This is a genomic window from Psychroflexus maritimus (genome assembly GCF_011089875.1).
GTDB classification, from domain to species: domain Bacteria; phylum Bacteroidota; class Bacteroidia; order Flavobacteriales; family Flavobacteriaceae; genus Psychroflexus; species Psychroflexus maritimus.
Map to the genome: position 1 here is coordinate 57672 of NZ_JAANAS010000094.1, position 54323 is coordinate 111994.

Annotated in this window: 45 protein-coding genes, 1 other RNA gene and 2 pseudogenes (1 of these 48 only partly in view); 23 read left to right on the forward strand and 25 right to left on the reverse strand. The window is 33.6% G+C overall.

The features are described from left to right. From G7034_RS10620 to G7034_RS10635, 4 genes are all read left to right on the forward strand, one after another. On the forward strand, positions 1–1109 hold the 3' portion of the coding sequence (locus G7034_RS10620) for a RecQ family ATP-dependent DNA helicase (RefSeq protein WP_166400936.1). It extends 787 nt beyond the left edge of the window; only the last 1109 of its 1896 coding nucleotides appear in the window; its start codon lies off the left edge, out of view; its stop codon occupies positions 1107–1109. Beyond that, positions 1106–2059 (forward strand): methionyl-tRNA formyltransferase, encoded by a 954-nt coding sequence (fmt, locus tag G7034_RS10625; RefSeq protein ID WP_166400937.1) that lies wholly within the window; start codon positions 1106–1108, stop codon positions 2057–2059. The genes G7034_RS10620 and fmt overlap by 4 nt, the downstream gene beginning before the upstream one ends. Before the next feature lie 165 nt (positions 2060–2224). Continuing rightward, the gene (locus tag G7034_RS10630; RefSeq protein ID WP_166400938.1) at positions 2225–2497 is read left to right on the forward strand and encodes an HU family DNA-binding protein; all 273 of its coding nucleotides are present in this window, start codon (positions 2225–2227) and stop codon (positions 2495–2497) included. Positions 2498–2600: 103 nt separating this feature from the next. Next, on the forward strand, positions 2601–3161 hold the full coding sequence (locus G7034_RS10635) for a YqgE/AlgH family protein (RefSeq protein ID WP_166400939.1): 561 nt from the start codon (positions 2601–2603) through the stop codon (positions 3159–3161). Between the two features lie 3 nt (positions 3162–3164). Here G7034_RS10635 and G7034_RS10640 read toward each other — a convergent pair whose 3' ends face one another. Continuing rightward, positions 3165–4724: a right-handed parallel beta-helix repeat-containing protein gene (locus G7034_RS10640; RefSeq protein ID WP_166400940.1), complete on the reverse strand. Its 1560-nt coding sequence runs from the start codon at positions 4722–4724 to the stop codon at positions 3165–3167. A 26-nt stretch (positions 4725–4750) separates the two neighbouring features. Continuing rightward, positions 4751–5791, reverse strand: a complete 1041-nt coding sequence (locus G7034_RS10645) for a glutaminyl-peptide cyclotransferase (RefSeq protein WP_166400941.1) — start codon at positions 5789–5791, stop codon at positions 4751–4753. Between the two features lie 86 nt (positions 5792–5877). Between G7034_RS10645 and ffs the strand changes: the two genes are divergently transcribed. The 7 genes from ffs to G7034_RS10680 all read left to right on the forward strand — a co-directional run bounded on the left by ffs (position 5878) and on the right by G7034_RS10680 (position 9849). After that, positions 5878–5976, forward strand: an RNA gene (gene ffs, locus G7034_RS10650) — signal recognition particle sRNA small type. 81 nt (positions 5977–6057) lie between these two features. Beyond that, complete coding sequence (locus tag G7034_RS10655) at positions 6058–6444, forward strand: alkyl hydroperoxide reductase (protein WP_166400942.1); 387 nt, start codon at positions 6058–6060, stop codon at positions 6442–6444. Positions 6445–6453: 9 nt separating this feature from the next. After that, positions 6454–6858, forward strand: a complete 405-nt coding sequence (locus G7034_RS10660; protein WP_166400943.1) for a hypothetical protein — start codon at positions 6454–6456, stop codon at positions 6856–6858. A 101-nt stretch (positions 6859–6959) separates the two neighbouring features. After that, positions 6960–7826, forward strand: a complete 867-nt coding sequence (locus tag G7034_RS10665; protein WP_166400944.1) for a sigma-70 family RNA polymerase sigma factor — start codon at positions 6960–6962, stop codon at positions 7824–7826. 178 nt (positions 7827–8004) lie between these two features. After that, positions 8005–8367 (forward strand): phosphoribosylpyrophosphate synthetase, encoded by a 363-nt coding sequence (locus G7034_RS10670; RefSeq protein ID WP_166400945.1) that lies wholly within the window; start codon positions 8005–8007, stop codon positions 8365–8367. 76 nt (positions 8368–8443) lie between these two features. Then, positions 8444–8917: a Dps family protein gene (locus G7034_RS10675; protein WP_166400982.1), complete on the forward strand. Its 474-nt coding sequence runs from the start codon at positions 8444–8446 to the stop codon at positions 8915–8917. Further along, on the forward strand, positions 8917–9849 hold the full coding sequence (locus tag G7034_RS10680; RefSeq protein ID WP_166400946.1) for a mechanosensitive ion channel family protein: 933 nt from the start codon (positions 8917–8919) through the stop codon (positions 9847–9849). The genes G7034_RS10675 and G7034_RS10680 overlap by 1 nt, the downstream gene beginning before the upstream one ends. A gap of 44 nt (positions 9850–9893) precedes the next feature. Here the strand turns inward: G7034_RS10680 and bshA are convergent, their stop codons facing one another. Genes bshA through G7034_RS10720 form a run of 8 tightly spaced genes read right to left on the reverse strand, consistent with a single transcriptional unit; the run spans position 9894 to position 19156 of the window. After that, entirely contained in the window at positions 9894–11018 is a 1125-nt protein-coding gene (bshA, locus tag G7034_RS10685) for an N-acetyl-alpha-D-glucosaminyl L-malate synthase BshA (RefSeq protein ID WP_166400947.1), read from the reverse strand. A 32-nt stretch (positions 11019–11050) separates the two neighbouring features. Further along, the gene (locus G7034_RS10690) at positions 11051–13954 is read right to left on the reverse strand and encodes a glycoside hydrolase family 3 N-terminal domain-containing protein (protein ID WP_166400948.1); all 2904 of its coding nucleotides are present in this window, start codon (positions 13952–13954) and stop codon (positions 11051–11053) included. Positions 13955–13963: 9 nt separating this feature from the next. Continuing rightward, complete coding sequence (locus tag G7034_RS10695) at positions 13964–14446, reverse strand: ABC transporter ATPase (protein ID WP_166400949.1); 483 nt, start codon at positions 14444–14446, stop codon at positions 13964–13966. A gap of 2 nt (positions 14447–14448) precedes the next feature. Then, entirely contained in the window at positions 14449–15240 is a 792-nt protein-coding gene (locus tag G7034_RS10700) for a (Fe-S)-binding protein (RefSeq protein ID WP_166400950.1), read from the reverse strand. 12 nt (positions 15241–15252) lie between these two features. After that, positions 15253–15678, reverse strand: coding sequence for an LNS2 domain-containing protein (locus G7034_RS10705; protein WP_166400951.1), 426 nt, complete (start codon positions 15676–15678; stop codon positions 15253–15255). A gap of 27 nt (positions 15679–15705) precedes the next feature. Then, the gene (locus G7034_RS10710; protein WP_166400952.1) at positions 15706–17034 is read right to left on the reverse strand and encodes a (Fe-S)-binding protein; all 1329 of its coding nucleotides are present in this window, start codon (positions 17032–17034) and stop codon (positions 15706–15708) included. 7 nt (positions 17035–17041) lie between these two features. Beyond that, positions 17042–17989 (reverse strand): MlaD family protein, encoded by a 948-nt coding sequence (locus G7034_RS10715; protein WP_166400953.1) that lies wholly within the window; start codon positions 17987–17989, stop codon positions 17042–17044. 57 nt (positions 17990–18046) lie between these two features. After that, positions 18047–19156, reverse strand: coding sequence for an N-acetylmuramoyl-L-alanine amidase family protein (locus G7034_RS10720; protein ID WP_166400954.1), 1110 nt, complete (start codon positions 19154–19156; stop codon positions 18047–18049). A 173-nt stretch (positions 19157–19329) separates the two neighbouring features. On the opposite strand from G7034_RS10720, the gene G7034_RS10725 reads away from it, so the two are divergent. The 7 genes from G7034_RS10725 to G7034_RS10755 all read left to right on the forward strand — a co-directional run bounded on the left by G7034_RS10725 (position 19330) and on the right by G7034_RS10755 (position 28050). Next, positions 19330–21960, forward strand: coding sequence for a putative LPS assembly protein LptD (locus tag G7034_RS10725; protein ID WP_246166829.1), 2631 nt, complete (start codon positions 19330–19332; stop codon positions 21958–21960). 63 nt (positions 21961–22023) lie between these two features. Then, positions 22024–22410: a RidA family protein gene (locus tag G7034_RS10730; protein ID WP_166400956.1), complete on the forward strand. Its 387-nt coding sequence runs from the start codon at positions 22024–22026 to the stop codon at positions 22408–22410. Continuing rightward, positions 22411–24141 (forward strand): sodium:solute symporter family protein, encoded by a 1731-nt coding sequence (locus G7034_RS10735; RefSeq protein WP_166400957.1) that lies wholly within the window; start codon positions 22411–22413, stop codon positions 24139–24141. A 113-nt stretch (positions 24142–24254) separates the two neighbouring features. Next, the gene (locus G7034_RS10740) at positions 24255–25220 is read left to right on the forward strand and encodes a Gfo/Idh/MocA family protein (RefSeq protein WP_166400958.1); all 966 of its coding nucleotides are present in this window, start codon (positions 24255–24257) and stop codon (positions 25218–25220) included. A 23-nt stretch (positions 25221–25243) separates the two neighbouring features. Further along, the gene (locus tag G7034_RS10745; RefSeq protein WP_166400959.1) at positions 25244–26131 is read left to right on the forward strand and encodes a 3-hydroxybutyryl-CoA dehydrogenase; all 888 of its coding nucleotides are present in this window, start codon (positions 25244–25246) and stop codon (positions 26129–26131) included. Continuing rightward, a complete protein-coding gene (locus G7034_RS10750) occupies positions 26131–27369 on the forward strand; it encodes a DUF1015 domain-containing protein (RefSeq protein ID WP_166400960.1) in 1239 nt (412 codons plus the stop codon). Before G7034_RS10745 ends, G7034_RS10750 begins: the two co-directional genes overlap by 1 nt. Before the next feature lie 27 nt (positions 27370–27396). Next, positions 27397–28050: an alpha/beta hydrolase gene (locus G7034_RS10755; RefSeq protein ID WP_166400961.1), complete on the forward strand. Its 654-nt coding sequence runs from the start codon at positions 27397–27399 to the stop codon at positions 28048–28050. Between the two features lie 14 nt (positions 28051–28064). Here G7034_RS10755 and G7034_RS10760 read toward each other — a convergent pair whose 3' ends face one another. Further along, positions 28065–28889 carry a thymidylate synthase gene (locus tag G7034_RS10760; RefSeq protein ID WP_166400962.1) on the reverse strand — a complete coding sequence of 275 codons (825 nt, stop codon included), beginning with the start codon at positions 28887–28889 and terminating at the stop codon, positions 28065–28067. Between the two features lie 200 nt (positions 28890–29089). Between G7034_RS10760 and purL the strand changes: the two genes are divergently transcribed. Next, positions 29090–32773 carry a phosphoribosylformylglycinamidine synthase gene (purL, locus tag G7034_RS10765; RefSeq protein WP_166400963.1) on the forward strand — a complete coding sequence of 1228 codons (3684 nt, stop codon included), beginning with the start codon at positions 29090–29092 and terminating at the stop codon, positions 32771–32773. A 264-nt stretch (positions 32774–33037) separates the two neighbouring features. Here purL and tnpA read toward each other — a convergent pair. The 14 genes and pseudogenes from tnpA to G7034_RS10835 form a co-directional block, all read right to left on the reverse strand. Beyond that, positions 33038–33468, reverse strand: a pseudogene (gene tnpA, locus G7034_RS10770) (IS200/IS605 family transposase). Positions 33469–33719: 251 nt separating this feature from the next. Then, entirely contained in the window at positions 33720–34157 is a 438-nt protein-coding gene (locus G7034_RS10775; RefSeq protein ID WP_166400964.1) for a hypothetical protein, read from the reverse strand. Further along, the gene (locus G7034_RS10780) at positions 34157–34528 is read right to left on the reverse strand and encodes a helix-turn-helix domain-containing protein (protein ID WP_166400965.1); all 372 of its coding nucleotides are present in this window, start codon (positions 34526–34528) and stop codon (positions 34157–34159) included. Before G7034_RS10780 ends, G7034_RS10775 begins: the two co-directional genes overlap by 1 nt. Before the next feature lie 12 nt (positions 34529–34540). Continuing rightward, positions 34541–34729, reverse strand: coding sequence for a hypothetical protein (locus G7034_RS10785; RefSeq protein ID WP_166400966.1), 189 nt, complete (start codon positions 34727–34729; stop codon positions 34541–34543). Further along, a complete protein-coding gene (locus G7034_RS10790; RefSeq protein ID WP_166400967.1) occupies positions 34705–35067 on the reverse strand; it encodes a hypothetical protein in 363 nt (120 codons plus the stop codon). Before G7034_RS10790 ends, G7034_RS10785 begins: the two co-directional genes overlap by 25 nt. Positions 35068–35137: 70 nt before the next feature. Then, positions 35138–37636 carry a DUF4268 domain-containing protein gene (locus G7034_RS10795; protein WP_166400968.1) on the reverse strand — a complete coding sequence of 833 codons (2499 nt, stop codon included), beginning with the start codon at positions 37634–37636 and terminating at the stop codon, positions 35138–35140. Positions 37637–37820: 184 nt separating this feature from the next. Continuing rightward, positions 37821–39281, reverse strand: coding sequence for an ATP-binding protein (locus tag G7034_RS10800; RefSeq protein WP_166400969.1), 1461 nt, complete (start codon positions 39279–39281; stop codon positions 37821–37823). A 22-nt stretch (positions 39282–39303) separates the two neighbouring features. Beyond that, positions 39304–40647, reverse strand: coding sequence for a restriction endonuclease subunit S (locus tag G7034_RS10805; protein WP_166400970.1), 1344 nt, complete (start codon positions 40645–40647; stop codon positions 39304–39306). Then, positions 40637–40786 carry a hypothetical protein gene (locus G7034_RS10810; RefSeq protein WP_223177622.1) on the reverse strand — a complete coding sequence of 50 codons (150 nt, stop codon included), beginning with the start codon at positions 40784–40786 and terminating at the stop codon, positions 40637–40639. The genes G7034_RS10805 and G7034_RS10810 overlap by 11 nt, the downstream gene beginning before the upstream one ends. 25 nt (positions 40787–40811) lie before the next feature. Next, positions 40812–41939, reverse strand: a complete 1128-nt coding sequence (locus tag G7034_RS10815; RefSeq protein ID WP_166400972.1) for a PDDEXK nuclease domain-containing protein — start codon at positions 41937–41939, stop codon at positions 40812–40814. Beyond that, a complete protein-coding gene (locus tag G7034_RS10820; RefSeq protein WP_166400973.1) occupies positions 41929–43569 on the reverse strand; it encodes an HsdM family class I SAM-dependent methyltransferase in 1641 nt (546 codons plus the stop codon). Before G7034_RS10820 ends, G7034_RS10815 begins: the two co-directional genes overlap by 11 nt. A gap of 3 nt (positions 43570–43572) precedes the next feature. After that, entirely contained in the window at positions 43573–44310 is a 738-nt protein-coding gene (locus G7034_RS10825) for a hypothetical protein (RefSeq protein ID WP_166400974.1), read from the reverse strand. 10 nt (positions 44311–44320) lie between these two features. Then, positions 44321–47395, reverse strand: coding sequence for a type I restriction endonuclease subunit R (locus G7034_RS10830; RefSeq protein WP_166400975.1), 3075 nt, complete (start codon positions 47393–47395; stop codon positions 44321–44323). A 143-nt stretch (positions 47396–47538) separates the two neighbouring features. Next, positions 47539–47898 (reverse strand): hypothetical protein, encoded by a 360-nt coding sequence (locus G7034_RS10835; protein WP_166400976.1) that lies wholly within the window; start codon positions 47896–47898, stop codon positions 47539–47541. Positions 47899–48296: 398 nt separating this feature from the next. Here G7034_RS10835 and G7034_RS10840 point away from each other — a divergent pair, with 398 nt between their 5' ends. From G7034_RS10840 to G7034_RS11930, 4 genes and pseudogenes are all read left to right on the forward strand, one after another. Continuing rightward, a complete protein-coding gene (locus tag G7034_RS10840) occupies positions 48297–49922 on the forward strand; it encodes a family 16 glycosylhydrolase (RefSeq protein ID WP_166400977.1) in 1626 nt (541 codons plus the stop codon). Between the two features lie 603 nt (positions 49923–50525). Next, positions 50526–53087, forward strand: a complete 2562-nt coding sequence (locus G7034_RS10845; protein WP_166400983.1) for an ATP-dependent Clp protease ATP-binding subunit — start codon at positions 50526–50528, stop codon at positions 53085–53087. Positions 53088–53113: 26 nt separating this feature from the next. Then, on the forward strand, positions 53114–53662 hold the full coding sequence (locus G7034_RS10850; RefSeq protein ID WP_166400978.1) for a hypothetical protein: 549 nt from the start codon (positions 53114–53116) through the stop codon (positions 53660–53662). Positions 53663–53910: 248 nt separating this feature from the next. Further along, positions 53911–54244, forward strand: a pseudogene (locus tag G7034_RS11930) (IS4 family transposase); the annotation flags it as partial. Positions 54245–54323: the final 79 nt, after the last annotated feature.

The window sequence follows — 54323 nt, forward strand, 5'->3', positions numbered from 1 at the left end:
AAAACAGAAAAGAAGTATTAGCTAATTGGTTAAACGAGAAGACCAAAGTTGTTGTAGCCACCAACGCCTTTGGAATGGGAATTGACAAGCCAAACGTAAGAAAAGTAGTTCACTTCCATCTTCCAGAAAGTTTAGAGAGCTTTGCTCAAGAAATAGGTAGATGTGGACGTGACGGGCTATATTCGGAAGCCTTGACTGTTTACAATGAAAGTGACATTATACAAATGAAAAGGCAATTTATTGACGTACTTCCAGAAGTTAATCAAGTAAAAGAAATTTACCGAAAAATAAATGATTATTTTGGCATAGCTTATGGCGAAGGTCCAGGAAATGTATTCGATTTCAATTTTTACGATTTTTGTAAAAAATATGGCTTCCACACTAACCTAGCCTACAATACACTAGAGCTGTTAGACCGACTAAGTGTGTTAATGCTACAAAAGAATTTTCAAAAAAAGACAGCAATTAAAATTTTAGTTTCTAGTGGAAAAATTATTCAATTTGTTGAAGACAACCAACGCTATTTTGAACTAATTCCAACTATTCTTCGCATCTACAGCGGTGTTTTTGACTATTCAGTCCAGGTTGATTTGGAGTTAATAGCTCACCGAAGTAATTTAAGTAAAAAGAAAGTAAGCTTCTTACTAAATGAACTTGCGAATCAAAAAATCATCGAAGCTAAGATAAAAAATCAAGACCTGAGTCTTTCCTTTTTAGTTCCTAAAGAAAATGAACGAACTATTAATCCGCTTTCAAGAGAAATTAAGGCTTACAAAAAAGGAAAATTAAAACAAGCTAAGGCGGTAATTGGTTTCCTGAAAAACACAAATCAATGTAGAAATGTTCAAATCACTAATTATTTTGGAGAAAAAGTCAAAACTGATTGTGGCATGTGCAGCGTATGTTTATCTTCACAACAATTAAGTACGTTAACTCAAAAACAAGTTTGCGTTAAAATTGTAAATGTTCTAGAAAAAGAGAGCTTAGATTTAAAAAGCTTAGAAAGATCTACACAATTAACCAAAGACCAATTAATTGATGGATTAAGAAGACTACTTGACCAAAACAAAATTGAAATATCAAGAACTAAAACCTATAAATTAAGATGAATAAATTAAGGATTTGTTTTATGGGCACACCAGATTTTGCTGTGTCTATACTTAAAGATATCTTAGCACATAACTACGAAGTTGTTGGAGTAGTTACCGCTACAGACAAACCTGCGGGTAGAGGAAGAAAACTAAAAGCCTCTGCAGTAAAGGAATTTGCTTTAGAACAAAATCTAAATGTTTACCAACCCACCAATTTAAAGTCAGACCAATTTAAAATTGATTTAGAAGCAATGAACCCTAATTTATTAGTAGTGGTTGCTTTTAGAATGTTACCTAAGAAAGTTTGGAGCTTTCCTAAATTTGGCACTTTTAATTTACATGCTTCTTTATTACCGAATTATAGAGGAGCAGCACCAATTCATTGGGCTGTAATTAATAATGAAAAACAAACAGGGGTAACCACCTTTTTCTTAGATGAAAAAATTGATACAGGAGAAATCATCTTATCTAAATCACTTGAAATAAGTCCGTCTGAATCTACAGGCGAAATTTATCTAAAACTTATGAATTTAGGAGGAAAAGCGGTGGTAGAGACCTTACAAAAAATAGAACAAAAAGGGAGTAATGTAAAAACGACACCTCAAAGTTGCGAAAATGAATTTAAGGAGGCACCAAAATTAACTAAGGAAAATACAAAGATAAATTGGCATCAAAATGGTGAAGCTATTTATAATCAAATAAGAGGCTTATCTCCTTTTCCACTTGCTTGGTCTTATTTAAAAGAAGAAAAGAAACAACTTGTATGCAAGTTTTACGCATCAGAATTCATAAAAGAAAAACACCGCTTTCCACCTGGAAAAATAATCCTTGAAAATAAGACAATCAAGATTGCCTGTCTAGATGGGTTTATTATTCCAAAAGAATTAAAGTTAGAAGGGAAAAAGAAAATGAAAGTTAAAGAGCTACTCAATGGGTACCAATTTATGGAAACTACCCTATTTCTCTAAGGTGAGCAAAAGATATATTAATTAAAGAAAAGTCAACTAAAGTTATTAACAATTAGGCTAAGTTATTAACAATTGACGCTAATTCTGTCTCAAAGCCTTGCATAGTATGGAATTCCGTATAAATTTGCTGTAAATTAAATAGTTTAACCCTAATAATTTTAAGTTATGAACAAAACAAACTTAATTGATGCTATGGCTGAAGATGCTGGCATCTCAAAAGCTGCTGCTAAAAAAGCCCTTGAATCGTTTTTATCAAATGTAGAAGGTTCTTTAAAGAAAGAAGAGCGCGTATCTTTAGTAGGATTTGGTTCTTGGTCAGTTTCAAGAAGATCAGCTAGAGAAGGTAGAAACCCACAAACTGGTAAAACTATCAAAATTGCAGCTAAAAACGTAGTGAAATTTAAAGCAGGTTCAGATTTACAAAAAGCAGTAAACTAAACCTTTTTTTATTTCTTAGTTTAATGAAAGACCCTTTGGGTCTTTTTTTTATCTAATATTTTTGCAGTGTTATATATTTTATTATTTTTAATAAAAAATGGACATGAAAGTAAACGTACCTAAACAGGGTGTATTATTAATTGCGGAACCTTCAATAATTGGAGATTTATCTTTCAATCGGTCTGTAATTCTTTTATCACATCATTCTAAAACAGGTTCAGTTGGATTTATTCTCAATAAACTTCTTAGTGTAACGCTAAATGAACTTGTACCAGAAATCAAAGTAAACTTCAAAATTTTTAATGGAGGTCCTGTAGAACAGGATAACCTTTACTTTATTCATAAAGTACCTGAATTAATACCCAATAGCATTAGAATTGAAGAAGGGATTTTTTGGGGCGGTTCTTTTGAAAAAATAATCACGCTCATTAATGAAGAAGAGATCAACGAAGCAGACATCAAATTCTTCTTGGGTTATTCAGGTTGGGACGCCCAACAACTTGAGGATGAACTAGAAAAAGATACTTGGGTCATTAATACAGATTTTAATGTAAAAGAAGTAATTTCTTCTCCTGATGCCAATTATTGGAAATCAGAAATAAAAAAACTAGGTGGGGAATACCTTATTTGGTCTAATGCTCCAGAAAATCCAAATTTAAACTAGTCGTTAATCTTCTGGTTGAGCTGAAGCATTGTATGCACCAGCATCAGAAGGATTAATTCTAAGGTTACCTAAAAGGTCTAAGGGTACCAAGTTTGAAATATCATCATCTCCTATCATTGAAGCCCCTGAATCTAACTCTATTTTTAAGCTATTAGCACTAGGATTAAAAAAAAGTGGTGTTTCATTTAAAATCATCGACTCAAATAGGTTATTGTCTTCAAAGTCGTAAAGTGGATTATCTGCATAAGTATTATTAATGTCATTAAATCTTAAAAGCGAGTTTTTAAAACTATAATTAAACGCTGCTCCTTCTGCCCTATTTAAAATCAACTCAATATTTTCAGAACCATAGATGATGCAATTAGAAAAACTAGCTTCAACTAAATCTTCAACCAAAACACCATCTGGAGTTTGAATACTATTTTCAATTAATAAAGCAGGAAATTGCCTAAATGAATTACTCCAATAATTAGCTATTGTACAATGTCTAAAGTTATATTTTCCTCCGTATGACAAGTTAACTGAAGCCTGTCCACAATTATTAACTACCAAATTTTCTGCCTCCACATTTCCTGTTCTAGCTAAAAGACCAACTGTAGCAGCATTATATATTTGGGTGTTTTTGATACTTAAGGTAGGTTCCTCTCCTCCATCATTAGAATCCATTAAAATACCTACTGTAGAATTTTTAATAGTAACATGATTAAAAATATGATTAGTACTTCCTGCGGTTAACCATACAGCTGCCCATTGCCCAGGAACATTCTCAAAACCAGGCTCTAATCGGTCTCCTTGAAAAACAATCTCCTTCTCTAAAAGATTTTGGTCTGCGCTTAATTCGCCTTCTGCTTTTAAACTAGCATTATTAGCTACAATGAGTCCACTATTGGCATGAAAATGAAGACGTGCACCTGGATCAATTTTCAAGGTCTCACCTGGAGGAACACCTGCAAAACCATAAATAACATAGGGTTTTTCATTAGTAAAATGAAGATTTTCTTGATCTAAGAAGAAACCTTCAATTCTTATTTCTTCATCGTTCTCATCCAAGCCTAAAAGTAAGCTTTCCTTACTTCCATCTTCAAATCGCTGCGGAAACAAAAAAACTGCATCTTGTATCATAGCGACTAAATCTACTTTTTGCTGGTTTATATCGGTATCAAACAAAACCTCGTCTTCATATATGAATTGCGTCTCATCGGCAGTGAGGGCATCTATATCTGCAGTTACTTCAACAAAAACAAAAATACTATCCTTGGGTAAAATCTGAATGTCATCAAAGCTTTTTCCGGGTAAACCATCTACATTTAATCTAAAAAACGACTCTTGTCCTTTTCCTAATTCAATTTTAGGAATATTAATTGTGTTGCTACTTTTATTGTAAACTTTAAACTGGTAGGTACTAGATGAGGTGTTGCTAAATACGGTGTCTAAATAAACGGTATCTTGAGAAAAGCTAAGCTGGCCAGAGTTAGGAACACTGTCAAAGTCTTCACGACAAGAAATTGAAAGCAGGACTAAAATGCTAACAATAAGGTAAAATAAATATGTTAACTTTTTCATGATTCTTTAACGTAATCGCTTAAGATTTATTTCTTAATTATTTTTATTTCAAAAAGTTTATTCCAATTTTTTCCCGTTACAAAAAGACGCTGTGCGTTTTTATGGTAAGCAATGCCATTAAGCACGTCTAATTTTTTGTGTTGTTTGACTTGATCTTTTAGTCCTCTTAAGTCAATAATTCCCTCAACAGCTCCATTAGTAGGATTGATAATTGCTACACCCTCTTTTTGATAAGTATTAGCGTAAATCTTACCATCTACCCACTCCAATTCGTTTAAACGCGAGGACTTTCCCTTATGAGTGGTAGGCTGTATATGAGATACAACGGAGAGTGAAGTAGGATTTATTATCCAAATTTTTTCTGAACCATCGCTTTTGTAAATAAGTTCTCCATCATTGCAAAGCCCCCAACCTTCATTACCCGTTGTGTATTCAAATTCGTCAATTCTTTCAAAAGACTGTAAATCATATATAAATCCAACACCTTCCCGCCAAGTAAGCTGAAAGATTTGGTTATTTAATATGGTCAAGCCTTCACCAAAATATTGCTTAGACAAATTAATTTGCTGAAGCACTTCCCCACTTTCTAAGTGTAGCTTTCTTAATGAAGATTGACCATATTGGCCAGTACTTTCGTAGAGCGTATCACCATAAAATTCTAATCCTTGAGTATAGGCTTTACTATCGTGTGGAAACTCATCTATAATTTCGTAAGAATAAATAATGGGTCTTTGATGATTTAAAATTTGAACTTCTTTACTCTGTTTCTCAGTATGGTCTTCAGCACTAATTTGAACGTTTAAAGTCCATTTCCCAAGTTTTATATCCGAAAGTGGAATTTTTACTAATGATTCTTTAAACGTGTAATCCAAATCTTGAAATGTACATTTAATTTCGTCAATTTTGTTGAATCGATTAGATGAAAATTCAATTTCCAAAGTATCATTTGAAGTTAATTCTTCGTTCAAATTTGATTTTTTTATATGGAAATATTTTTTTTCATCCTGACTACATGAAGAAGTAAAAATGAGTAAAACAATGGTAATTAAAAACTTATATAAATTCATAAATACGTTAATTTATCAATTAACAAATTTAGTCATTTTATATGGAAAAAAACTTGCTACACTAGACAAAGATTGTATATTTGCAGCGGCAAGTCCCACACAACCAGCTCCTGTTGAATCCCCCAGGGCGGGAACGCAGCAAGGGTAAATGGTCGTAGCGGTGTGATGTGGGTAGCTTGCCATTTTTTATTATCCTTTCGTTTCAAATTTTTATTTCATACACTACTATTTATCTCCAAAATTCTTACTTTTGAAAAAAATATAATTTGAAATTAACTTTACAATTAGCTGCTCTTTACAATTTACTTTGGGGTGCTTGGGTAGTATTATTTCCCGCTCATTTTTTCACATTAGTAGGAATGGAAACCCCTAATCAATTGCTTATTTGGCAAGGTATGGGAATGGTTATAGGCGTTTACGGTCTTGGTTATTGGTGGGCTTCCTATAACCCTTTACGACATTGGCCCATAGTTATGGTGGGCTTCCTTGGAAAAATATTTGGCCCTGTTGGTTTTGTTATCAATTACCTCGAAGAAAAAGTGCCATTTGAATTCTTTTACACCTTAATCACGAATGACTTTATTTGGTGGATTCCCTTTGGAATAATCTTGCATAAAGTCCATAAAGATTACCGTTGGAAATTAACCAACTAAAGTAAATTTATGGAATTAGACCTCATCAAAAATATTGTGGACTTTGGCTTAGTCGTTTTAATTTGGTTGGTTCAGCTTTGTATTTATCCAGCATTTAGTTACTTCAAAAAAGATGAACTCCTAAAATGGCATAAGTCCTATACTCCAAGAATAACAAGTGTTGTTTTACCTTTAATGGCAACACAACTTAGTTTAAGCATATATTTTGTTTATAACGAAGCTACAACTATAGCATTAATTAATTTGATATTGGTAATATTAACTTGGGTAAGCACTTTTCTGATTTATGTTCCCTTGCATAATAAGATAAAAGCCAATCAAACACCTTTGAAGTCAAGCAAAAAGCTTGTTGATTACAATTGGTTAAGAGTTTTTCTTTGGAATTTAATATTTTTAATCAATTTGTTTTTCTAAAAACTAAGTTAATTTATTGTTTTTTGTAAAATAAATTTGGAATATCTACTTTTTATATGTATTATAGTTTTTTTGTAATATTAATTTCATAAAAGTATTAAATGAGACAATTAAAGATTACTAAGCAGGTAACCAATAGAGAGTCTAAATCATTAGATAAATACCTGCAAGATATTAGTAAAGTTGACTTGATTACGGCAGAGGAAGAAGTAGAATTAGCTCAGCGAATAAGAGAAGGAGATCAAGTTGCCTTAGAAAAACTAACTAATGCTAATCTAAGATTTGTTGTATCCGTAGCAAAGCAATATCAAAATCAAGGTTTAAAATTACCCGATTTAATAAACGAAGGAAATGTTGGCTTGGTTAAAGCAGCAAAAAGATTTGATGAAACCAGAGGGTTTAAATTCATTTCTTATGCAGTTTGGTGGATTAGACAATCCATTCTTCAAGCCTTAGCCGAACAATCTAGAGTAGTAAGATTACCCTTAAATAAAATTGGGGTTATTAATAAAATTAATAAGATGTACTCGCATCTTGAACAAGTTAATGAACGTCCTCCCTCAGCAAGTGAAATTGCCAAAGAACTAGACATGAGTGAATCTCAGGTTAAAGTTGCTCTTAAAAACTCTGGAAGACATTTATCTATGGATGCCCCTTTTAAAGAAGGCGAAAACGACTCAAATCTATACGATGTTCTAAGTTCTGGTGAGTCTCCTAATCCAGATGACAAATTGATGCTTGACTCACTAAGCATAGAAATAAATAGAGCATTAGACACTTTGTCTCAACGAGAAGCCGATGTTATTCGCTTAAATTATGGCATTGGAAATCAACCTGCTATGACTCTACAAGAAATTGGAGATACTTTTGATTTAAGCAGAGAACGAGTTAGGCAAATTAGAGAAAAAGGAATAAGAAGATTGAGACATCAATCTAAAAACAAGATGCTAAAAAAATACTTAGGATAATAACTACCCTCGCTAAGCGGGGGTTTTTTAATTATTTATAAAATGAAAATTTCAAAGTCAGCTTGGTTTTATATCATAGCCGCAGCAATTACTATATACGGCATTGTTACCGGCCTGTTTCTTCTCGTTATATTAGCTTTTCCTATTGGTCTCTTCGGGTTAAACCAAAGGAATGAAGATGAGCGTTAAACTAAGTTTAATAGCTACTTTAATAGGAATTGTTTTTAGTAACTTAGTAAAAAACATTATTATGAGCAGTATTAGCACATTATCAGAAAAAATCAATGCACTGAAATCTGAAGGTTTCACAGAAGATTTTGACGTTAAAGACGATTTAATTGTAAATTATAAAGCAAAGACTTCCTATACAACAGACCAAATTAATGTACTTTCGCATTACCGTTTTGAAGGAGCAACTAATCCTTCTGATAATTCCATTATTTATGTAATTGAAACGGAAGAAGGAAAAAAAGGAGTTTTAGTAGATGGTTATGGAACAAGTAGCGATATGTCTCTTGCTCTTGCTCAAAAACTTAAATAAGATAAATCTATTAATTAATATTTAACAATAAGATAAATCTATTTTATTATATTTGTACGAACTTAAAACAAAAAAAATTATGTATTTGAATTTAGATGAAACTAAGACAAAAGAAACTGTAAAACAACTCGATATATTATTAGCCGACTATCATTTGTACTATCAAAAGCTACGTAATTTTCATTGGAATGTAGAAGGAAAAAACTTCTTTGATCTTCATGAGAAATTTGAAGAGATGTATGATGATGCTAAAATTAAAATTGATGAAATCGCAGAGCGTATTCTTACTTTAAGAATGAACCCTGTTAGTAATTTTTCTGAATACTTAAAGTTAACTAATTTAGAAGAGTCTAATGCTAATCTTCAAGATTATCAAATGGTAGAGACTTTATTAGAAGATCACGGAAAAATTATTAGTCAAATGAGAAAAGTGGTAAGCACAGCCGATAAAGGAGGAGATGAAGGTACGATAGATTTAGTTGGTGCTTATATTAGAGAATTAGAGAAATCGAGTTGGATGTTAGAGGTTTGGTTGAAAAAACTTAGCTAATGTTGGGCATAATTTATCAAAGTGAAATTTCAACCAGCCCTTTAGACCGTGCTGATGAAGTTAGAACAGAATTAATTGATAAAGTTTCAGGTTGGGTAGATACAGCAATTCTTAATCTGCCCAACTTTATTTTGGCTATACTTGTCTTCATTTTATTTATTTTTTCAGCAAAGTACATTGGAAATCTAGTTGGGAAAATAGTAGAAAAAGGAAAAGCTTCAAAATCTGTTCAACTCATAATGATCAAAGTTACTAAGGTAACAATCATTATGGTAGGTTTTTTTGTTGCATTAGGTATATTAAACTTAAATACTATTCTTACTTCAGTATTAGGTGCCGCTGGTGTTGTAGGTTTAGCTGTTGGTTTAGCACTTCAGGGAACCTTAAACAACACTTTTTCTGGTGTGGCACTCAGTTTTCAGCCTAGAATTCAAATTGGTGATTGGATTGAAACCGATAATCATGCAGGAAGAGTAATTGACATCAATTTGAGAAATGTTGTTCTTCAAACGCCTGATCAAAATATGCTAATTATCCCAAATGCAAATTTAGTTAACCAATCCTTTAAAAATTATTCTAATACTAATAGAGGTAGAATAATAGTTGATTGTGGAGTAGGTTATGAAAGTGATTTAGACCGCGTTCAGAAGATTACAGAAGATACTATTAAAAAGCACTTCAAACAAAAAAAAGGAGAGGGAATAGAGTTTTATTATGTTGGATTTGGAGATAGTTCTATCGATTTTAAAGTTCGTTTTTGGGCAAATGTAAGAGATAATAAAGATGTTTTGGCTGGACAACATAAAGCCATACTAGAAATTAAGAGAGCTTTCAATGAAAATGATATAAACATTCCGTTTCCAATCAGAACGCTTGATTTTGGTAAAAATAAATTTAGGTCAGAAACTATTTCTATCAAGCAAGAAAGTTAGCGTTTTTATTTGCCATAAATTTTTACTTATGCTGTTTGTATGCTTTACAAACAGCATATCTTCTCATATAAACGTTCATACATTGGCAAGACTTGATTGATATCAAACTTTAGAGCAGTTTGCTTAGCAGAATGCTTAAACTCCTCAAGCCGGTGGTCATCTTCAAGAATAAAAATAGCTTTTTCTATCATTTTTTTGGTATCGCCAACATCACATAAAAAACCAGAAACTCCATCTTCATTAACTTCAGAAAGCCCCCCTGTATTTGAAGATATCACTGGAACTTTATAAGCCATGGCTTCTAAAGCTGCTAAACCAAAGCTTTCTTTTTCAGAAGGCAATAGAAACAAATCAGAAAAACAAAGAATACGTTCAATTTCATTACTTTTACCCAAAAAGATAATTTTATCTCTAATTCCTAATTCGTAGGCAACCTTAGAAGCCATTTCTCGGTCTGGACCATCTCCTATTATTATAAGTTTCGATTTAATTTTTTTCTGAACACCATGAAAAACTTTAATCACATCCTGAATACGCTTAACTGGTCTTAGATTACTAATATGAATTAAAATGCGTTCGTCAGGTGCAGCCATCAAATGACGTTTACAATTATCAAAACCATCTTTAATATTTGAGAAATCTATAAAGTTAGGAACAACCTCTATTCTATTTTCAATAGAAAAAATAGCTAAAGTGTCCTTTTTTAAACTATGGGAAACTGAAGTAACCGCATCACTTTTATTAATACTGAAATTAACAGCGGGCTTATAAAAATTATGACTCCCTACCAAAGTAATATCTGTGCCATGCAACGTGGTCATCATTGGAATACTAATATTTTCTTCCTTGAGCATCTGCTGAGCCATGTAACCAGCATAAGCATGGGGAATAGCATAGTGTACATGAAGAACATCTACTTTGTGTTTCTTAATTACAGTTACTAATTTGCTAGATAATGCTAATTCGTAAGGTTGGTAGTGAAACAATGGGTATTCAGGAACAATTACTTCGTGGTAATGTATATTATGCGTCAAATACTCTAGTCGAACGGGTTGTTTATAAGTAACAAAATGAATTTCGTGCCCTCGTTTAGAAAGGGCAATTCCTAATTCAGTGGCAACAACTCCACTTCCTCCAAAAGTAGGATAACAAACTATGGCTATTTTCATTGAGTAAAGGCATTTAAAATTCTAAAATCGATTTAATCTTCCAAAATGGAATCATAAATAATTTGTTGAATTTCTGTTCTTATATTTTCATCTATTAATTTTTTGTTTTCAGCTGAAGGAAAGGTTCTATTAGATAAGAAAATGTAAATGATTTCTTCCTCTGGGTCTGCCCAAGCATAAGTTCCTGTAAACCCGCTATGGCCAAAACTTTCTAAAGATAAGCAACCACAAGTAGGGCCGCTATCTTTTAATTGAGGCTTGTCAAAAACAATGCCCCGTCTTACCTCATCTTCGCAGAAATAACAAGTATTAAATTTGTCTATAGTAGTTTCTTGAATAAATTGCTTCCCCGAGTACTTCCCTTTATTCAAGTAAAGATACAAGATCTTTGCTACGTCTTCTGAATTTCCAAATAAGCCGGCATGCCCACCTATTCCTCCCATCATTGCAGCTCCTTGATCATGAACGTGACCATGCACAAGTTGGTTTCTCCAGATTAAATCCTCTTCAGAAGGTGCTATCTGACTTAATTGAAACTTTTCTAAAGGATGGTAAGTTAAGTTTTTTAGGTTCATTGGTTCATAAAAATGGGCTCTGACTAAGTTTTTTAAACTACCACCAAAGTAATATTCAATATATTCTTTGGCTAAATAAAAGGGTAAATCTGAGTATTTATATTCTAATGAACTTTCTAATTTTGAATCTATAATTTTATGATAAATACTATCTATATAAGTAGTCTTTATATACATATTATTAGCTACCTGAATTGAGTGTTCTTCAGTTTTCACTGAACTGTAATAGGTGTCAAAATCTTCTATTGTATCAGCAAAAAAAGGTATCCAAGCTTGGAGTCCTGCATAGTGTGAGAACACGTTTTTCAATTTCAAGTCGGCTTTGTTTGTCCCATGTAAGTTAGGAAGTAAATCACTTAATGTAGATTCAAAATCAAAATCGCCCTTTTCATGAATTTGCATCATTAATGGCAAACTAGCCAGTATTTTAGTAAGTGATGCTAAATCATAAATAGTATGGTTAGAAGTTGGTATGAGTTTTTTGTAGGTGTGGTACCCATAAGCTTTTTGGTGGACTATTTTACCCTTTCTTGCTACCAAAAGCTGAAGCCCTGGAGACATTTCTTTATCGATTACAAGATTGGCAACGCTATCTAATTTTGAAGTTAATTCTTGAGAAAATCCTACATTTTCTGGATAAGCATAGCCTAAAATTGAATTTCTATTCAATTTCAAACCACTTCCTTCGCTAAAAACGTTTGCTATACTAACAGGTAATTTACCTTGAATTGAATAAGCGCCAAATATACTTTGCGCTGCAGTAGTTTGAGCAATTTCTTTATTTTGATAAACTTGCAAGACCGCATCAATAGAAATAAAACTATTAATTTTTTTTAATGCATAAGGACTTGTAAAGTTAACGAGTATAACATTACTTTCTTTAGCTATTGCTTGAAGCAGTTTTAAATCATTTTCAGAAAAATGATAGTTCTTCCAAGGAGTAGCATCCGACTTATGGTGGCCAATAATTACTTGATCGTATTCACTTAATTTAGGTAATAAACTGGCTATTTTTTGGTCATCTAAATAATCTACTTTTTTAAACTTATTTAAAGCTTTAAAAAAGGCTTCACCTGAGGCATCGCCTAAATGAACATAAGCAAGACTTTCCTTTTTAATTGGTTGAATAGGAAGCACTCCCATATCGTTTTTTAGTAGAGTAATTGCTTTAGCAAAAACTTCCTCATCAATAGCTTGATTAGTAACTTCATTTAGCTCTTCGTATAAATTGACTTCATCCACAAATTTATTTTGTTCATGATGTAAATTAGCTAAATACTTCGCTTGAAGAATTTTCTTTACAGAATGAGCCAAACGAACTTCAGTTATTTCTCCTTCTTGGTAGGCGTTATGGAATAATTGAATAGCCTTTGGAATATTTTTAGAAATGAGCATGACATCAACGCCGGCTTTAAACGCCATCAAATCTACTTCACCAGGTTCATTAAAATTGCTAACCCCTTTCATGTTTAAAGCATCAGAAAAGATAAGTCCTTCAAATTCCATCTCTTCTTTAAGTAATTTAGTGACTACATCAAAAGAAAGACTGGTCGGTAGGTCTTTTTCAGCAACTAAACTAGGTACATCTAAATGAGCTATCATGACACTATGTGTGCCAGATTTAAACAGTTGCTGAAACGGGTAAAGTTCAATTTCTTTAATGCGTTCTTCTGAAAACTGAATACTAGGTAAGGTTAAATGCGAATCTTGATCGGTATCGCCATGGCCAGGAAAATGCTTTACATTAGAAAGCACATTTGCCTTGTGCATTCCATTCATAAATGCAGTGGCAAGTGCTGCTACTCGGTTTTTATTTTCTCCAAAAGAGCGATTTCCTATTATAGGATTGTCTGGGTTTGTATTTAAATCTACAACGGGTGCAAAGTTCATGTGAACTCCAAGTCTATGGTTGTGTTTCCCTATTTGATAACCAACTCTTTCAACAGTTTTTAGATCTTTAACGGCGCCAATGGTCATATTCCATGGAAATGCATAGGTAGAATCTAAGCGCATAGCTAAGCCCCATTCTGCGTCCATTGTTACTAGAAGCGGAATTGTAGAAATTGCTTGGAGTTGATTGTTTGCTTGTGCTTGTAGATGAGGACTTCCTTTAGAAAAGATAACACCTCCTAATTGATGTTTTTCAATCAAATTTTTAATGGAAGAAATGTGTCTTTCTCCCTTTTCAGTAAAGACATCAACAATAAAAAGTTGGGCTATTTTCTGTTCTACAGTCAAGCTATTGTAAACGCTATCAACCCATTGTTTTTGTTGCGCTGAATTAGCATGAATTAAAGGGTTTTGAGAAAATCCAAGTTGTACTACAAGAAACAGAAATAATGCAAAGCAGTAAATTTTCATAGTATTATTTTATAAAAATCTACTATGCCAGCTATCGGTTATTGGTACTTCCCAATGCTCTTCAAATTCAGATTTATTATTTACTAAGTTATTGAAAACAATAGTGTTTGAGGAAACTGCCTTTTGTTTTACCATTTTTTTGAACTCTTTCAGCTCTTTATAGGCTATAAATTTTCCTTGTTTAAATGATACATTCATTCGATCAAGCAAATCTACTTCATAGATTTTTTCAAGTTCTTGAATAAAATGTACTTGAGCATCAATAGAACAACCAGAAGCTTCTCCATTAGTTGGGTCAAGACCAAGTATTAAAAATCGGTTATATTTTATTAAAAACCCAGCCGCTAAGTCTTTTCCATGGGCAGTCCATTTTTCTAGGAAAGAAGAAACTCTAATATTCATTTCGGCTACTTCTTCTTCAGTAAAACTTCGGTTAGCCTGATACACCCATATTCTTGCATGGCCTGGTAGTTCTTTAAAATTTTTTAGCATAATTAAAGATCTTCTGCATTAGCAATCATTTCTACAACATCAAGTACTTCAATAGCGTCTTCCTTACCTTCGTGCTTCACGCCATCGGTCATCATCGTATTACAAAAAGGACAACCAGCGGCAACTACATCTGGTTTAACATCAACAGCTTGTTCAGTTCGATGAATATTTACCTCCTTGTCGCCTTTTTCTGCATCTTTAAACATTTGAGCTCCACCTGCTCCACAGCATAATCCTTTACTTTTACACGATTTCATTTCAACCAACTCCACTTCAAGCTTTCTTAAAAGATCGCGAGGTGCTTCATACTCATCATTGGCCCTACCCAAGTAACAAGGATCATGAAAAGTGATTCTTTTTCCTTTGTATTTTCCTCCCTCTACTTTAAGTTTGCCCTCGTTAAGTAAGGATTTCAAAAACTGTGTATGATGCATCACTTGATAATTTCCTCCTAAAGAAGGATACTCATTTTTAAGTGTATTAAAGCAATGTGGACAAGTAGTAACCACTTTCTCTATTTCATAAGCATTCATTACTTCTATGTTAGTCATGGCTTGCATTTGAAAGAGAAACTCATTTCCTGCACGTTTAGCGGGATCTCCAGTGCAACCTTCTTCGGTACCTAAGACGGCAAAATCTACACCTACTTTGTTCATTATTTTTACAAATGCTTTTGTGATTTTTTTTGCTCGGTCATCAAAACTTCCAGCACATCCTACCCAAAACAAAACCTCAGGTTTTTTTCCTTCTGCTAAATATTGTGCCATAGTAGGCACATTTAATTTCTCGCTCATAAGTTATGTGATTTATTCTTCAAAAACTTCTATCGTTACCTTTTTCTCTATTAAATCTGTAAATTTTCCTTTGTATCTTGTGGCTCTAACTAGGTGATTATCTATCCAATGATAATTTCCTCCCCTAGGTTTTCCCATCAATAGTGAATGATATTTAAATCCGTGGGTTTTTAACCAAGCCTCTGTAACTTTTCTATGTTCGTTGGTTCGTGAAGTAAAAAAGCAAATTTGATGTCCTTCTTCATACCATTTGTTTAAGGTAGCTAAAGCGTCGGGAAAAGGTTTACAGGTTGCCATTCGTTCAGGTTCCTCATTAGGAACATCTTCTGTAACTGTTCCGTCTATATCTATTAAATAATTTTTTATATGCTTAGGAAGTACAGGACTAAGCTTCTCACCGTCTTTCTCTAAGGTTTGGAGTTTTACTTTTTTACTCATCTTAATTAATTTAGGGGGTTAACTGAATTACTCGTTTACCCAGTTCAAACGATCTTGCTGGTTATATGGCCAAGGCGCAGCGTTGTTTTCTATATTTCCCATGGCGTTGTTTAGCTCGGTTGGAGCTGCGGTTTCTTCCATCACTAAATACTGTCTCATATCCATAATTATAGATAAAGGATCAATTCCAACAGGGCAAGCTTCAACACAAGCATTACAAGTAGTACATGCCCATAGCTCTTCTCTTTTGATGTAGTTATCAAGCAATTGCTTTCCATCATCTTTAAATTCACCTTTGTTAGCATCAATATTTTTCCCAACCTCTTCAAGACGGTCTCTAGTATCCATCATAATTTTTCTAGGCGAAAGCAATTTCCCTGTTTGATTAGCTGGACACTCTGAAGTACAACGCCCACATTCTGTACAAGTATAAGCACTTAGAAGTTGAAACCAATTTAAATCCTTAACATCTGAAGCACCAAATTTTTCAGGCATATCCTCCTCTGCTCCTTCTTCAGGTGCTGCAAAGGGATCGGCGTTGGGATCCAACATCATTTTTACCTCATTGGTTACAGAATCTAAATTTCTAAACTTTCCCTTTTCTTCTAAATTTGAATAATAAACATTTGGAAAGGCAAGTAAAATATGCAAATGCTTAGAATAGTATAAGTAATTCAAGAAAAAGAAAATGCCTAAAATATGAGCCCACCACGTTCCTCGTTCAAGAGCTATTAATGCAGATTCAGACATTCCTTCAAAAAGAGGAGCAATAAATTGACTTATTGGATAAGCTCCAGCTTCAACATAAGCCTCATGCCCTATTCTTTGAAGTTGTAAATCGGATGCATTCATAGTTAAAAACAAAACCATTAAAACAACTTCAAAATATAAAATGTAATTTGCATCGTTTTTAGGCCAGCCCTTTAACTCTCTAGACATAAAACGTTTAATATTCATCGCGTTTCTTCTAATCCAGAAAAGAATTACTGTTATTAAGACCAATAAAGCTAATATCTCAAAGCTCCCAATTAAAAAGCTATACACAGGACCTAAAAAAGAAAACACACGATGCGTACCTAAAACCCCATCAATAATAATTTCTAGAACTTCAATATTAATAATCACAAAGCCAACATAAACTATAACATGTAAAGTTCCGGCAATGGGTTTGGTTACCATTTTAGATTGACCTAAAGCCACTCTAAGCATTTTGTTTAACCTTGTTTTTTTTCGATCATTCCGATTAACCTCTTGGCCTAAGTTAATATTGCGTTTAAGCTTCCTCACATTATTAGCGAAAAAATAAACAGCAAAAGCAAGGGCCGCTATAAATAATAGTTGTGGTAGATACTCCATAGGTTATTTATTTATCATCCTCGGGTTGAGAATAGGCTTTATTTTTTTTACCAAAGATAGAAAAATGAACATATCTTTTGGGGTTTAACTTCATATCTTGTAACAATTCTTCCATTTGTTTAGCAGAAGCTTCTAAGTTATCGTAAAGCCCATCATCATCAAGTAGCTTTCCTAAACTTCCTTCTCCTTTTTCTAGTTTACTGGTTACAGAATTTAAATTCTGTAAATTTTGTTTCAGCTCAATAAACATAGGTTGAATTTCCAGGGCAGCTAGCGAATCTGAAATACCTGCAAAATTAGCAGATGCATGCTCGAGGTTATTCATAGTTGTTCCAAACTTACTTTCGTTTTCATCAAGCAGACCATTAATTTTTTTGGTGGTTTGGTTGAACGACTTAAGTGTAGTTTCAAACTCAGCAATTGAACTCTTTATACTTTGTTTTGAATCTATATCCAACACAAAATTTAAAGAAGCAACTAAACTATCTATACCTGTAACTGCATTTTCTACCTTAAATTGAAGAGGTGTTAATTTGTCATTTACCAATTCAAATAAACCACCCTCTACTTCCGAAGTTAACGTATCTCCTGAAACAGCTGGTTTCTGATTATTAAAATTAGGTTCAATGGCTATGCTTTTTCCTCCTATTAAGTCGCCGCCATAAATCTTAGCAACTGAAGATTTAGAAAACTCAAAATTATTTTTTACATTGAAAGAAACCACCAGTTTAGCTTCTCGATTTAGAAACTCAATTTTCGAAACATTTCCTACTTGAAGTCCATTTATAGTTACTGGTGAAGAAGAAGATAATCCTTCTACATCATCGTAAACAGCATAGAAAGTTCTTGTTTTTTCTAATATATTTTCGCCTTTTAAAAAGTTGTAGCCAAAAATGATTAAAGCAATGGCAATAAGTGCTAGTAATCCTGTTTTAATTTCCTTTGATAATTTCAAAATAGTTCTGTATTAGATGACAAATTTAAAAAACCTTAAATGAAAAATGAGTATAAATTAATTTAGTTTTGATTTTAATGCTTTGTTAACGCTTACTTTTTCACCATTAGCATCAAAAGCAACTATAAATGAAGAATCAAAACCTTTTTCTTGAGCAATACTCAAGAAATCTTGAGCTTCCATATAGTCCTTTGTTTCACCAAAGTGGTATTTGTAAAATTCATTTTCAAAAACAACCTCTACTAACTCCAAACCATTAAAGTTTTGCGGAGAAGGTGCTATTTTTTTTGAGCCAGCGGCAATCTGAACTTTAAAAGTAAATGCTTTATCATCATCAGCTTGTCTTTCTCTAATGCTCGCCATTTCATCCTCAATACTCACAAGGTTGATATCTGATTTATAATTAACAATAGCTTGAGCAATTTGATTAGCCATCAATTTTTTATTAGCTTCAGATTTTAAGTATCTCGCATCAATTTTATTAGTTAAAAAACCTAATTCTACTAAAATACTTGGCATATAAGTTTCTCTTAACACAAGAAAAGGCGCTTGTTTAACTCCTCGGTCTTTTCGTTTTAAATGATCGATTACACTGGTTTGAACTTGGCTTGCCGCTAAAATACTTAAGTCAAGAAACTCTTCTTGCATCAATTCAAAACTAATGTAAGATTCAGGAGACTCTGGATCAAACCCACCATAAGTAACTTCGTAATCATCTTCCAAATAAATCACCGAATTTTCTCGCATGGCTATATCCATATTTTGCTCAAAATCATTTCGGTTTGGTTTAGTTCCTAAAACAAAGGTCTCAAAACCTAACGGGCCAGTTGAGGCTACACCGTTGCAATGCACAGAAACAAACAAATCTGCTTTAGCTTTATTGGCAATATTAGCTCGTTCGCTTAGCCCAATAAAAACATCAGTTTTTCGGGTGTAAATAACCTCCACATCTACCTCTGTTTCTAGAATTGCACCTATTTTCAAAACTACATCCAAAGCCACGTCTTTCTCTACTAAGCCATTTCCAGAAGTACCAGGATCACCATCTCCGTGACCAGCATCTAAAACCACTTTTAACTTGTTAGATTGAGCGTAGGTTGCTGTAAAACAAACAGAAACAAGAAGTAAAAAACTATAAAAAAAAGGAATATTCGTATTTAATTTCATCAACGTTTATTAATTAAAACAATTTAAAACATACAAATTTATTTTTTATACCGAGGTCAATTAAAAAATATGTAATTTTGGCGGTTTTAAAACTTGAATTTTATTATCCAAAAATAGTATAAATCAGCTTGCGGACAAATTTATTCTACATACTTTTTGTAATGCTTTTTGCAATGAATGAAATTTCAGTTGCGCAAGACTTAGATAGCATCCAGCCAACTAAGCCCACAGAAACAATTATTGATAGTTTACTAAGCCCAGATTTAAGTCCGAAAATTGTTCAAGATACTACTCAGGCAAAAAAACAAATGCTAGTAGATATTGTTAAATCCTATGCCAAGGATTATAAACACATGGATAGAAGGAACAATAAAATGACCCTGTATAACGAAGCAAAGATAGAGTATGAAGACATGGTCATCACGGCAGGTCATATCATTATGGACACCGAAAAAAATGAAGTTACTGCAAAAGGAATAAAAGATTCTACTGGATACACTCAAAAACCAGTCTTCAAACAAACAAACGATGAGGTTGAGCCAGATTCATTAAGGTATAATTTTGATACTGGAAGAGCTATTATTTACAATTCAAGAACAGAACAAGGCGGCTTTAAGGTGAAAGGACAAGTTTCTAAAAGAGAAAATGATTCTGTTTTTTATGTGAAAAACGCAAAATTTACAACAGCCGATGATATTGATGATGCTGACTACTTTTTTAAAGCCAGCAAAGTTAAATTTGTGCCAGGTAAAAAAATTGTTACAGGACTTGTTCAAATGCACGTTGTTGATATCCCTACTCCACTCGCGCTTCCGTTTGGTTATTTCCCACTAAGCGATAAGGCTTCCTCAGGTTTTGTGCTTCCATCCTTTGGAGACAATAGACAACGAGGTTTCTTTTTAATGAATGGTGGGTATTATTTCGCCTTAAGTGATTATGCAGATTTATCAGTTTTAGGTGACTATTACACCAACGGAAGCTGGGCTACAAGAATTGATTCTGACTACCGAGTTAGGTATAAATATAACGGTACCCTAAGTTTTAGGTATGAAAACTTACTTCTTGAAGAACGTGGGTTCCCTAACTTTTCTGAACAAACCATTTTTAACTTACGTTGGAGTCATCAACAAGACCCAAAAGCAAACCCCAGTAGCCGACTTTCAGCTTCGGTGAATTTAGGTTCTTCAAACTTTTATCAGCAATCAGTAAATCAAGCCAATCAAGGAAATTTCATGAACAACACCTTAAATTCTTCTGTGTCTTGGAATAAAACTTTTGAAACAGGACCAGGAATGAATTTAAATATTTCTGCTACACACAATCAAAATACGAATACAGAAGAAATAAACATGACCTTACCTACACTTCAGTTTAGTGTAAATAGAATGTTTCCTTTTGCTCCTAAATCGGGTCCTAAACGAGGGGCAATTCACAACATTAACCTTCAGTATAATTTACGTGGAGAAAATCGAATTCAGACCACCGATGAAGAATTTTTACGTCCTGAAATGTTTAATGACCTTAATGCTGGAATGCGTCATTCTATTCCTATCAATACAAACTTTAAAGTGCTTAAACATTTTAATGTTGCTTTAAACGCTAATTATGATGAAACTTGGGTTATGCGAACTTTTGAACAAGGCTTTGACCCTAACGAACAGCAAGTTGTAAGAGATACCATAAATGGATTTGATTCCTACCGCACTTATAGTATGTCAACAAGTGTTGGTACTACTGTTTATGGTATGTTTGATTTTGGAGATGAAAGCAAATTCAAGGCTATTAGACACGTTGTAAGACCAACATTAGGTTTTTCTGTTAACCCTGGTTTTGACCAATTTTACGACCAATTTACCCGCGAAGGGCTTGGAGCTACCCCAGACCAAATTGTAGAATACTCTAGATTTGAAGGAACACTTTTTGGCGCCCCTAATAAAAATTTTGCCAGTAATCTAAACTTTGGTATCACTAACGATATTGAAGCTAAAGTAAATAAACGTGACTCAACCTTAACAGGAGACGACCGATTTAAAAAGGTGAAACTCCTCAACAACTTTGGAGTTAGTTCAAGCTACAACTTTGCTGCCGATTCACTCCATTTATCTCCCATTGCATTAAGAGGAAATATCCCTGTGGTAACTGATAAATTTGACATCAATCTTATTGCCGCCCTAGACCCTTATGCATTAGATAATAACAATAGAAGAATTGATAAATGGAATATTGATAATGGTGGAAGCTTGTTTAGATTAACCAATGCCAATATTAGTTTTGGTTACTCCTTATCAGACAAAATTTTCAGCAAAGATGACCAAGAGGAAGAAGAAGAGGACGATGCACTAAGCAACGAATCTTTTAGAAGTGGAGGAAGAAAAGATGATTTATTTGGTGATGGACAAATGATGAACGACCCCAGAAGTCAGAAAAATCAAGAACCTAAAGAAGATGAAAACGAATACTACAATTATAAAATACCTTGGAGCTTGAATTTAGCTTACACCATGTCTTATACAAATACAGCAAGACAAAATGAAATTTCTTCTCATTCTATCATGTTCTCTGGAAACGTAGAAATTTCTCCTAACTGGAAAGTAGGAATTTCTTCAGGTTATGACCTAGTAAACAGAGGATTTACATTTACTCAACTCCGATTTAACCGAGATCTTGGAAGTTTCAATTTTAGTTTAAACTGGACACCCATTGGTCCTCGAGAAAACTGGTTCTTCTTTATTGGTATGAAAGCGAATATGCTAAAAGATATAAAATACGATAGGAGAAGAGAGCCAGATCGTCAATTAAGGTAATTTTTAAAAGCCGATTAATTGATAAATTTACTTACTTTTGAAAATGCTTTTAATTAGAAATAAATGAAAAAAATTATTAATACTGCAAAAGCCCCAGCTCCTATTGGCCCTTACAACCAAGCCACTCTTATTGGAGATTTTTTATATACTTCAGGACAAATTGCTATGACTCCTGAAACTAAAGAACTTAAGCTAGGAAATATGAAAGAGGAAACCAAGCTTGTAATGCAAAACCTTCAAGCTATTCTAAGCGAAGCTGAAATGACATTTAATAATGTTGTAAAAGTGAGTATCTTTATTTCTGATATGAATAACTTTGCTGAAATTAATGAAGTTTACGCGCAGTACTTTTCTGAAGAAAATGCTCCCGCTAGAGAAACCGTTGAAGTGGCTCGTTTACCTAAAAACGCGAATGTTGAAATCAGCCTAATTGCTCATAAAAAAGCTTAAATGATACTAAGCCTAATAGACTGGATTATCTTAATTGCCTTTTTTGCGTTAAGCTTGTTTATTGGTGTATATGTATCAAAAAAAAGTGGTAAGAACACCGAAAATTTCTTTTTGTCAGGCAGAAATATGCCGTGGTGGCTTTTAGGAGTTTCTATGGTTGCCACTACATTTGCTGCCGATACTCCAGGTTTAGTAGCAGGTATAGTAAGAGAAGATGGTGTAGCTGGAAATTGGGTTTGGTGGGCTTTTTTACTAACAGGAATGCTAACCGTTTTTTTCTACGCTAAATTGTGGAGAAAAAGTAATATTACAACCGATTTAGAATTTTATGAATTACGCTATTCAGGAAAAAGTGCAGCTTTTCTGAGAGGCTTTAGGGCTTTGTATCTAGGCGTTTTCTTCAATATTGTAATCATGGCTACAGTTTGTTTGGCCGCCATAAAAATAGGTCATGTACTCTTTGGGTTTTCAGATGTTGAAATTTTAGTTGTAGCTTGTGGAATCACCTTAATTTACTCCATGCTTGGAGGTCTAAAAGGAGTTTTAATAACCGATTTTATTCAGTTTTTCATTGCCATGGCAGGTAGTATTGGTGCCGCTTATTACGTGCTTCAATTACCTGAAATTGAAGGGATGCACAACTTAATTCAAGCATCTAACCTAAGCGAAAAAACTTCCTTTTTTCCTGATTTTTCAAAACCTGAAATCTATATTCCTTTATTGATTGTCCCTTTAGCAGTGCAATGGTGGAGCGTTTGGTATCCTGGTGCAGAACCTGGCGGAGGTGGGTATATTGTACAACGAATGTTAGCTGCCAAAGATAAAAATCACGCTACTAAAGCCACCTTGTTTTTTACCATTATGCACTACGCCATAAGGCCTTGGCCTTGGATTATTTTAGGTCTTGCTTCATTAGTAATGTACCCAAACTTAGCAAGTCTTGCTGAGGCATTTCCAAATCTTTCTAAAGAATATTTAAAAAATGATTTAGCTTATGCCGCAATGCTCAAGTATTTGCCTGCCGGACTTTTAGGCTTGGTCGTTACCTCTTTGGTAGCGGCATTTATGAGTACGTTGTCAACGCATCTAAACTGGGGAAGTAGTTATGTAGTTAACGACTTTTATGTACGCTTCATTAATCCCAAGGCGTCGGAAAAAAAGAAGGTTTGGATAGGTAGAATTTCCATTTTTTTAATGATGTTTTTAGCCGCTATTTTATCAAGACACCTCAACGAAGCCAAAGAAGCATTCGATTTATTATTAAAAATTGGTGCTGGTACAGGCTTACTTTTTATACTTCGTTGGTTTTGGTACCGCATCAATCCTATAAGTGAAATTGTAGCTATGTTAAGTTCATTTATTGTAGCCCTTGTCTTTTTTCTTCACAACAAATTAAATTGGGAGTTTTGGCAGTTAAAAAATCACGAAGAGTTAGTTGTTACAATTGTAATTACAAGTATTTGCTGGATTGGTGTTAGTTTATTAACGCCTAAAACTTCAGCCAAAAAAATAAAAGAGTTTGAAGATACTGTGTTTGATTCAAAGAACAAGTTTAGTCACTTTAAACCAAAAATCATTAGTTTTTTTGCAGCAGTCATTGCTGTATATTCCTTACTATTTGCTACAGGATACTTTCTCTACGCTAAGTATTTACTAATGAGTATTAGCCTTTGTTTTTCAGTCATTGGATTTTTTATCATAGCAAAATTTTGGAAAAAAATCATTGCTTAAGTCCATCAAAAAAATCTCTTCAGTTTTGATTAAAAACCTAATTTTAGGGTAAAATTTTGACAATAGTTCAATTAAAAAAAAAGAAATCCTATTTTTGTGGAAAATCATTAAAAATGTTGAAAGTAGGAGTTTTAGGTGCTGGCCACTTAGGAAAGATTCACTTAAGGTTATTAAATGAATCTAAAAAATACCAGTTGATTGGTTTTTATGATACTAATCCAAATTATGCTAACGAAATTGAAAAAGAATTTGGGTATTTGTTTTTTGATAATTATGAAAATTTACTGAATGAAGTAGATGTTATTGATATTGTAACCCCTACCCTTTCGCATTTCGAAATGGCTAAAAAAGCTATTGAAGCAGGCAAACACGTGTTCTTAGAAAAACCCATTACCAACACTGTTGAAGAAGCTGAACAACTAATTCAATTAGCACAAAAACACCAAGTAAAAGGTCAAGTTGGTCACGTGGAAAGGTTTAATCCTGCGTTTACTGCGGCGGCTCCAAAAATTGAAAATCCAATGTTTATTGAAACCCATAGGTTGGCAGAATTTAACCCAAGAGGTACAGATGTACCCGTGGTTTTAGATTTAATGATTCACGATATTGATGCCATTTTAAGTGTTGTAAAATCGAAAGTTAAAAAAGTGAATGCCAGTGGTGTTTCTGTGATTTCTGAAACACCTGATATTGCCAATGCTAGAATTCAGTTTGAAAACGGTTGTGTCGCTAATCTTACTGCCAGTAGGATTTCTTTAAAGAATATGAGAAAATCAAGATTCTTTCAGAAAGACGCTTATATTTCAGTTGACTTTCTTGAAAAACAGACCGAAGTAGTCAAAATGAAAGACGCCCCTAATCAGCCAGGCGATTTTGATATGATTTTACAAAATGCTGAAGGTGTAAAAAAACAAATCTACTTTGATAATCCAGAAATTGGAGCAAATAACGCCATTCTTGATGAATTAGAAACTTTTGCTAATGCCATTAACAACAACACCACTCCCATAGTGAGTCTTGAACAAGGAACAGAAGCCTTGCGCGTTGCTAAAATGGTAATCCATGCTTTTAATGAATAAAAATGTAAATAAAATAAATAGATATGAAAAATATAACAGTAATTGGTGCAGGAACAATGGGAAACGGAATTGCGCACACCTTTGCACAATTTGGCTACCAAGTAAGTTTAGTTGATGTTTCACAAGAAAGTCTTGACCGTGGTGTAGCAACCATCACCAAAAACTTAGATAGAATGTTAGCTAAAGAAAAAATTTCTGAAGCCAACAAACTAGATACCTTAAACAACATAAGCACGTTTACCGATTTAAAAGAAGGCGCTAAAAATGCAGATTTAGTAGTTGAAGCTGCTTCAGAAAATGAGAAAATTAAACTAGATATCTTTAAAACCTTAGATGAAGTTTGTCCTTCAGAAGCTATTTTGTCAAGCAATACAAGTTCTATTCCTATTACCAAAATTGCAGCAGTAACTAACCGTCCTGCGCAAGTTATTGGAATGCACTTTATGAACCCTGTTCCTATTATGAAATTGGTAGAAATTATACGTGGTTACAATACCAGCGATGAAACTACCAACAAGATTATAGAAATGTCTAAGCATTTAAAAAAAGTGCCTACCGAAGTAAACGATTACCCTGGTTTTGTAGCTAATCGTATTTTGATGCCAATGATTAATGAAGCTATTGAAACACTTTACACAGGAGTTGCCGGCGTAGAAGAAATTGATACAGTAATGAAATTAGGAATGGCTCACCCAATGGGCCCTTTGCAATTAGCAGATTTTATTGGACTTGATGTTTGTTTGTCTATTCTTGAAGTAATGTACGACGGATTTAAAAACCCAAAATACGCACCTTGTCCATTGTTAGTAAATATGGTAAGAGCAGGTAAAATGGGGGTGAAATCTGGAGAAGGGTTTTACGATTATAGTGAAAGCAGAAAAGCAGAAAAAGTTTCGCAACAATTTAATTAATGCCAAAAGTAAAAGCATTTAAAGCTACTCGCCCTTCACGGGATAAAATAAGTCTAGTTGCCTCTCGTCCGTATGAAAGTTATACCAAAGCAGAACGAGAGGCAAGATTAGACCACAACCCTTTTTCCTTTCTTCATATTGTTAATCCTGGTTACAAATACCGCAAAGAAATCTCGGGAAGAAAAGCTTTCAGTCTTGTGAAAAATAGGTTTGAAGAATTTAAAGAAGAGGGATCGTTTATAAATGAAAAGAAACCGTGTATATATCTTCATCAAATTGTGTTGCGAAATACCCTAAAATTTACAGGATTTATAGCTTGTTGCCATGCTGAAGATTACAAAAACAATCAGATTAAAATTCACGAAGATACTATTCAATCTAAAGTAAATCTTTTTTCTGAATATCTGAAAACTGTTAAGTTCAATGCCGACCCTGTATTAATTACTTATCCTAACCACAAGGGTTTAGATGAATTGGCAAATGCAAAAATAAAAGAAAGACCGGAGTATGAGTTCACAACTACTTCTAGAGAAACCCATTATTTGTGGCTAATTGATGATGATGAAAGTATTCAAAAGATTGAAGCAGAATTTGAAGCCATGCCTACCTTTTATTTAGCCGATGGGCATCACCGATTTTCATCCTCATTTCAGCTTGCTGATAAAATGGCAAAGGAAAATCCTAATCATACAGGAGATGAAGATTACAACTTTGTAATGAGTTATTTAATTCCTGAATCGCAATTAAAAATACTTGAGTTTAATCGTTTAATTAAAGACCTAAACGGATTAAGTAAAGAAGAGTTTCTTATTCAATTGGATGAAAACTTCCGTATTGAAAATCGGGGTCAGCATTATTACAAACCAACGCAGAAGCATCATTTTAGCATGTATTTAGACGGCGAATTTTACTCGCTTTACCTACGAAAAAAAAATCTGAATTTTACAGATGCGCTTGCCGCTTTAGACGCACAAATCTTATATCACTTTGTATTGCAACCAATCTTAGGGATTCAGGATTTAAGAAATAATGAACGTATTGCTTACGCGCAAGGTCAAAAAGAAATGGCTTATGTGAAAGGAAATGTTGATATTGAAAAATTTCAAGTTGGCTTTGGTATGTTTCCTTGCGCTATTGAAGAAATTAAAACCATTGCCGATCAGGGTTTAAAAATGCCTCCTAAAACAACCTATATTTTACCTAAACTTAGAAGCGGAGTTACTATTCATGAATTTTAATTCAAATTTTACAAGTAAATAATTCAAATGAAATCAGTTACCGAAAAACAAGCTACTTACCAACATACAAATACTTACTCCTGCCTTTTTGAACCGAATCAGGAAACTAAAAATTATTGGTTAGCTTGTCATGGTTTAGGTTACTTAAGTAAATATTTTATTCGCTATTTCAGATTTTTAAAGAAAGACAAAAATTATATTGTTTGTCCGCAAGCACCTTCAAAGTATTACCAAGGAAATGACTTTAAATATGTAGGGGCTTCTTGGTTAACCAAAGAAAATACAGCACTAGAAACGCAAAATGTTATTCGCTATTTAGAAAAGGTTTATCAACTAGAGCAACCTACTACTTCACAAACTAAGTTTTTCTTAGGATATTCGCAAGGGGTTTCTGTGCTTTTACGATGGATGGCACAAAACAAAAGGCAATGCCATCATTTAATTATTCATTCAGGTAGTATTCCAAACGAATTAACCACTTCAGATTTTGTATATTTAAATGATTCAACAAAAGTGCATTTAGTTTATGGAAACCAAGATGAATATATCCATTCAGAGAAGCTAACACAACAGCTTCGTTTGGCCAATGATTTATTTGGAAATCGGCTTGACATTCATAAATTTGAAGGTAATCATCAAGTTTCTACAGAATTCATTAAAAAAATAGCATCAGAAAACTAAACCTCCTTTAGAAATTAAATAGCTACTTTAGCTTTTATCCCAGGATGTGGATTATACCCAACTAACTCAAAATCTTCATAGGTAAAATCAAAAATGCTTTTAACATCAGGATTAATATTCATAGTAGGTAAAGGTTTTGGCGCTCTACTCAACTGCAACTCTACCTGTTCAAAGTGATTGTTGTAAATATGAACATCACCAAAGGTATGCACAAAATCGCCATACTCCAATCCGCAGACTTGCGCCATCATCATACACAAAAGCGCATACGAAGCTATATTAAACGGTACTCCTAAAAAAACATCAGCACTTCGTTGATACAACTGACAAGACAATTTATTATTGGCTACATAAAACTGAAAAAAAGCGTGACAAGGAGGAAGCGCTGCTTTTCCGTTAGCTACATTTTCAGCAAAAGAAACCGAAGTATCAGGCAGTACGCTTGGATTCCATGCGGCTACTAACATTCTTCTGCTATTCGGATTTTTCTTTAGGGTTTCAACAATCTCAGCAATTTGGTCAATCCCTTCATTATTAAAATTCCTCCATTGATGTCCATAAACAGGTCCTAAATCGCCATTATCATCTGCCCATTCATTCCAAATTCTAACGCCGTTTTCCTGAAGATAGTTAATGTTAGTATCTCCTTTTAAAAACCAAAGCAACTCATGAATAATCGATTTTAAATGTACTTTTTTAGTGGTTACTAAAGGAAAACCTTTTTGTAAATCAAAACGCATTTGATAACCAAAAACACTCTTGGTGCCAGTTCCGGTGCGGTCTCCCTTTTGAACTCCTTCAGCTAAAATATGGTTTAGTAAGTCGTGGTATGCTTGCATGGTAAAATCTTTTGGTAAAAGTAAAAATTAATATTAAACACTTTTATTAAAAATTGATTTTTTTGAAACAGCAAAAAACATAAAAGAAATAAAAAATTAGCTAGCTTAAAGCTGATCAACTAAATAGTAAAAAAATAAGCCTGTGATATAAATTTATTGTATTTTTGAGCGCATAAAAATAGGAATCAAATTTTTGTGCAATGATACATTTCTTTCAAGCTGAAACCTCTAAATTTTACTGCGTTCAATCAGAAAATAGACCCGATTTTGAAACCATCAAAAAATTAAAATGGCTATTTGGTAACGCCAGTTTTATTGATCAAAAAGAAATTGAAGGTCTATTTGTTGGACCACGAGCCGCAATGATTACTCCATGGTCCACTAACGCAGTTGAAATCACCCAAAACATGGGAATTGTTGGTATTGAGCGTATTGAAGAGTTTCATGCCTTTAAGATCGAAGCTGATTTTGACCCAATGTTATTTCAACAATACAACAATCTTCACCAAGAAATCTTTAGGATTAATATTCAGCCTGAGGAAATTAAGTTAGTAGATGATATTGCCACCTACAACCAACAGGAAGGTTTAGCTTTAAGTGATGAAGAAGTTTCTTATTTAAATGATCTTTCTAAGCGTATTGGAAGAAAATTAACCGATGCTGAAGTCTTTGGCTTTTCGCAAGTAAATTCTGAACACTGCCGACACAAAATTTTCAACGGAACTTTTATTATTGATGGTAAAGAAAAACCATCTTCATTGTTCAAGTTAATTAAAAAAACTTCTGAAGAAAATCCTAATGAAATTGTTTCTGCTTACAAAGATAATGTAGCCTTTATCAATGGCCCTAAAGTAGAGCAATTTGCTCCAAAAAGCCCTGATATTCCTGATTTTTATCAAGCTAAGGAATTTGAATCTGTAATTTCTCTGAAAGCAGAAACGCACAACTTCCCTACCACAGTAGAACCTTTTAATGGTGCGGCAACAGGAAGTGGAGGCGAAATTAGAGATCGTTTAGCTGGCGGTAAAGGCTCTCTTCCTTTAGCAGGAACGGCAGTCTATATGACTAGCTATTCGCGTTTAGAAGAAAACAGAAACTGGGAAAAAGCTTTTCCTGCCAGAAAATGGCTTTATCAAACTCCTTTAGATATTTTGATTAAAGCTTCTAATGGTGCTTCCGATTTTGGAAATAAATTTGGCCAACCCTTAATTTCAGGATCGGTATTAACCTTTGAACACCAAGAAAATAAAACTTCACTGGGTTTTGATAAAGTTATTATGTTAGCCGGTGGAATAGGCTACGGAAAAAAAGACCAAGCCTTAAAAGATGTTCCCAAAAAAGACGAAGATATTATCATTTTAGGCGGTGATAATTACCGTATAGGCATGGGTGGTGCAGCCGTTTCTTCTGCTGATACAGGCGAATTTGAAAGTGGCATTGAACTCAACGCCATACAACGTTCTAACCCAGAAATGCAAAAACGTGCCGCCAACGCCATTCGAGGAATGGTAGAAAGTGAAGAAAACAGCATTACCTCAATCCATGACCATGGAGCTGGTGGACATTTAAATTGTTTAAGCGAATTGGTGGAAGATACCGGCGGAAAAATAGATTTAGCCAAACTTCCTGTAGGCGATCCAACACTTTCTGCTAAAGAAATTATTGGCAATGAGTCGCAAGAACGAATGGGCTTGGTGATGCCTGCCGAAGAAGCTAACAAGTTACAACGCATTGCAGAACGTGAGCGCGCTCCGATGTACCGCGTTGGAAAAGTAACTAACAATCATAAATTTACCTTTGAAAGTTCAAAGAATGGAGAAAAACCAATGGATTTGATGCTTTCGGATATGTTTGGAAGTTCGCCTAAAACCATCATGAAAGACGAAACTCTAAAAACAGACTTTGCTAAAGTTTCTTATGATAAGGCTCAACTTTTAACATATTTAAAAGAAGTGCTTCAATTAGAAGCGGTAGCCTGTAAAGACTGGTTGACGAATAAAGTAGATCGGTGTGTAAGCGGTCGCGTAGCCAAGCAACAAACCTGTGGAAGCTTGCAAATTCCGTTGAACAACTGTGGCGTAATGGCCTTGGATTATAACGGTAAACACGGAGTAGCAACTTCGGTTGGTCACTCCCCTATTTCGGGGCTTATTGACCCGGTTGCGGGTGCTAAAAATTCGATTGCTGAAGCTTTAACTAATTTGGTTTGGGCACCCTTGGAAAAAAATTTGAAGTCAGTTTCACTTTCTGCAAACTGGATGTGGCCGTGTAAAAACCCCGGGGAAGACGCACGACTTTATGAAGCAGTTGAAGCCGTTTCTCAATTTGCTATTAATCTTGGAATTAATGTTCCTACGGGTAAAGATTCGCTTTCTATGAAGCAAAAATACCCAAGCAAGGAAGTGATTTCTCCAGGTACGGTAATTATTTCAGCCGCCGGTCATTCTGATGATATCACAAAAGTGATTGAACCTGTTATGCAAGCCAATGAAAAAATTTACTATATCAATTTATCAAAAGATGAATTTGTTCTTGGTGGTTCTTCTTTTGCCCAAATTAGAAATGCCATTGGAAAAAAAGCCCCATCTATAAAAGATGATGCCTATTTTGCTAAAGCTTTTAATGCTATTCAAACGGCTATCAAACAAGATTTGGTTTTAGCTGGTCATGATATTTCTTCAGGTGGACTGATTACCGCCTTGTTAGAAATGTGTTTTCCTGAAAATAATATTGGTGCTTCGGTTGATTTGGATGTTTTAAAAGAAAAGGATTTAATTAAAGTTCTTTTTGCTGAAAATGCTGGTGTTTTGCTTCAATTAAAAGAAGCAGCAGTAAAACTTCTGAAGGGAGAAGGAATTGAATTGCTAGAATTAGGGGCTTCAACTGAAACGAAACAACTTCAATTGAAACATTCATCTGAAGAGTTAAGTTTTGATATTGATGAAATGCGTGATGTTTGGATGAAGACTTCGCATTTACTAGACCGCAATCAAAGTGGTATTGAAAAAGCAGATGAACGTTATAAAAACTATAAAAATCAAGCCTTAAATTTTAGGTTTCCGAATAATTTTACTGGAAAATTAAACGATGATTTCTTACAATTAAAAGACAAAAAAGACTCTAAAATTAAAGCTGCTATTATTCGTGAAAAAGGTTCTAATTCTGAGCGAGAAATGGCACGTGCTTTATACTTAGCTGGTTTTGATGTAAAAGATGTACACATGACCGATTTAATGTCGGGTAGAGAAACTCTAGAAGATATTCAACTGATTGCTGCCGTAGGGGGGTTTTCTAATTCAGATGTGTTGGGAAGTGCCAAAGGTTGGGCAGGTTCATTCTTGTATAATGAAAATGCCAAAAATGCATTAACCAACTTTTTCAACCGCGAGGACACACTTTCTTTAGGGGTCTGTAATGGATGTCAGTTGTTTATTGAATTAGGTTTAATCAATTCTGAAGATAAGGAAAAACCGAGAATGTTGCATAATGATAGTCATAAGTTTGAATGTAATTTTACTTCGGTAAAAATTCAGGAAAATAATTCTGTGATGCTTCAAAATTTAGCAGGAACACAATTGGGAATTTGGGCAGCACACGGCGAAGGAAAATTTAGCTTTCCTCATGCTGAAGAACATTACAATATTGTAGGGAAGTACGGCTATGAAGGCTACCCCGCAAACCCCAATGGTTCGGATTTTAATACAGCTATTTTAACAGATTCAACCGGTCGTCATTTAGTGATGATGCCACATTTGGAGCGATCAATTTTTCAATGGAATTGGGCGCATTACCCAAAAGGCAGAAAAGATGAAATAACGCCCTGGCTGAAAGCTTTTGTGAATGCAAGGGTTTGGTTGGAGGAAATACACCAAAAGAAGAATTAATAAGTGCTTTTTAGAAAATAAAAGATTAATTTTTTCAAAAAAAGTTATTTAGTAAATAAATGCTATTCAAATCTACAAGGATTTAGGTTCTTATACTTTCTATTCAGAAAAAGCTTCTTAAAAGCTCATTCTGACTTAATAAATAATTTAATTTCAAGTGCAGGAGGATATAAAAATAAAGGAGTTAGAATTGTAAAGGAAACTAAATCACTATGGACTTGAAGTCCATAGGTTTTATCCTGACTGAAAGTCAGCTGTACGTGATTACTCAAGTATAAAATTATCTGAGTCATTACCTGATTTCCGATGATGCTCCAAGTATTCACTTACCATTTCATCAGTTATTTTGCCTGTACTCCAACATCCCAAACCTATTGCCCAAAAATAGCTGCCCCAATAGCGCTTTTGTAATTTTGGAAACTTTTGTTGGAGTTTTCTTGAGCTTCTGTCTTTTAGCTTTTTTACTAAAGTGCTGATATCTTGCGAGGGTCGATACTCTAAATGCATGCGAATATGATCTTTACTGACAACTGCTTTAATATACAAATACCTTCGGCATCACAAAATTGAATCAGAATCTCACGACAAGGCTTCTAAACATCTTCATTTAAAACTGAATAGCAATACTTGGTGCTCCAAACCAAGTGCACTGTTAATCTCGAAACAGGATGTCCATTTGCCCATTGATTATTCATACAACAAAGTTAAGTATTTTTAGAAGCTAAAGCGAAATGCACTAAAGTGCCTAGTTTTAACTATTTTTGAGACCAATAAAAACCAATATTGCGGTAGCAGTGGTTTTGTATTTCCAGCAGTGAACACTATCAGGATATCTAATCCTGCTTAAAAAATAAAAGCACTAAGCTTTTGTAAGTGAAGGATGAAACTATTATTTCTCAAGAACAATGGTTTATCATAAATTACAAAATCAGGTAATGAATTGAAGTTAGCTATTTTTAATTCTTAAATCAAGTATTTTAGAAGGAGAAACTACAGGAAGAATGAGTTTACAAAAGTTGGTTTCTTGTAGTTGTTGATAGATAATTCCCCTAGCTGTAGAAAAGCTAATACCTAGCAAAGTTGCTATAAATTGACCTGAAAAAATGGGAATGTTTTTGTCTTGATCCAGTTCGTAATGGTCTTTTAAATCTTCGATTTGAAAATAAAAGTCGATATGATATTTAATCCCAATTTCTTTGGTGGAAAGTAAATTGATGAAGAGCTCAATTTTAATGCGCTCATCATCTAAGTTATGTTTTGTGTTGTGAGCAACATTAAATTCAAAATTCAAATTTTTGTTGATGGTATCATCATTGATGTAAGTGCTAACTACTTCAATGTGATTGAGCTTAATTCTTTCAGGTATAATGGCACTTGTTTTCATTAAACTGCTTCTTGTGTATAATGACTTATTTCGTAATTATCTTTAGCGGTAGAATAGCTTTCTTGATTCCCTTCAATCATACCCAAGTAAATGTAATTGGGCTCAGGATTCATTAAGTCAACACCTAATGCAATTTCCATTTTAGTAATGCTTTTAAGCGTTAGGTTATGCGTACCTGACAACCATTTAGAAACTTCTGATGGTTTTTTGCCCAACATTTCAGCAAATACAGTTTTCTTAATCCCCCTATTTTTTAGAATTACACAAACTTGCTGTGTAATTTCAAGGTTACGTTCAATAAAGCGATCAATTTCTGGGTTCTTATTTTCTTCTAACCAGTTATCTAGTTTGTTTTCTTCAGGAAACTTCATAGTTTTTAGTTTTTAGTACTCAAGTAAAAAATCTTCATCACAGGTAATTAGTGTATCTTCTTCAATCCATCTAATATCTTTGTCACGAAAAGCTTGGTCTATTCCTTTTGTAAGTGCATTTGCCAATTCAAAATGTGGTTTTACGTTTGGACAATCTTGTGCTTTTTTTGCTGTTTTTAAATCTCCACTAAAAAGGAACACGACTTTGGGGCATTTGCTCTTAGACAATATAGTCTTAGATTGTTTGCTTTCTTTTTTCCAAATTCTATATAATAAGGTTCTCGGTCTTTGCCAATAGGTGGTAGGGCTGATGCGTCTGCATATTTTGCTTCATTTCTAAAAAAACGTTGTTGTGCTCCATACTTTTCTCCAATTTCTTGCATCCATTTTTGGATATGATATAATTTTTCCAAATTTTCATTTGTATTTTTTTCCACAAACTCTTCATATAGTGTTTGCTCATCTTCTTCTAAACAAACAGAATAATAGGCAACCTGTTTGAATTTGAATAAAGCTTTAATACGTGCAAATTTATTCACTTTTGGGTTAATTTACAAATTAATTTCACTTTTAGGTTAATTTTATGTATTGCTATATCTATAAATCCAATTACAAACTAACTATATAATTTTCAAACGCCTCCTTCAGCTTAGGTAAATGCTCTATAAAAAATTCATCAATCTGTTCCCAGTCATCTTCGTTGTATAGGTTCAAGTTTGTATCTTCAAACTTAATTCTACTCATTTTACTGTCGGGAAGTAGCTCCCATTCTAATTGGTTACCGAAGATGTTTTCTATTTCCGTTTTGTTTTTCTCTAGCTTTTTGAAGTAAATTTTATTGGTGTCTTTATTTGAGCTTCCAAGAGTTAACTCAATTCTAGCATATTTTCTTGAAATAACCATGGTATAAGCTACTCCTGTTTTGCCTGCACCTGTACTCAGCCAATGATCTTTGGATGGCTTTACATTACTAAAAAGTTCGGTGTTTTCTAGCTTTCCTAAAATTCTAGTCCAATAATCTTGTCTTATTTTGTGTCTGTTTTTGCTTACAGCATTTGAAGCATTATCTTGGTATTTAATCGTTAATTCGTCCTCCATATCAAATAAGACGAGTAATTTTTTTAGGTAACCAAATTTTGATTTACTATCAATATTAAACTCTGTAAAATAACCGTTTGCTATTTCAGAAGGAGTTCTGAATATATCTTCATTTTTTGAGACTTTGATGATATCCTGACTTTCAATTAGTAGTCTTGGATTCTTAGCCAGTAAAGATTTCAGTACATGATGGTACATCATCGCTACCGCTGATTCTTCGTATTTCGTGTCTTCAAAAATGAAGTATTCTAGCTTTTTATTGGTAGGGATATCGGCTTCAAAAATACTTACTTCTGCTGTTTCCTCTTCTTCTGGAATTTGTACATCTGGGTATTCCCAAATTTGTAGAAAGCGGTCATATATAATTTCAAATCGCTTTTTGTAGTTTTCTATATTCCATGTATCAAGAGATTTCAAAAAAGAATTCAGCCATAAGCGACTAAATTCATAACCCTGTTCACCTTTATTTTGATTCATGGCTTTTTTCTCCATAAAGGATTTATTACTCAACGCCCCATTGTTTCCTGAAAGCGTAAGATTGGCAATGGTGTTTAACTTGCGTTCTTTGAATAGAAAGTAGTCTTCATTACTAAGTGATTCTCTCCATTGCGGACTTGGATTACGAGGAAATATATGTTCGATTGAAATCGTTGGATTGGCTGTATTTACATGTTCTTTATTATTGAAATTCTCTAATAACTCAAACAAGTAATTTTTGTTTTTTGTTTGGATATTATACAAATCCTTGTCGGCTAAAGCGGTTTTTATTTCTTGGTTATTGGGGAATTTTCCGCTTCCTCTTTTCTTATAGAGTGCTAAAACTAAAGACTCGTAATAATCTTCGGTATCTATTTCGGCATATAAGGACATAAACACCTTATTGAGTGCATTAGTAGGCAAACCAACAATAAACCTTCGCCATGTGTAGGATTGAACAAGTTTCAACACATTTACTAAAGTAGTATTGTCAATAATACCATTGTCGACATCTTCAAAAACTTGCAATAAAAACGGATAAGCAACATTTATTTCTAGGCGAGAAATGTATGTTAGCTCTTTTTTGATGGCTTCATTTTTTACTGTACTCGGATTGACAAACTTCTTGTAATGAACAGAAAATGCCTTGATGTTTTCTAATTCTACGTGGTAATCTTCATCTTTCGCCTGGTAGCGATTTTTAAATTCTTGATATACCTTGCTTTTCTTTGGAATTTTCTTTGTTTTCAAAGTAAGATAATCTCTTATGTATTCAGAAACCAAGGATTTTTGTTTGGTGATATCACGAGCATTATTTTCAATGGGATTCCAGATTTCTTCAAAAATCTTTTGTTGTTGTTTGGGTTCTAAATCCATTAAAATATAGTTTCTGATTAAATCTGATTGCGATAAATCTAAACCAGTGGAATTTAAACTTTCAAAAATGCGTTGCGGGTCGTCTTTTCCTCGTTCCAAGGATATTTCAACAAAAATTAATTTTCTTAAACCGTTTAAAATTAGCGAGAAATTGTCATCGGTGATTTCTTTTAGAAAAAAGTTGAAGTTTTCAATCACGTTAGAATAACCATCATAAGTGGCTTCGGTGTGGTGCATGATAGCTTTGAACGCCAATGAATTACTATCGGTTTGTTTCAATTTTAATTTACTGGATTCTTGCTGAACATATTGATTGGTCAAATACAAATTATAGAGCATCTCAGTCTCGTTTCTGCTGTTTTCTTTAGCAAATCGGTATAATGCGACATATAAGATGTTGAGCGTTGTTAATCGTTGTTGTCCGTCTATAATTACGAGTTCTTTTACTTCCTTAGTGCTGTAAGCACCTTCATGAATAAACACAATACTTCCAATAAAGTTAGAAATGCGTTCTTCCTGACTTACTTCTAAAATATCACGTAAAAGTTTCCTGCATTCCGTAACCGTCCAATCGTAATTACGCTGATACACAGGAATGATAAATTGCACATTCTGGGCTTTTAAGAAGTCGTTGATGGGGAGTTGGGTTGCGATCATGTGGTTTTGGTTTTTTGAAAGCTAATTCTATTAAATAGCAAAAATCTGTATATCAGTGTTTTGTGTTTTTTTTCCGAATTCTAATTAAATAAGATTAAATTTCATTTCCGTTTTATAATTAAATAAAAAGTGTTTGATTTACAGGGTCTTAAATAGTTTTTCCATTTTATAATTAAATAAAACATTACGCCCAATAAGGTATATAAATACTAAACTTTTTAGAAACGTTATCAGGGTCTTTTGCTTTTATTCTACCTGCTTCAATCGCTTCTTTTATGAGCAATGAAATTTGTGCTGCTTGCTTATCGTGCATACCAAATCGTTTTCTTAATGAAGTATTGTTAAACCCACCGCTTCCATAATATTCTATGATACTGTGTTGGTAACAAGCTTCTATTCTTTCTTCATTAGTCATATCTGCATATTTTTTAGGAGCAAACATGGTTACTTTGAAGGAGTTTTCTAATTCTTCGAATTTTAATGGCGGTAGTCCAAACAGTTCAATAGCAATAACTGCTTTTTCAAAACCTGAGCCTCTCTCTTCACAAATGTTATAGCGTCTAAATGCAGATGCTAAAATTTCATTTCTCGATTCAGGAGTTGTTCGAATTAGTCTATCTATTTTTTTAGATGGCAATAACTTACCAGGATTTGAAAATACAATCCTATCTTCAAAAATTTCTATCATTGGACCAGAACCTCTAATTGTAAAGTCCTGGTGAATAAGAATATTGGCTATTAACTCTCTAATTGCTTTTTCTGGGTATAGCGCAGTATCTACTCTTAATGCATTTTTAATAACCTCACTATCCTGTAATAGTCCTTGAACGAATTGAATTAAGGCTTCAAAACCAACTGCATAACCTTTTCTGCCAGGAAACTCTTTACTTGAGCCTGCCTTGTTTTTTCCTTCATACTTTATCAGACGTACAGCTTTTCTAGTGAGCCCATCGAATTTTGCTAAATCTTTAGCCGCAGCTATTGCTCCAAAATTTGTAATGTAAAAGCCTTTGCCATCTACATCTACAAGCATTTTTTCGTCAACTAGCCAGTTTAAAATCTCCTTAATATCGGTAGGTACGGGCTTTTTTAGTAGCTCTAATATTTTATCATATTCTAATAAAGTTAGCACTTCTATTTCTGTTAACAGTTTTGAAGCATGAAGTTCTTCCCAAGTTGGGGTCTTACTGTTTAACATTAAAGCTCCTACGTCTTGTCTAGAAGCTTTTCTTGTTGTACCACCACTTCTTATAAAACTTTGTTCTAAATTTTTACCAGCAATATGAACAGGCTTTACAGCACTTTCTTGAATGTAAATAAGTAGTATTTCTTTTCCCCTATAGGTTTCAATAGAATGATCTATTCTAACCAATGGGTCAACACCATCTCTACATAAAGATGATAAGCGCTCAACTATATTATCCGCTTCATCTTTTTGAATACCTATGACTGATGCAGTTCTGTTTTCAATACCAAAAGCCAAAAAACCACCTCCTGGTAAATTAGCAAAAGCTGAAATATGTTGACACAATTTATCATTCTTGGGCGATAAGTCTTCCTTCCAATCAATTTCATTTAATTCAGAAGGTACTTTACCTAAAGACTTTTCTAAATACATTAATGCTTTTGATATCCAATTTTTCATTTTATTTATTTTTTACTTTCTCTCAATCCTCCGCAACCACCCCCAATTCACTATCTCCACTACTCTGATATTCCATAGCATCACCAACACTAACCTGCCCATTCATCAACATCGGTAATAACCAATCCCGTAAGTCAGCGAGTTTTTGGTTTTCTAAAATAGTATTATCAATGCGTTTTAAAATTGGCTTGATTTTATTTGTAAATTGAAAAAGTAATTTATCATCAGGAAGTGCTATTTTACACCATTCGACACCTTTAAGATTTAAGTGTAACACCAAAGTCCCAGATGCAAAATGCTTTATGTATTCATGATAAGGCTTAGAATTAAAAAAGAAATTTAAAAAGTAGAGTAAGTCTTGATTATTTACTTCAACCTTCGCTGTATCGCATGAAATTAATAGGTCTCTGTCATCAAATATTTCTGGCACAAAAAAAGATTTTCCAATTATATCTGCATTTCTTGTTACGTCTGTTATTGCAATTATTAGATCATTTGCTTTTACAATCTTTGATTTGTTATATTTTCCAGAATATTTTTTTAATCCTTTATTTTTGTATCTACCATCGAGATTAAATGAGTTCAAATTAATCAGCGGAACACCTTCTTTGTCTTTTATTTCACTGCTTCTGTAAGATATACCACGTTGAAAATCTAAAACATCCCCCAAACTCTTCACTTCCCACCCCTCAGGAATCTCCCGTTTCAATTCGTCATTATACACCATTTTACCACCAGAAGATTTATAAGGCTTTCCTTGTATGGCTCCCCCTTCGGGGGTTGGGGGGCTTGGGAAATCAAACTGCACAAACCAATACTCATACAGGCTTTTTGCCATGGCTTCTAACTTGGCGTTGATTTGGTTATTGACTTCTATTTTAGCATCTAAATCAGATAATACTTTGGCGATTTGTTTTTGATAATTAACATCAGGAAACGGTAATTCAAAATTTTTCAAAGTGTTTTCATTAACTCTTTGTCTTCCTGATGTTCCTTCCATACAACTTATAGCTCTTTTTCTAAAAGTTGGACTAATACTGAGATAGTAAACATAATGAGGATCAGTTAATTTAGTAGATCTAAGTACTATAAATTCAGATGAACCAAAGGCTACTTCACCTTCATTTAAAATATCTACATAAGCTGTTTTCCCATTCTCTAAACAAGGTGTAATTTTTGCCACTAAAACATCTTCATTCCTAAATTTAGGACCAGCTTTAAATTCTTCAATTTCAAATCCATTTATTTTTTTTTGAAATTCCTTGAGATTACCCATAGGAATTTTTTTGTGTAAATCTCCCTTTATCAGCGATTCCTTTGGGTTAAAATTAATTGCCTTTTTAAGTAAAATCTTTTTAACCTTCATATTTCAAACTCTTCAAATTACTTTTTATCTCATCTTCCAACCGACTACTTTCCGCAAACAACTCGCTTAAATCGGTTTCAAATCGATTATATTTACTAACCACATCTTCAAGAAGAAACTGTTTAAATAATTTCATCATATTTAGGCATTTCAACTTCATTCGTTTATTGATTATCATCTTCATACATCTCATTATTTTCTTTCAATTCCTTTTCTATAAAGGCTTGAAGCACTTCTTTGCTTGGCAACTCTACCATGTATTTTGAAACAAAAATATCGTTGGATAAACCTGTTGTAGTGTATTCTACTAATGCATCGTTTTTACTAGCACATAAAATAATTCCAACAGGGGGAAAATCACCTTCGGTCATTTCATTTTTGCGGTAGTAATTCAAGTATAAATTCATTTGCCCTGCATCGGCATGGTCAAACTTGCCAATTTTTAAATCAATAAGTACATGGCATTTTAATATGCGATGGTAAAACACCAAATCTATACGGTAATGGGAATTGTCAAAGCTTATACGTTTTTGTCTAGCTTCAAAACAAAAGCCTCTACCCAATTCAGTTAAAAAAGCTTGCAAATGATTAATAATGGCATTTTCTAAATCAGATTCAGTATAGCTTGGTTTTTCTTCTAAGCCCATAAATTCTAACACATAAGGATTTCTAAGAATCTCTTCTGCTTTTTGTTGTTGGTTGCTAGAGAAATTTTTAAGTAGCTCTTGTTTGTTTTTAGATAAGCCTGTGCGTTCATAAAGCATCGTGTTAATTGCTCTCCCTAACTCACGTACCGCCCAATTGTTTTTTATGGTCTGTACTTCATAGAATTTTCTTTTAAGCGAGTCTTTAATATTGATTAATTCAATAAAATGGGAAAAACTTAAGCTATTTAGTAGCTCTTCTGGAGCTATATACAACGTATCGTTTGATGCATCTATAGATATTCCCGACGCTGTTGGGAATTTTCCTTTTAATGCCAACTGCGTTGATTCTAGTTTTTTAGTTACCGCTTTAAAAATCTCTGGATAGGTTAAGTAGAACTCCCTAAATCTATACAATTGTGTTTTTGAAATTCCTTTAAGGTGTTTTAAATTTTTAGCTAAAGATTTGATGGTTTCTTTTCCGTAGTTAGCCCGATCTGAACCATTTTGCTCGTATTCTACCAAGTAATAGCCAATAAGAATGTTTCGCATGGTAAGCGAAAAATTTATTTGTTGTGAAGCATACTTCTGACTTTCAAAATGAATGCTTTCTACTTGTAGAATTAGCGAATCAAAATTAAGACTCATACTTCAACTTTTTTAAATTACTTTTTATCTCACTTTCCAATCGTCTACTCTCTATAAACAACCCGTTTAAGTCTTTATCAAAACTTTGCATCTTCGTTTCAAATTCTTCAGCGGTAATATCGACATATTCAATTTTTACTTCAAAATATTGTCCGGCACTTAGGGAGTAGTTTTTAGCTTTAATTTCTTCATAATCCACTACTACAGAAAAGTCATCAACGGCTTCTTTATTGTTAAAGGTGTCTATGATTTTCTGTTCTTCAACTTCGCTTAAAACCGTTTTTTGGTTTTTGCCTTCTTTTACTTTTTCGCCTAAATTAGACGCATCTAAAAGAACGACTTTGCCATCGTTTTGCTTGTCTAAAAACACAATAGACACATTGGTTCCTGTAGTGGCAAAAATATTAGACGGCATACTTACTACGCCAGCCAACATTTTGTCTTTGACCATTCGTTCCCTAATTTTCTTATCCAAACCAGATTGAGCGGTGATAAATCCTGTAGGCACCACCACTGCGGCTTTTCCGTTTTTGTTTAAGGAATGCATGATGTGTTGTAAAAACAAATCGTAAATCGCCATGGCGCTCTTTTTCTTTTTCGGCACATTGGGTATGCCTGCAAAAAAGCGTTCGTTGTTCGCTTTGGTGTCCAAATCGTCTCGGTATTCGCTAAAATCCAGTTTAAAAGGCGGATTGGAAACGATGTAGTCAAAAGTCATTAGTGAGCCATCGTCTTTTTTGTGGTAAGGCGATAAAATGGTATTTCCCCGAATGATGTTTTGTAGCGAATGTACCAAGCCATTTAAAATCAAATTCAAGCGCAAGAGCTTCGATGATTTTTTAGAAACGTCTTGCGAGTAAATACTACATTTATCTTCACCAATGGCATGTGCTAAATTCATCAATAGTGTTCCCGACCCCGCACTAGGATCGTAACAGGTTACGTTTTGCACGTTTTCCTTTTCATCTACCATAATGGAAGCCATAATTTTGGCTACCGCATGTGGCGTGTAATATTCGGCATACGTAGCACCGCTATCATTGTTGTAATCTTTGATTAGGTATTCAAAAATGGTAGCGTAAAAGTCATATTTCTCATTAAAGATTTCTTCAAAACTAAAGGCGACTAACTTATTGATAATAGCTTTACAAAAAGCGTTGCGTTCTGAAGTTTCTACGATTTCACTAATGCGTTCAAATAAAGGTTCTTTGGAGCCCCCCGTAGTTTTTACCGCAAAAACTTCGTTGTTCTGGATAGCAATATCCATCATGGTATCGTCAAAAGTTTTAGCAAAATCGGGAGTGTTTTGTATGTCGAATAAATGCGCAATAAAATGATGGCGTTGCAAAACAGCCGTACTCGCTCCCAATTGAAGCGTGAGAAATTCATAGTCTTCATCAGACATGGCTTTCAGTTGGGCTTGCCATGCTTTGGGTTCTTTTGTGTCTAAATCTTTGTTGAGTTGTTTAATTTCGTAGGCAAATTTGTCATTTAAAAACTTGTACAAAAACACCTGTGTTATGATTTTGTATTCATCGCCATCGTTACCTAAACCGTAATTAGAACAGATTCCTTTGAGGTCGTCGATGAGGCTTTTAACTTGGGTTTGAAATTGTATGGTTGTGGTCATGTATTATTTTAAAATAAAATTTTGTGTTTCTAAATATTTAGCCCAACTACTCCAACTAAAAAAACTTGAAGTATGTTTTATTGCCACAAATGGAATATCAAAATCATCAGATTTTATCTTTCCTTTTCTCGCAAAATTATTTCCGATTTTAGTACACCATTTGGAATTAAAAGAATCATTGTCAATATCATCAATGTTAGTAGTACCTATAAATATGATTTTTTTAGGCTTTATAATCTTTATAGTATCTATTAAAGCATCAAATCCATTGTTAATAGAAATTTTATTAATAATTTCTCTTTGACTTCTATCTTTTAAAGGAAATTGAATTAACTCTGTGAAAGCAACAGAAGTCCAAACGTTTTCTTTGTCTTCGTAAGTAATATGCCTTTTGTTTAAAATTGCACGAGCAAAGTTTTCAGTCAGTCTTCTATACTTAGGAGCCATTCCTTTTTCTTTCCCATTTTGACTCCAATCACAAGTATGATGAAGACCTTGCTGATGAATTACCCAACGTGCGTACCTTTGATCTTCAACTTTTTTTTGAAGTTCTTTAAGTTCTTCGTCAGTTTTTCCATTTTTATCATAACCGTTATAAATACTCTCAGCTACAACTAAATATTTTTCATCTTGTTTTAAATAATTTGATCCAACCCATGGTAAATAATTTAGGCTATGGATTTTTTGAAGGTCATTATCTAAAGTGAAATCACAATATTCTTTATATTCCTTTTGACTCATAATGAAGTATTTAAGCAGTTTGATTATTAAATTCGTTGACGTATTCCTGAACTACCAAATTGTTGATGAATTTAGAAGTTTCTGCATTTAGTTGAATCTTGTTTTCTTTTGTAAATTGGTCGATAACCAATTTAATCATCATTCGGTTGAGATAACCTTCATTGTCTAAAATGTGATGGTTTTGTAGGATTTGTAAATCGGCATTTTCTTTTACAGCCATCAAGGCTTCATGAAGTTTCGATTCTAGTTGTGTAAATCCACCTTTCTCTTTTAAACGTTTGTGAATTCTACAGTATTTTTGGTCGCCTTGGTATTTTTCCTTCAACTGATTATTTCTGCGGTTCAGTTCTTTTATTTTCTCATGAATATCACGCAACGTACCGATATTCGCTTTCATATCTTCCTGGGTCACTTCATTGAGTTTTTTCTTTTTAAAAAGCTTTTCCAATTCTTGATATAAACTCACAAATTCTGGATCTTTTTTATCAAAATTACCTGCTAATTCTTCCCTTGTTTTACGAAGCGTATCTTTTAATTGATCGGCTAAAATCAACTCTTCTTCCCTGATTTTAGTGAATTGAAAAATCACATCTTCCAAAGCAACATTCAATAAATTGGTAGTTTCAGCATCATTTTCAACTGCATCTTTAGCATGAAGGAAATTAAGATGATTGCTTGCTTCACTATGTAAACGGTTTAAGGTTTTGAAATCTATTTTTTCTAGCAAATCAAAATGCCCAAATAAACGAATCATGTTATACAAACTTCGCGCATGGCCTAAGGCTTTTACGATTTTAGAAAGCTGCTTATTATCTGAAATTTCACTGATTTGCTGTTGAAAAATCTCTTTGTTATTTGTATCAAAATGAAAAAGCGTTTCTTTTATATCAGCAATTTCTTCTTCAATTTCTTCTCGAGATTTAAAAATGTTGCTGTAATGCTCCATTTCATCTCCTAAAACGCCTTGCAATTCATCAAAATAATCTCGATTGGTTTTGTTGAATTCTTCACGTATATCTGCAAAATCAACCACATAACCATAACGATAATCTCTGTAGGTTCGGTTAACACGAGTCAAGGTTTGCAGTAAATTGTGTTTTTTAATCAACCTACCAATGTATAGTTTCTTCAATCGTTTGGCATCAAAACCCGTCAATAACATATTATAAACAAAGAGCAAATCAATTTTTCCATCTTTAAAATCTTCTACTTTTTTCTTGCGTTCTTCTTTAGTGCCAATGTCGTGAAGAATTAAAGCGGCAGATTTTACTTTGCGTTTGTCTTTTTGTTGTATTTCATACTTAGATTGTGGCTCAGCAGCTTGATGTACTTCGTACTCAGTTGAATCTTCTTCGCCTTCAATTTTTAAATTGAATAATTCAAAGAGTTGTTTCGCTTGCTTAGAGCTATCGCATACTACCATGGCGCCGACGCTCGAATCATTCATTAATCTGAATTTTTCAAAATCATCTATAATGTAGTTGAGCATCGGCTCCACAAACTTAGGATGCGAATAGATTTTTTCTTTAGGAATTTGTCCTTCTAAAACTTCAATACCTTTTAAAGCTTCCGCAAGAATCATCTTGTATTCTGTAGAAATTTCTTCCCTAATCAATCGAAGCGTGTAACCATCAGCAATAGAAGCGTTGTAATAATACTTATGAATATAATCGCCAAACAAAGTTTTGGAATTATACTCGGTTCCTAAAAGTGGCGTTCCTGTTAAACCAATTTTGATAGCATTTTTATCGGAGGTTTCTAAGTTAGCAAGAAAACTACCTTTAGGATTATAACTACGGTGAACTTCATCTAAAAAGTAAATCCGTTGAACATTGATATCGTAATCCTTTTCAGTAACCACGGTTGATTCTTCAGAAAACTTTTGAATGTTGACCACAGTAATTTCAGCTTGACCACGTTCATTGGTCACTGCGGCAGTAGATTTTACATCAGTTACAAATTCGTTTCTTGAATTAACCGTATTCACTACCAATCCACGAGCTGAAAACTCTCGCTTGGCTTGGGTCAATAAATCCAAACGATCTACCACAAAATAAAATTTTGGAATGATATTTTGCTTTTGGTAATAGTCGGTTAAAAACTTTACGTTGAAGTAGGTGAGTGCTGTTTTTCCACTGCCTTGTGTATGCCAAATAATCCCTTTCTTGATACCTTCATCCAACTTTTGCTCAATGGCTTTGGTAGCAAAAAGTTGCGGATAACGCATAATGTGTTTTTGCAAACCTGAACTTTCATCTACATAAGCAATGGCATATTTTAAGATGAATTTTAAACGATCTTTTGCATAGAGCGAAGTTAAAACACGGTTGGTTGGACGGTTGGGGTCTTTGTTGGTTAAAAACTCGGGGCTGTTTTTAATCACCACTAAGTTATTGTCCTTTAGAATAAAATCTTCGATAGCTTCATCTTCAGGCTTTAATAGTTTGTTGAGATCAAACTTTTCTTCTTCTCGAAAGTAATTGAAAACAGGTTTTCCGTAAGCTGGTGATGCGTAAAAAACACCTTGAATGGTATCAATGTCGGCATTATCATATTCCATATTATTGGAAAAAACCATCAACTGCGTTATATTGACAAAACGCCTGTTTTTCTTATTGCTAAACCTTGTTTTCATTCGGTTTCGCTCTTCGATCATTCCGTTTTTGTTATTCGGAATCTTGACTTCAATAAATGAAAGGGGTAAACCGTTAATCAAAGTTATGATGTCAGGTCGAAATTCTTCTTCACCGTTTTTGTAGGTCAATTCAGTAACTACATTAAAAGTATTGTTTTCAAAGTTTTCGAAGTCAATTAACTTTATGCCTGTTTCCTGAATCAATCGCTCATAAAAAGCTTTCCCTAAATCTTCATTGTCCAATAAGAGTTTTACTTCATTAAAAACTCGCTTGGCTTCATCGGCATCCAATTCAGCATTTATTTGTTGAATGCTTTGTAAAAAAATATCTGTGAAAATATTGGTCTCTTTGTCCCAAGTACAATTCTTAAGCGACAAGTACTCATAACCCAACTTGGATAAGTGTAGTAAGGATGGGATTTTCACCCTAGAATCTTCATTAAACGCCATCAACTTGGAATTAGTTTTTAACAATCATCTAAAGTAATAAAAATTAATGAAAGTTTATGGGAATGAATAATAATTTATAAGAGGCTTGTTTACAAATACTGTAGTCTGTTATTCCAACAACTCAACTTTATTAACCAACAAATCTAATAATTAGCTTTATACACCCCATCATCTAGTAAATCGAATACCATGGTGCTAAATTTCACTTCAAAAAACTCGTTGAAACTTTTCCAAGTGCGTCTTTTTGGCCATAGGGCATCATCTGTACAAACGCTAAACAATTCATTTTCAAAAATAAATTTCCAATGCTTTTTTAAGGCTTGTTTTGCATCTCCATTATAAGCCTCGTCATCAATTAAATAAGAGGTGAACTCATTTCGATCGGCAGTAGTTGGCGAACCTGGAAAAACCTCCTCTTCCCATTCGTAAAATTTAGGCTTTGGTATTACCATAACTACGCCCCTATCAATCATTTGTGGATCTAAATCATGTATTCCTTTCATCTGTTTATTTTATTTCATTTTTAGTGGTCAGATGCGACACGTATAATCATTCTCCTGTGTGTAGAAATTTATACATGCGTGTTTCATCTTTTTGTTTTTTCAGAAATGTTTTACTCTATCTCGTGGTTTGCTAAAATGGTGGGCAAAATAGCAATTTGCTTTTGGCTTAAGTTACAAATTTAGTAAAAAAACCCGAACTTTTTCGGTTGAGCCTAACCCCCTACCACTTTGCCTGAACACAAACAGCTTTAGAGGAATGAAATAAATTTTTACTACTAAAAATCAGTACATTATTTAAAATTTACCACTACAAAAAACATACAATTCTAATAAAACTAGAGTTCTATCCTGCTACATCCACATAATTGCTATATTGCAAGTTCAACAAAATTAAATGTATGCGTTATTTTATTAGTGGTTTGCTTTTTTTAATGAGTTTTCAGTTTCAAGCTCAACTTCTACAAGATGATTTTGAAGGGAATTCTACGATTAATTCTTGGAATGCAGACGACTGTATTGTTGAGTATCCTATTGCAAACCTGGAGCAAGATAGTTTCAATTCTTCACCCAACGTGCTTTTGTATCAGGATGTAGGCGGTCAATATGTCAATGTGTATTTTGATTCAAATGATCCTATTTTATTGTCTGAGGATAGTGTCTTTACCTTAAAAATATATCTTCCTTCAGATGAAATTACCGGCAATCAACCCACTCAAATTTCTTTAAAATTACAGGACAATACAATTGGTGCTCCTTGGACCACACAAACCGAAATTATCCAACCACTTGTGTTAGATGAATGGCAGGAAGTAACTTTTGATTTTGCAAACGATAATTACATCAATCACGACCCAGCTTCTGCTCCTCCCCTAGAACGTTCAGACTTTAATCGAGTTCTCCTACAAATTAATGGTGAAGATAATAATGATGAAGTCTTAGCTTTTATAGATGATTTTCATTTTGAAGGTGAAGAGGCTCCTGAAGATGAGCAAGACCCAACGGATGACCCCGTTTATGACGAGTTAGTTTGGTCAGACGAATTTGAAGAAGATGGGGCTATTGATGACGAAAAATGGTTTCATCAAACTCAATTACCGCTAAATGGTAATTCTTGGTTTAATGGTGAAATTCAACATTATACCAATCGCTTAGAAAATTCGTATGTTGAAAATGGCGAATTAAAAATTGTAGCTAAAAAAGAAAACTTTACAGACCAAGGGGTAACCAAAGAATATACTTCGGCAAGATTGAATTCAAAATTTGCTTTTACTTATGGACGTGTAGAGGTAAAAGCTAAACTCCCTACAGGCATTGGCACTTGGCCCGCCATTTGGATGCTAGGCAAAAACATTGAAGAGATTGGAACTTATTGGGATAACGAAGGCTATGGAACCACGCCTTGGCCAGATTGTGGAGAAATAGACATTATGGAACATTGGGGGAACAATCAAAATTTTGTCCAAAGCGCTATGCATACGCCTTCTAGCTTTGGTGGAACAGTAAACCACGGCGGACAAGTAGTTCCTACAGCTTCAACCGATTATCACGTATATACCTTAGATTGGTACGAAGACCGAATGGTTTTTAGTGTAGATGATGTGGTACATTACGTGTATGAACCCGAGGTGCAAAATGCAGCTACTTGGCCTTTTGATGAAGAGCAATTCATTTTATTAAATATTGCTATTGAACCCAGTATTGATCCTAATTTCACTGAAAGTTCAATGGATATTGAATACGTAAGGGTTTATCAAGAAACAACAATGAATACTGAAAATTTTAAACCTGAAAACGACCTAATAATAAGCCCGAATCCCGTAAAAAATAGCTGCTGGATTAAAGCCGAAAATATTCATTTAAATTCAACTATTCAAGTTTATAATCAACAAGGAAGTTTCGTTGAACAAATTAAGCTAAATGAGCTACCTACCGAATTAAATATGAACAACTATGCAGCTGGAATATACTTTTTTAAGCATATAACAAAAAGCCAAGTTCAGACCTATAAAATTATAAAGCAATAAATTTTTGTTGTTATCGATTTTTAAATAAAAAACAAAATTAAAATGATTCAAAGGAGTTAAAAATTAGTTGAGATTACTCTAAAAACCTCTCTTTTTGAAGAGAATTGATGCATCGGCTTTTCTCATCAAACCTAAGTTTTTTTTGGTTTAAATGAAAAATTATTGCTAAAAATTGCTTCAAAAGCATTAATTAGAATTAGTGGAAAAACTAAACTCCTTCAAATTATAACATTTGAAAATGCTATTTTGTCAGTAAATTAAATTTTCAGGAACTTGATTTGTCAGTTACCTCTTGGCGTTCTAATTTTCAGAGATCATGTTATCAACAAGCAATCATCATTTTAAATCAGCGGTCACTTAATTGAGGGAAAAAACTAATTGAAGCATACTATCTATTTAAATAAAAGCAGTATTTCATTCGGTTTTTTAAAAATTCTTCAAAATCAACAATAAAATGCACCTTTCTTTTGTTTAACACATATTTATTAGGTACTCAACATAAGTTTATCCAAAATTGAAGGACTGATTAAAAGATATTTTGTTATTTAGTAAAATAATATTGGTATTGTTTTTGAGCAATATAAATGAATGAACATTAGAGACATGGACGATAATTTTTCACCTAAAGTAAAAAATGTAATAAGTTTTAGCAAAGAAGAAGCCCTTCGATTAGGGCATGATTTTATTGGAACTGAACATTTATTACTTGGAATGTTAAGAGATGGAAATAGTAAGGCTATTGAGATTTTAGAATCATTAGATACAGACTTAGACCGATTAAGAAGGAAAGTGGAAATCCTTAATCCAACCGACTTTTCGAATAATCTTGATCAGTCTAAAAAAAATCTACACTTAACAAGGCAAGCAGAAAGAGCGCTTAAAACAACCTTTTTAGAAGCCAAACTTTTTCAAAGTTCATCAATAAACACAGCGCATTTATTGCTTTGTATATTGCGAAATAACGACGACCCAATCACCAAACTTTTAAATAAGTTTGATATTGATTATGATAATGTAAAAGAAGAATTTAAATCTATGATATCACACGATAACGACCTATTTGAAGAACCTACAGCAGAATCCTTTCCTGAAGATAATCCAAAAGGCGATGGCGATAATAAAAATCCGTTTTCTAGCGGTAGTGGAGCCACTGCCGGGAAAACTTCAAAAGCTACAAGAAAGTCTAAAACTCCAGTTCTTGATAATTTTGGTCGCGATTTAACCGCTATGGCTGAAGAAGGAAAACTTGACCCAGTTGTAGGAAGAGATAAAGAAATTGAAAGAGTTTCCCAAATTTTAAGTCGAAGAAAGAAAAATAACCCACTACTTATTGGCGAACCTGGCGTTGGTAAATCTGCTATTGCTGAAGGTCTAGCTCTGCGTATAATTCAACGAAAAGTCTCTAGAATTTTATACGATAAACGTCTAGTTACACTAGATTTAGCTAGCTTAGTTGCAGGAACTAAATACAGAGGGCAATTTGAAGAACGCATGAAAGCAGTCATGAATGAGTTGGAGAAAAATGAAGACATCATTTTATTCATCGATGAAATCCACACCATTGTTGGTGCCGGAGGCGCGACGGGAAGTTTAGATGCTAGTAATATGTTTAAACCAGCCTTAGCTAGAGGAGAAATACAATGTATTGGTGCTACTACTTTAGATGAATACCGACAACATATTGAAAAAGATGGTGCCTTAGAAAGAAGATTTCAGAAAATTTTAGTTGAACCAACTTCTATTGATGAAACTATTGAAATACTCAATAATATTAAAGAAAAATACCAAGACCACCACAACGTAGAATATTCTGAAGAAGCTATACAAGCCTGTGTAAAGCTTACTTCAAGATACATGAGCGAACGTTTTTTGCCTGACAAAGCCATAGATGCATTAGATGAGGCAGGTTCTAGAGTTCATATTACTAACATCAATGTGCCACAAGAGGTTTTAGATCTAGAAAAAAAACTGGAAGACATCAGAGAACAGAAAAACAAGGTGGTAAAAAAGCAAAAGTACGAAGAAGCCGCAAAGTTAAGAGATGATGAGAAAAAGCTAGAAAATGAACTTGAAGCTGCCCAAGAGCGTTGGGAAAATGAATCGAAAGAAAATAAAATTAACGTAAGCGAAAATGATATTGCTGATGTAGTTTCCATGATGACAGGTATTCCTGTTAACAGAATTGCAAAAACTGAAAGCAATAAACTAGCCGATTTATTTAAGGTGGTTCAAACTAAGGTAATTGGTCAAGACGACGCCATTAAAAATGTAGTAAAAGCCATTCAACGTAACAGAGCTGGTCTTAAAGATCCTCAAAAACCGATTGGTTCATTTATATTCCTAGGACAAACTGGAGTAGGTAAAACACAATTGGCTAAAGTTTTAGCGCGCGAATTATTTGACAATGACGAGGCGCTTGTGCGTTTAGATATGTCTGAATACATGGAAAAATTTGCTGTTTCAAGATTAATAGGTGCGCCTCCAGGCTATGTAGGTTATGAAGAAGGCGGTCAATTAACTGAGAAGATTAGACGCAAACCTTATTCTGTAATCCTTTTAGATGAAATTGAAAAAGCCCACCCCGATGTTTTCAACATGCTATTGCAAGTGCTTGACGATGGTCACTTAACTGATTCCTTAGGAAGGAAAGTCGATTTTAGAAACACCATTATCATTATGACTTCCAATGTTGGAGCTAGAAAATTAAAAGACTTTGGAACGGGTGTAGGTTTTGGTACTAAGGCTCAAAAAGAACAAGAACTTGATAACAGTCGTAAAGTAATAGAGGGAGCCTTGAAAAAAGCTTTTGCTCCTGAATTTTTAAACCGTGTTGATGATGTGGTCATCTTTAATGCGTTAGAACGTGAAGACATCCATAAAATTATAGACATAGAATTGGTAAAACTTTACAAACGTATTGCTGAAATGGGCTACCAATTCTCTTTAACCGATCAAGCTAAAGATTTTATTGCCGATAAAGGTTTTGATAGAAAATTTGGCGCAAGACCTTTAAATAGAGCTATCCAAAAATACATTGAAGATGCTTTAGCTGAAAAAATTATTAATTCCGAAATTCAAGAAGGAGATAAAATCCTGATGGAATTTGACGAAGAGAAAAAAGAATTAGTTGTAAAAGTAGAAAATAAAGAAGAAAAATCTAAATAAACATTTTTTTGCATAATTAAGATACCATGAAATTAAAACCATTGAGTTTTATTTTCTTGATGAGTTTATTTGTGTTCTCCTGTAACACTAAAGCCAATCAAGAAGAAATTACTGAAGAAGCAAGTAAAGATTCAATCCTTGAAAACACAGATGAAAATGAAGATTCTAAAAATATTAGCAAACAAAATTCTCTAGAACTCTACCAAATTGAAGAATCAAACTATTGTTATTCTCATAATGGAAATGGTGAGTTTTACTATACCGAAACGGAAACTGGAACAATATCAGGTAAACTTTCTTTAAACGAGGATAATATTAAGGGTATATTTACTGGCGAATTTAAAAACAACATTCTCCTCGGAACCTTAAAATATAAAGATGAACAAGGTAAGCGTTTAGCCAAAGAAATGGCGTTTTTAAAAAACGATTCTGATCATAGCTTAACAACAGGAATCGGCAAATTAGAGGTAGTCAATCAAAAGCAGAGAATTACAGACCTTGATGAGATAGAATTTAAAGGTAAAAAGTTTTATGAAGTTGATTGTAGCCAATTAGAATCTTACAGAGGCTATTAAAAATCTGATTGTTTAATAACACTAGCATCCGAAGTCGAATTTTTAAAAAGCCTCCAGATTCCTTTATTTTTGTTTTGCGGCATAAAATTTAAAATAGAGGACTCTTCAGGTAAAGCTAAAAAACAAAATTAACTGTTATACGACAATTATTAAATTTAATTCCTACTTGGTTATTCCTGAGTTGAGTCCAAAAGTACAAAATCAGACAAGTACATACATAAACACAAGACTTACAATCAATTAGTAGCTCTAATTTTCGGAAAGCCAAAGGTGGCATAAAGTTACATGCCAGTTTTAATATTGATTTGATGCTAAACGGAATAAAGTCAAACAACGCCTTTTTAACAAGAATAAAATTAAACACTAGTTACCAAACTATTAAAGAGTCAGAATTACCTGAACATAAAGACGGGCGTATCCTCAAGGATGAAATCATTCAACTAAACTCAAAATAAAGCTATAAAAACGGGAATAGACAAACATGAATTAAGATTTGTTCGTGTGCACAAGGAAAATAAGAATAAAATAATAACTATTATAACAAATCAAAACGACTGGGAATATAATAACCTGAGTTCGATTATTCTCACTTTGTCAAAACTGTTTTAAATAGTAAGATACAAACTTTTTTAAGACGTAATATCTGGATATTGCGGAGTAA

Excerpts from the sequence above, each read along its gene's own strand:
- fmt (WP_166400937.1), top strand. The coding sequence starts at position 1,106 with ATGAATAAATTAAGGATTTGTTTTATGGGCACACCAGATTTTGCTGTG.
- G7034_RS10630 (WP_166400938.1), top strand. The coding sequence starts at position 2,225 with ATGAACAAAACAAACTTAATTGATGCTATGGCTGAAGATGCTGGCATC.
- G7034_RS10635 (WP_166400939.1), top strand. The coding sequence starts at position 2,601 with ATGAAAGTAAACGTACCTAAACAGGGTGTATTATTAATTGCGGAACCT.
- G7034_RS10640 (WP_166400940.1), bottom strand. The coding sequence starts at position 4,724 with ATGAAAAAGTTAACATATTTATTTTACCTTATTGTTAGCATTTTAGTC.
- G7034_RS10645 (WP_166400941.1), bottom strand. The coding sequence starts at position 5,791 with ATGAATTTATATAAGTTTTTAATTACCATTGTTTTACTCATTTTTACT.
- G7034_RS10660 (WP_166400943.1), top strand. The coding sequence starts at position 6,454 with ATGGAATTAGACCTCATCAAAAATATTGTGGACTTTGGCTTAGTCGTT.
- G7034_RS10665 (WP_166400944.1), top strand. The coding sequence starts at position 6,960 with ATGAGACAATTAAAGATTACTAAGCAGGTAACCAATAGAGAGTCTAAA.
- G7034_RS10670 (WP_166400945.1), top strand. The coding sequence starts at position 8,005 with ATGAGCGTTAAACTAAGTTTAATAGCTACTTTAATAGGAATTGTTTTT.
- G7034_RS10680 (WP_166400946.1), top strand. The coding sequence starts at position 8,917 with ATGTTGGGCATAATTTATCAAAGTGAAATTTCAACCAGCCCTTTAGAC.
- bshA (WP_166400947.1), bottom strand. The coding sequence starts at position 11,018 with ATGAAAATAGCCATAGTTTGTTATCCTACTTTTGGAGGAAGTGGAGTT.
- G7034_RS10690 (WP_166400948.1), bottom strand. The coding sequence starts at position 13,954 with ATGAAAATTTACTGCTTTGCATTATTTCTGTTTCTTGTAGTACAACTT.
- G7034_RS10695 (WP_166400949.1), bottom strand. The coding sequence starts at position 14,446 with ATGCTAAAAAATTTTAAAGAACTACCAGGCCATGCAAGAATATGGGTG.
- G7034_RS10700 (WP_166400950.1), bottom strand. The coding sequence starts at position 15,240 with ATGAGCGAGAAATTAAATGTGCCTACTATGGCACAATATTTAGCAGAA.
- G7034_RS10705 (WP_166400951.1), bottom strand. The coding sequence starts at position 15,678 with ATGAGTAAAAAAGTAAAACTCCAAACCTTAGAGAAAGACGGTGAGAAG.
- G7034_RS10710 (WP_166400952.1), bottom strand. The coding sequence starts at position 17,034 with ATGGAGTATCTACCACAACTATTATTTATAGCGGCCCTTGCTTTTGCT.
- G7034_RS10720 (WP_166400954.1), bottom strand. The coding sequence starts at position 19,156 with ATGAAATTAAATACGAATATTCCTTTTTTTTATAGTTTTTTACTTCTT.
- G7034_RS10725 (WP_246166829.1), top strand. The coding sequence starts at position 19,330 with ATGAATGAAATTTCAGTTGCGCAAGACTTAGATAGCATCCAGCCAACT.
- G7034_RS10730 (WP_166400956.1), top strand. The coding sequence starts at position 22,024 with ATGAAAAAAATTATTAATACTGCAAAAGCCCCAGCTCCTATTGGCCCT.
- G7034_RS10735 (WP_166400957.1), top strand. The coding sequence starts at position 22,411 with ATGATACTAAGCCTAATAGACTGGATTATCTTAATTGCCTTTTTTGCG.
- G7034_RS10740 (WP_166400958.1), top strand. The coding sequence starts at position 24,255 with ATGTTGAAAGTAGGAGTTTTAGGTGCTGGCCACTTAGGAAAGATTCAC.
- G7034_RS10745 (WP_166400959.1), top strand. The coding sequence starts at position 25,244 with ATGAAAAATATAACAGTAATTGGTGCAGGAACAATGGGAAACGGAATT.
- G7034_RS10750 (WP_166400960.1), top strand. The coding sequence starts at position 26,131 with ATGCCAAAAGTAAAAGCATTTAAAGCTACTCGCCCTTCACGGGATAAA.
- G7034_RS10755 (WP_166400961.1), top strand. The coding sequence starts at position 27,397 with ATGAAATCAGTTACCGAAAAACAAGCTACTTACCAACATACAAATACT.
- G7034_RS10760 (WP_166400962.1), bottom strand. The coding sequence starts at position 28,889 with ATGCAAGCATACCACGACTTACTAAACCATATTTTAGCTGAAGGAGTT.
- purL (WP_166400963.1), top strand. The coding sequence starts at position 29,090 with ATGATACATTTCTTTCAAGCTGAAACCTCTAAATTTTACTGCGTTCAA.
- G7034_RS10775 (WP_166400964.1), bottom strand. The coding sequence starts at position 34,157 with ATGAAAACAAGTGCCATTATACCTGAAAGAATTAAGCTCAATCACATT.
- G7034_RS10780 (WP_166400965.1), bottom strand. The coding sequence starts at position 34,528 with ATGAAGTTTCCTGAAGAAAACAAACTAGATAACTGGTTAGAAGAAAAT.
- G7034_RS10795 (WP_166400968.1), bottom strand. The coding sequence starts at position 37,636 with ATGATCGCAACCCAACTCCCCATCAACGACTTCTTAAAAGCCCAGAAT.
- G7034_RS10800 (WP_166400969.1), bottom strand. The coding sequence starts at position 39,281 with ATGAAAAATTGGATATCAAAAGCATTAATGTATTTAGAAAAGTCTTTA.
- G7034_RS10805 (WP_166400970.1), bottom strand. The coding sequence starts at position 40,647 with ATGAAGGTTAAAAAGATTTTACTTAAAAAGGCAATTAATTTTAACCCA.
- G7034_RS10810 (WP_223177622.1), bottom strand. The coding sequence starts at position 40,786 with ATGATGAAATTATTTAAACAGTTTCTTCTTGAAGATGTGGTTAGTAAA.
- G7034_RS10815 (WP_166400972.1), bottom strand. The coding sequence starts at position 41,939 with ATGAGTCTTAATTTTGATTCGCTAATTCTACAAGTAGAAAGCATTCAT.
- G7034_RS10820 (WP_166400973.1), bottom strand. The coding sequence starts at position 43,569 with ATGACCACAACCATACAATTTCAAACCCAAGTTAAAAGCCTCATCGAC.
- G7034_RS10825 (WP_166400974.1), bottom strand. The coding sequence starts at position 44,310 with ATGAGTCAAAAGGAATATAAAGAATATTGTGATTTCACTTTAGATAAT.
- G7034_RS10830 (WP_166400975.1), bottom strand. The coding sequence starts at position 47,395 with ATGGCGTTTAATGAAGATTCTAGGGTGAAAATCCCATCCTTACTACAC.
- G7034_RS10835 (WP_166400976.1), bottom strand. The coding sequence starts at position 47,898 with ATGAAAGGAATACATGATTTAGATCCACAAATGATTGATAGGGGCGTA.
- G7034_RS10840 (WP_166400977.1), top strand. The coding sequence starts at position 48,297 with ATGCGTTATTTTATTAGTGGTTTGCTTTTTTTAATGAGTTTTCAGTTT.
- G7034_RS10845 (WP_166400983.1), top strand. The coding sequence starts at position 50,526 with ATGGACGATAATTTTTCACCTAAAGTAAAAAATGTAATAAGTTTTAGC.
- G7034_RS10850 (WP_166400978.1), top strand. The coding sequence starts at position 53,114 with ATGAAATTAAAACCATTGAGTTTTATTTTCTTGATGAGTTTATTTGTG.